This is a genomic window from Lachnospira sp. CLA-JM-H23 (genome assembly GCF_040096425.1).
GTDB lineage: Bacteria > Bacillota > Clostridia > Lachnospirales > Lachnospiraceae > Lachnospira > Lachnospira rogosae.
This window is the reverse complement of record NZ_JBBMET010000001.1, coordinates 230,687-288,357: the sequence shown is the minus strand read 5'-3', so window position 1 is coordinate 288,357 and position 57,671 is coordinate 230,687. Positions and strand designations below refer to the sequence as shown.

General features: G+C 35.7%; 58 protein-coding genes and 1 tRNA gene (2 of these 59 running past the window's edge). 9 read left to right on the top strand and 50 right to left on the bottom strand.

Going from position 1 to position 57,671, the window contains the following annotated elements:
* Positions 1-581, top strand: the final stretch of a protein-coding gene (locus WMO42_RS01320) for an MBL fold metallo-hydrolase (protein ID WP_349191379.1). The gene continues 583 nt to the left of window position 1, outside the view; 581 of the gene's 1,164 nt are visible here — the last part of the coding sequence; its start codon lies off the left edge, out of view; it ends in the stop codon at positions 579-581.
* 86 nt (positions 582-667) lie between these two features.
* Here the strand turns inward: WMO42_RS01320 and WMO42_RS01315 are convergent, their stop codons facing one another.
* Together WMO42_RS01315 and WMO42_RS01310 are read right to left on the bottom strand one after the other, a co-directional pair.
* Positions 668-2,755 (bottom strand): hypothetical protein, encoded by a 2,088-nt coding sequence (locus WMO42_RS01315; RefSeq protein ID WP_349191378.1) that lies wholly within the window; start codon positions 2,753-2,755, stop codon positions 668-670.
* 131 nt (positions 2,756-2,886) lie between these two features.
* Positions 2,887-4,281: an MATE family efflux transporter gene (locus WMO42_RS01310; RefSeq protein WP_318295555.1), complete on the bottom strand. Its 1,395-nt coding sequence runs from the start codon at positions 4,279-4,281 to the stop codon at positions 2,887-2,889.
* A gap of 162 nt (positions 4,282-4,443) precedes the next feature.
* Between WMO42_RS01310 and WMO42_RS01305 the strand changes: the two genes are divergently transcribed.
* Positions 4,444-5,352, top strand: a complete 909-nt coding sequence (locus tag WMO42_RS01305; RefSeq protein ID WP_090139515.1) for an alpha/beta fold hydrolase — start codon at positions 4,444-4,446, stop codon at positions 5,350-5,352.
* 229 nt (positions 5,353-5,581) lie between these two features.
* On the opposite strand, the gene WMO42_RS01300 is transcribed toward WMO42_RS01305, so the two are convergent.
* From WMO42_RS01300 to WMO42_RS01265, 8 genes are all read right to left on the bottom strand, one after another.
* Positions 5,582-6,493 (bottom strand): FAD-dependent oxidoreductase, encoded by a 912-nt coding sequence (locus WMO42_RS01300; protein ID WP_349191377.1) that lies wholly within the window; start codon positions 6,491-6,493, stop codon positions 5,582-5,584.
* A gap of 244 nt (positions 6,494-6,737) precedes the next feature.
* Positions 6,738-7,148: a M67 family metallopeptidase gene (locus tag WMO42_RS01295; protein ID WP_022502830.1), complete on the bottom strand. Its 411-nt coding sequence runs from the start codon at positions 7,146-7,148 to the stop codon at positions 6,738-6,740.
* A 42-nt stretch (positions 7,149-7,190) separates the two neighbouring features.
* Positions 7,191-7,997, bottom strand: coding sequence for a thiazole biosynthesis adenylyltransferase ThiF (gene thiF / locus WMO42_RS01290; RefSeq protein WP_022502831.1), 807 nt, complete (start codon positions 7,995-7,997; stop codon positions 7,191-7,193).
* 107 nt (positions 7,998-8,104) lie between these two features.
* Positions 8,105-8,314, bottom strand: coding sequence for a sulfur carrier protein ThiS (gene thiS, locus WMO42_RS01285; RefSeq protein ID WP_055175452.1), 210 nt, complete (start codon positions 8,312-8,314; stop codon positions 8,105-8,107).
* A 51-nt stretch (positions 8,315-8,365) separates the two neighbouring features.
* Complete coding sequence (locus WMO42_RS01280; RefSeq protein WP_055175454.1) at positions 8,366-8,683, bottom strand: thioredoxin domain-containing protein; 318 nt, start codon at positions 8,681-8,683, stop codon at positions 8,366-8,368.
* Positions 8,684-8,694: 11 nt separating this feature from the next.
* Positions 8,695-8,946: a sulfurtransferase TusA family protein gene (locus tag WMO42_RS01275; protein WP_022502834.1), complete on the bottom strand. Its 252-nt coding sequence runs from the start codon at positions 8,944-8,946 to the stop codon at positions 8,695-8,697.
* Between the two features lie 89 nt (positions 8,947-9,035).
* Entirely contained in the window at positions 9,036-9,902 is an 867-nt protein-coding gene (locus WMO42_RS01270; protein WP_022502835.1) for a 4Fe-4S binding protein, read from the bottom strand.
* Positions 9,903-9,946: 44 nt separating this feature from the next.
* The gene (locus WMO42_RS01265; protein ID WP_022502836.1) at positions 9,947-11,179 is read right to left on the bottom strand and encodes a PLP-dependent transferase; all 1,233 of its coding nucleotides are present in this window, start codon (positions 11,177-11,179) and stop codon (positions 9,947-9,949) included.
* Between the two features lie 183 nt (positions 11,180-11,362).
* Between WMO42_RS01265 and WMO42_RS01260 the strand changes: the two genes are divergently transcribed.
* Both WMO42_RS01260 and WMO42_RS01255 read left to right on the top strand, forming a co-directional pair.
* Positions 11,363-12,391 (top strand): iron ABC transporter permease, encoded by a 1,029-nt coding sequence (locus tag WMO42_RS01260; RefSeq protein ID WP_055175458.1) that lies wholly within the window; start codon positions 11,363-11,365, stop codon positions 12,389-12,391.
* The gene (locus WMO42_RS01255) at positions 12,384-13,142 is read left to right on the top strand and encodes an ABC transporter ATP-binding protein (protein WP_349191376.1); all 759 of its coding nucleotides are present in this window, start codon (positions 12,384-12,386) and stop codon (positions 13,140-13,142) included. Before WMO42_RS01260 ends, WMO42_RS01255 begins: the two co-directional genes overlap by 8 nt.
* Here WMO42_RS01255 and WMO42_RS01250 read toward each other — a convergent pair whose 3' ends face one another.
* Complete coding sequence (locus tag WMO42_RS01250) at positions 13,143-14,564, bottom strand: InlB B-repeat-containing protein (protein WP_349191375.1); 1,422 nt, start codon at positions 14,562-14,564, stop codon at positions 13,143-13,145. It lies immediately after the preceding gene.
* 515 nt (positions 14,565-15,079) lie between these two features.
* Positions 15,080-15,164: transfer RNA gene (locus tag WMO42_RS01245), tRNA-Leu, on the bottom strand.
* Positions 15,165-15,388: 224 nt separating this feature from the next.
* Here WMO42_RS01245 and WMO42_RS01240 point away from each other — a divergent pair.
* The 3 genes from WMO42_RS01240 (at position 15,389) to WMO42_RS01230 (ending at position 16,315) form a co-directional block, all read left to right on the top strand.
* The gene (locus WMO42_RS01240; RefSeq protein WP_090139507.1) at positions 15,389-15,796 is read left to right on the top strand and encodes a hypothetical protein; all 408 of its coding nucleotides are present in this window, start codon (positions 15,389-15,391) and stop codon (positions 15,794-15,796) included.
* A gap of 124 nt (positions 15,797-15,920) precedes the next feature.
* Positions 15,921-16,064, top strand: a complete 144-nt coding sequence (locus WMO42_RS01235; protein WP_318255708.1) for a hypothetical protein — start codon at positions 15,921-15,923, stop codon at positions 16,062-16,064.
* Positions 16,065-16,189: 125 nt separating this feature from the next.
* Positions 16,190-16,315 (top strand): hypothetical protein, encoded by a 126-nt coding sequence (locus WMO42_RS01230; protein WP_022502842.1) that lies wholly within the window; start codon positions 16,190-16,192, stop codon positions 16,313-16,315.
* Between the two features lie 106 nt (positions 16,316-16,421).
* On the opposite strand, the gene WMO42_RS01225 is transcribed toward WMO42_RS01230, so the two are convergent.
* The 25 genes from WMO42_RS01225 to WMO42_RS01105 form a co-directional block, all read right to left on the bottom strand.
* Positions 16,422-16,880 (bottom strand): ferritin-like domain-containing protein, encoded by a 459-nt coding sequence (locus WMO42_RS01225; protein ID WP_090139505.1) that lies wholly within the window; start codon positions 16,878-16,880, stop codon positions 16,422-16,424.
* A 174-nt stretch (positions 16,881-17,054) separates the two neighbouring features.
* Positions 17,055-17,543, bottom strand: a complete 489-nt coding sequence (locus tag WMO42_RS01220) for an HD domain-containing protein (RefSeq protein ID WP_055175887.1) — start codon at positions 17,541-17,543, stop codon at positions 17,055-17,057.
* Between the two features lie 146 nt (positions 17,544-17,689).
* Positions 17,690-18,778 carry a hypothetical protein gene (locus tag WMO42_RS01215; protein ID WP_349191373.1) on the bottom strand — a complete coding sequence of 363 codons (1,089 nt, stop codon included), beginning with the start codon at positions 18,776-18,778 and terminating at the stop codon, positions 17,690-17,692.
* Between the two features lie 315 nt (positions 18,779-19,093).
* Entirely contained in the window at positions 19,094-20,404 is a 1,311-nt protein-coding gene (locus tag WMO42_RS01210) for a TRAP transporter large permease (RefSeq protein WP_055175466.1), read from the bottom strand.
* Complete coding sequence (locus WMO42_RS01205) at positions 20,401-20,886, bottom strand: TRAP transporter small permease (protein WP_022205341.1); 486 nt, start codon at positions 20,884-20,886, stop codon at positions 20,401-20,403. Before WMO42_RS01205 ends, WMO42_RS01210 begins: the two co-directional genes overlap by 4 nt.
* Positions 20,886-21,878, bottom strand: coding sequence for a TRAP transporter substrate-binding protein (locus WMO42_RS01200; RefSeq protein ID WP_242854141.1), 993 nt, complete (start codon positions 21,876-21,878; stop codon positions 20,886-20,888). The genes WMO42_RS01205 and WMO42_RS01200 overlap by 1 nt, the downstream gene beginning before the upstream one ends.
* A gap of 479 nt (positions 21,879-22,357) precedes the next feature.
* Positions 22,358-23,260, bottom strand: a complete 903-nt coding sequence (locus WMO42_RS01195) for a response regulator (protein ID WP_055175477.1) — start codon at positions 23,258-23,260, stop codon at positions 22,358-22,360.
* Entirely contained in the window at positions 23,241-24,719 is a 1,479-nt protein-coding gene (locus WMO42_RS01190) for a histidine kinase (protein ID WP_349191372.1), read from the bottom strand. Before WMO42_RS01190 ends, WMO42_RS01195 begins: the two co-directional genes overlap by 20 nt.
* Before the next feature lie 2 nt (positions 24,720-24,721).
* Positions 24,722-25,744: a TRAP transporter substrate-binding protein gene (locus WMO42_RS01185; protein ID WP_070101463.1), complete on the bottom strand. Its 1,023-nt coding sequence runs from the start codon at positions 25,742-25,744 to the stop codon at positions 24,722-24,724.
* Between the two features lie 57 nt (positions 25,745-25,801).
* Positions 25,802-25,951: a hypothetical protein gene (locus tag WMO42_RS01180; protein ID WP_156333748.1), complete on the bottom strand. Its 150-nt coding sequence runs from the start codon at positions 25,949-25,951 to the stop codon at positions 25,802-25,804.
* A gap of 124 nt (positions 25,952-26,075) precedes the next feature.
* The gene (locus WMO42_RS01175) at positions 26,076-26,681 is read right to left on the bottom strand and encodes an accessory gene regulator B family protein (protein ID WP_055175483.1); all 606 of its coding nucleotides are present in this window, start codon (positions 26,679-26,681) and stop codon (positions 26,076-26,078) included.
* A gap of 37 nt (positions 26,682-26,718) precedes the next feature.
* Positions 26,719-26,862: a cyclic lactone autoinducer peptide gene (locus tag WMO42_RS01170; protein ID WP_022502847.1), complete on the bottom strand. Its 144-nt coding sequence runs from the start codon at positions 26,860-26,862 to the stop codon at positions 26,719-26,721.
* A 192-nt stretch (positions 26,863-27,054) separates the two neighbouring features.
* Positions 27,055-28,377 (bottom strand): GHKL domain-containing protein, encoded by a 1,323-nt coding sequence (locus WMO42_RS01165; protein WP_349191369.1) that lies wholly within the window; start codon positions 28,375-28,377, stop codon positions 27,055-27,057.
* Between the two features lie 120 nt (positions 28,378-28,497).
* Positions 28,498-29,220 carry a LytTR family DNA-binding domain-containing protein gene (locus WMO42_RS01160; RefSeq protein WP_055306448.1) on the bottom strand — a complete coding sequence of 241 codons (723 nt, stop codon included), beginning with the start codon at positions 29,218-29,220 and terminating at the stop codon, positions 28,498-28,500.
* A 428-nt stretch (positions 29,221-29,648) separates the two neighbouring features.
* A complete protein-coding gene (locus WMO42_RS01155; RefSeq protein ID WP_349191428.1) occupies positions 29,649-31,364 on the bottom strand; it encodes a GTP-binding protein in 1,716 nt (571 codons plus the stop codon).
* A 1-nt stretch (position 31,365) separates the two neighbouring features.
* The gene (gene cysD, locus WMO42_RS01150; protein ID WP_090139497.1) at positions 31,366-32,265 is read right to left on the bottom strand and encodes a sulfate adenylyltransferase subunit CysD; all 900 of its coding nucleotides are present in this window, start codon (positions 32,263-32,265) and stop codon (positions 31,366-31,368) included.
* Positions 32,266-32,282: 17 nt separating this feature from the next.
* Entirely contained in the window at positions 32,283-32,597 is a 315-nt protein-coding gene (locus WMO42_RS01145) for a ferredoxin family protein (protein WP_022502852.1), read from the bottom strand.
* Positions 32,581-34,302, bottom strand: a complete 1,722-nt coding sequence (locus WMO42_RS01140) for an adenylyl-sulfate reductase subunit alpha (protein ID WP_090139495.1) — start codon at positions 34,300-34,302, stop codon at positions 32,581-32,583. The genes WMO42_RS01145 and WMO42_RS01140 overlap by 17 nt, the downstream gene beginning before the upstream one ends.
* Before the next feature lie 118 nt (positions 34,303-34,420).
* Positions 34,421-35,482 carry a sulfate ABC transporter ATP-binding protein gene (cysA, locus tag WMO42_RS01135; protein ID WP_022502855.1) on the bottom strand — a complete coding sequence of 354 codons (1,062 nt, stop codon included), beginning with the start codon at positions 35,480-35,482 and terminating at the stop codon, positions 34,421-34,423.
* Complete coding sequence (locus WMO42_RS01130; RefSeq protein ID WP_022502856.1) at positions 35,482-36,351, bottom strand: sulfate ABC transporter permease subunit; 870 nt, start codon at positions 36,349-36,351, stop codon at positions 35,482-35,484. The genes cysA and WMO42_RS01130 overlap by 1 nt, the downstream gene beginning before the upstream one ends.
* Before the next feature lie 18 nt (positions 36,352-36,369).
* Entirely contained in the window at positions 36,370-37,293 is a 924-nt protein-coding gene (cysT, locus tag WMO42_RS01125; protein ID WP_349191365.1) for a sulfate ABC transporter permease subunit CysT, read from the bottom strand.
* Positions 37,271-38,257: a sulfate ABC transporter substrate-binding protein gene (locus WMO42_RS01120; protein ID WP_349191427.1), complete on the bottom strand. Its 987-nt coding sequence runs from the start codon at positions 38,255-38,257 to the stop codon at positions 37,271-37,273. The genes cysT and WMO42_RS01120 overlap by 23 nt, the downstream gene beginning before the upstream one ends.
* Positions 38,258-38,504: 247 nt before the next feature.
* A complete protein-coding gene (cobA, locus tag WMO42_RS01115; protein WP_022502859.1) occupies positions 38,505-39,902 on the bottom strand; it encodes a uroporphyrinogen-III C-methyltransferase in 1,398 nt (465 codons plus the stop codon).
* 20 nt (positions 39,903-39,922) lie between these two features.
* Positions 39,923-40,921: an ABC transporter substrate-binding protein gene (locus WMO42_RS01110; RefSeq protein WP_349191363.1), complete on the bottom strand. Its 999-nt coding sequence runs from the start codon at positions 40,919-40,921 to the stop codon at positions 39,923-39,925.
* Between the two features lie 122 nt (positions 40,922-41,043).
* Positions 41,044-42,297 (bottom strand): GH25 family lysozyme, encoded by a 1,254-nt coding sequence (locus WMO42_RS01105; protein WP_055175498.1) that lies wholly within the window; start codon positions 42,295-42,297, stop codon positions 41,044-41,046.
* Between the two features lie 315 nt (positions 42,298-42,612).
* Here WMO42_RS01105 and WMO42_RS01100 point away from each other — a divergent pair, with 315 nt between their 5' ends.
* A complete protein-coding gene (locus tag WMO42_RS01100) occupies positions 42,613-43,557 on the top strand; it encodes an L-lactate dehydrogenase (protein WP_172678507.1) in 945 nt (314 codons plus the stop codon).
* 168 nt (positions 43,558-43,725) lie between these two features.
* Here the strand turns inward: WMO42_RS01100 and WMO42_RS01095 are convergent, their stop codons facing one another.
* The 11 genes from WMO42_RS01095 to thiE all read right to left on the bottom strand — a co-directional run bounded on the left by WMO42_RS01095 (position 43,726) and on the right by thiE (position 55,213).
* The gene (locus tag WMO42_RS01095) at positions 43,726-44,913 is read right to left on the bottom strand and encodes an AI-2E family transporter (RefSeq protein WP_055306443.1); all 1,188 of its coding nucleotides are present in this window, start codon (positions 44,911-44,913) and stop codon (positions 43,726-43,728) included.
* A 115-nt stretch (positions 44,914-45,028) separates the two neighbouring features.
* The gene (locus WMO42_RS01090) at positions 45,029-46,858 is read right to left on the bottom strand and encodes an ATP-dependent helicase (protein WP_349191360.1); all 1,830 of its coding nucleotides are present in this window, start codon (positions 46,856-46,858) and stop codon (positions 45,029-45,031) included.
* A 10-nt stretch (positions 46,859-46,868) separates the two neighbouring features.
* Entirely contained in the window at positions 46,869-47,540 is a 672-nt protein-coding gene (locus WMO42_RS01085; RefSeq protein WP_022502864.1) for a YoaK family protein, read from the bottom strand.
* A 24-nt stretch (positions 47,541-47,564) separates the two neighbouring features.
* A complete protein-coding gene (locus WMO42_RS01080; RefSeq protein ID WP_022502865.1) occupies positions 47,565-49,157 on the bottom strand; it encodes a potassium/proton antiporter in 1,593 nt (530 codons plus the stop codon).
* Between the two features lie 176 nt (positions 49,158-49,333).
* Positions 49,334-49,906, bottom strand: coding sequence for a cytidylate kinase-like family protein (locus WMO42_RS01075; protein WP_090139489.1), 573 nt, complete (start codon positions 49,904-49,906; stop codon positions 49,334-49,336).
* Between the two features lie 99 nt (positions 49,907-50,005).
* On the bottom strand, positions 50,006-50,698 hold the full coding sequence (locus WMO42_RS01070; RefSeq protein WP_022502867.1) for an LrgB family protein: 693 nt from the start codon (positions 50,696-50,698) through the stop codon (positions 50,006-50,008).
* Complete coding sequence (locus WMO42_RS01065) at positions 50,691-51,056, bottom strand: CidA/LrgA family protein (RefSeq protein ID WP_022502868.1); 366 nt, start codon at positions 51,054-51,056, stop codon at positions 50,691-50,693. The genes WMO42_RS01070 and WMO42_RS01065 overlap by 8 nt, the downstream gene beginning before the upstream one ends.
* Positions 51,057-51,414: 358 nt before the next feature.
* Positions 51,415-52,602, bottom strand: a complete 1,188-nt coding sequence (gene nifS, locus WMO42_RS01060; protein ID WP_022502869.1) for a cysteine desulfurase NifS — start codon at positions 52,600-52,602, stop codon at positions 51,415-51,417.
* A 112-nt stretch (positions 52,603-52,714) separates the two neighbouring features.
* Entirely contained in the window at positions 52,715-52,864 is a 150-nt protein-coding gene (locus tag WMO42_RS01055) for a hypothetical protein (protein WP_022502870.1), read from the bottom strand.
* Positions 52,864-53,931, bottom strand: a complete 1,068-nt coding sequence (gene mnmA / locus WMO42_RS01050; protein ID WP_055175518.1) for a tRNA 2-thiouridine(34) synthase MnmA — start codon at positions 53,929-53,931, stop codon at positions 52,864-52,866. The genes WMO42_RS01055 and mnmA overlap by 1 nt, the downstream gene beginning before the upstream one ends.
* Before the next feature lie 22 nt (positions 53,932-53,953).
* Positions 53,954-55,213 (bottom strand): thiamine phosphate synthase, encoded by a 1,260-nt coding sequence (thiE, locus tag WMO42_RS01045; protein ID WP_070101781.1) that lies wholly within the window; start codon positions 55,211-55,213, stop codon positions 53,954-53,956.
* 143 nt (positions 55,214-55,356) lie between these two features.
* On the opposite strand from thiE, the gene WMO42_RS01040 reads away from it, so the two are divergent.
* The gene (locus WMO42_RS01040) at positions 55,357-56,685 is read left to right on the top strand and encodes an MATE family efflux transporter (protein ID WP_022502873.1); all 1,329 of its coding nucleotides are present in this window, start codon (positions 55,357-55,359) and stop codon (positions 56,683-56,685) included.
* A 323-nt stretch (positions 56,686-57,008) separates the two neighbouring features.
* Here WMO42_RS01040 and WMO42_RS01035 read toward each other — a convergent pair whose 3' ends face one another.
* Positions 57,009-57,572: a nitroreductase family protein gene (locus WMO42_RS01035; RefSeq protein WP_349191355.1), complete on the bottom strand. Its 564-nt coding sequence runs from the start codon at positions 57,570-57,572 to the stop codon at positions 57,009-57,011.
* A gap of 31 nt (positions 57,573-57,603) precedes the next feature.
* Positions 57,604-57,671: the 3' end of an NUDIX hydrolase gene (locus WMO42_RS01030; RefSeq protein ID WP_022502875.1), read on the bottom strand. It continues 802 nt past the right edge of the window; the window shows 68 of its 870 coding nt (coding positions 803-870); its start codon lies off the right edge, out of view; its stop codon occupies positions 57,604-57,606.

Below are 57,671 nucleotides of genomic sequence, written 5' to 3'. Positions count from 1 at the left end.
AATATGGTGCACCTGTACAGACTTTACTCAAGAAAGCCGCCGCACTTGATATCAGGACTATATGCCCTCTGCATGGCCCTGTACTTAAAGAGAACCTTGAATTCTACATTGGAAAATATCTTACATGGAGCAGTTACGAACCTGAAGATGATGGAGTACTTGTAGCCTGTGCTTCTATCCACGGCAATACTAAGACAGCCGCTGAAAAGATGGTTAATATCCTTAAAGAACAGGGATATAACAAAGTTGCATTTACCGACCTTACAAGAGATGATATGGCAGAAGCCATTGAAGATGCTTTCAGATACAGCAGGCTTATTGTTGCTGCAGCATCCTATGATGGTGGTGTATTCCCACCTATGGAAGACTTCCTTAGCCGTCTTTCCCACAAAGCTTACCAGAACCGTAAAGTCGGAATCATCGAAAATGGTTCGTGGGCACCTACTGCCGGCAAATGTATTAAGACAGCATTTGAGGGAATGAAGAACATAACTATATGTGGCGATACAGTAACTATCAAGTCTACTATGAAAGATGAAGATATTGCCAATATGTACAAGCTGGCAGAAGCCATTAAGTAATATATGATGCTAATATAATAACAGCCGGTTAATGATAGCTATTTAATCTATCATTATACCGGCTGTTTTATGTTATAGCTGTTTAATTACCTGTTAATTCTGTTCTTCTTCACATCAGCAACTACAAGTCCTGCAACTAATACTGCAGCCATTAATGTTTCAAGAACATATAAGAATACTCTTGTTGTATCTCCTGTTGCAGCTGAATCCTTTGCTGTATCAGCCACATCTGCTACCTGTCCATTATTATCTGCTGTATCCGGGTCAACAGCCTTTATTACTTCTGCTGTATCCTGTGATAAGAAGTATAATGAGCAGTGGGTAATTGTATACTCAACATATCCGTCCTTAACAACGAGCCCCTTATTAACACCGCCTACTGATTCAACTCTGTTCTGTTCTTCATTGAAGTAGTAGAGGTATACTATATCTCCATCCTTATATTTGTTACCAACATATGTCTTGATTGTAGCTGGTCCAGGTAATGCTCCGTGATGACTGAATGAAAGATACATAAGATCATCACGTCCTGTAATTTCCTTAACCTCATTTTCTCTATCTGTATCGAATGAAATTGTTAAATCAATATCCATATCTGGCTGTGTAATTGTATCACTGTTGAACTTCCACTGATACTGGAGTCTGTTATTCTCATCTGTTACACCAACTGTAATGTCTTTCTGGTTTTCCTTCATCTTAGAGAATACATTAGAGCTGAGTGTAGGAGCTGCTTTGGCACTTACAATGCTTACCTCTGAAAGAGATGAATTAGTTAAACGCTCTGTAAGTTCGTTGTTTACATTTTCTACATTAGTAAGCTTATCCGCAGAGATAACTTCTGCTTCAACATTCTTGCCTGTTGTATCGCCATTATCAGATGGCTGCTCTGGCTGAGCAGGATGTTCTGGCTGGCTTGGCTGCTCTGGCTCACTTGGCTGTTCTGGTTCGCTTGGTGTGTCACTAGGTGTACTTGGTGTGTCACTAGGTGTACTTGGTGTATCACCTGGTGTTGAGTAATCTGCCGAGCGAACTAAAGCATATGTATTCTTTTCTACAACGATAGTTCTGCTTGGAACTAAAGATCCGCTTCTCACTAATTTACCATCTACTAATGAAAGCTTTACATAAGTCTGTTCATTATCAAACTTAGCATTTAATACAGTTGGATCAGTAAATCTATATGTAAATCCATCTGCTAATGCACTGCTTGCTGATACATATCTTACTGCTAATGTTGGATCCATAACCTTTTCAAAATCAGCATTGTTTGATGTAATTTCAACTGCTGGTCTTTCTATAGTAACATCCTTAGCTTCAACATTTTCAAGCTTGTATGTTGAAGTTATAGCTGAACCTACACTTCTTCCGATGTTAGAATCATAGAAGTTAACTGTTATGCCTGCATCCTCAGCATTCTTAATCATATTAATTGTCTCAGCATCAAATGTAACCTTATCTGTGCATACATTAATTGATGATGATATATTTTTCTTAGCATTGTATTTAACGATATTCTTTATTGTCTGAACATCAGGATTAGCAATATATGAATATTTTGTACCATCATAATCTCCACCTGATACTGTTGCAGTCTTTATAAAGTTATCATTATCTAAAGATATTGTGAAGTATTCACTATTAGAATCACTTTCTGTAAAGCTCTTTGTATATCCGTATGTTCTCTGTACCACTGGAATACAGCTTCCATCATCTACAGCATATACGTTAAATCTTCCATCACCTGAATTGTAAAATGTGCTTCTAAAGCTTACGCCCTTAATTGATGGTATAGTTCCTACCTTATATACATATTCAGGTGTTCCGCCTGCAAATGTAGTTGATAATGTGCTTGCATCTTTACTTAATGTAATCTTAGGTATATCTACAGAAACAGCTTCATTATTAAGGAAATAGCCATCGAATTCAACAGTCATTCCAGATATCTTACTAGCTTTATCAAAAGCTGTCACAGAAATTCTACGTCTTGCTGATATAAGCTTTTCTGCTGCTTCTTTTGATAAGCTAATCTTATCACCTGCATAGTATGCACTGCTATAATATGTATAACCATTATTATTTGAAATAATACCATTTACTACATCATCATTGAATACATTATAGCAGTCATAATCTGTATAGCTGCCATACTTGTTAGTTACTTTTTCAGTATCCATTAACGAATCCTTGCTGTCAGCAACAAAGAAACGAATCTGTCCTGCATTGTTATTGCTATAACTTACAGATGATGAACCTGAATATAGATATTATTAACACATATTATGTGGCAATCATAATGTAACTATCCTTAAAATGTCACTTTCTTAAATATATGCACGAAATATGTTATCTCTGCGGCAGCTGTAATTATCCACGAACATGGATATAACAGGAACAATGATGGTATAGTGTGGAAATGTGCAAATATTGTATACACCCATGCTACTCTGAACACACACGAACCTATAATAACCACTATTGTTGGAACTATAGTCTTGCCAAGTCCTCTTGATGCCGCTATCGTACAATCCATAAATGAGGATACAGCATACGATAAGCCCATAATCATAATCCTCTGCATACCTGCATCTATAACTTCTGGCTCACTTGTAAATAATGACAGGAACTGTCTTCCAAATATTATAAGAAGTCCTCCAAGTATCGCCGCCGCTAAGAAAGCATAAGCCATACTTATAAGGTAGCTTTTTAACATTCGTTTCTTGTTACACGCTCCCATATTCTGTCCCATAAAGCTTGAGCATGCAGTATAAAAAGCCATCATAACATTATATATAAGCATATCTGCATTAGCGGCGGCGGCATTTCCTGACACCATAACCGCACTGAATGAATTAACACCTGTCTGGATAAATAGATTAGCCATAGCAAATATAGCATTCTGGATACCTGCTGGAATTCCAAGCATAAGTATTACCTTTGACACACCTGGATAAAGCTTTAATTCTCTTACTCTTAACCGGCATCTGTCTGTGTCACTTCTTCTTAACAGATTAACCACTACAAATATTGCTGATATGTACTGGGCTGTTATACTAGCAAATGCGACACCATCCTCAGCCATACCTATCCCTATAACAAGTATAAGGTTAAGGCATACATTCACAACGCCTGCAAACGTAAGATATATAAGAGGCTTCTTAGTATCTCCGCTCGCACTCATAACCGCATTACCAAAGTTATATATAGCCATCGCCGGCATACCAAGTGCGTATATTCTAAAATAAAGTACCGCCCCATCTATAAGCTCTGTCTTAGTATTCATAAGTGACAGGAAGAATTCAGCACCCAATATACAAAGAACCAGCGCTGTAAGTCCTACAATAAGACAGAGAAGAAATGATGTATGAATAGTCTTTCGTACATTTTCTTTCTGACCTGCACCAAGCTGCTGTGCAACTCTTACATTCACACCACAGCCCATACCTATAAGAAATCCTGTAAATAATGTTACAAGCAATGATGTAGAGCCAACTGCTCCAAGTGCCTCGTAACTTGAAAATTTACCAACAACTGCCACATCTGACATATTAAACAGAACTTCCAAAATCTGTGCCAGCATAAGTGGAATACTGAACTTTAGTATTTTAACCGGTATCGAACCTGTAGTCATATCCATACCGCTTAGTGCTTTTGTATTATCGTTACCCATATATACCTCGATATTCTTTATTTTATTAAGCAAATCAAGCCCTTCAGACGGATACTGACTATAACACATTTATAATTCTTTTTCAATAAATAATTATATGCTTTAATTAGTAATTTTTATGTAGTTTTATTAAATATTTTGTCGTATAATGCTTTTTAGTACCAAAGGCCTACTGGCTAAGAATTGAGGTTATATATGTTTAATTTTAAATCATCTGATAATAAGACAACAATACAGGCAGCTGTATGGAAAGCTGAAAGCAAACCAATCGGCGTAATACAGCTTGTACACGGAATAACAGAATATATGGGAAGATATGACAAAGTTGCCCAGTATTTTACAAGCAAAGGATACGTTGTATGCGGTATTGACATTATAGGACACGGCCACTCACTACAGAATGGCAGCAGGAAAGCATATCTTGGCAAGAAAGGAAGCTGGGAATATGTGGTTAAAGACGTTCATACCTGCTACACCGAAATGAAGAAACGCTACCCTAAACTTCCTTATTATATTGTTGGTTTCTCTATGGGCTCATTCATCGTAAGGGATATGCTTTTATCTCCTCACTTAAGGACTAAGATTGACGGATGTTTCCTTATCGGAACTGGTTCTCAGCCACGTTTTATTCTCAAAGCAATAAGAAGTTATATCGACCACGCCTGTATGCAGGCTAACGGACAGAATTGCAGTCCGCTTATACAGTTCATTGCATTTGGAATGTACAATAATAAGATTAAAAATGCTACATCGCGTGCAGACTGGCTTCTCTATAATGAAGAAGAACGTGATAAATATCTTAACGACCCTCATATTCCAGCACAGATTACAGCAAGCCTTATGTATGAACTATTATCAGGAATGATTAACTGTGTATCTAAAAAGGCTAAGACAGCAAGCTTGGCACCTGTATATATTCTTAGCGGCAGTGATGATGCTGTAAGTGAATATGGAAAAAATATTAAAACTACCGTAAATTTAATGACTAAACAGGGATTTAATATAAAAGATATCGTGATATTTAATAATATGCGCCACGATATTTTACACGAAAAAGATAACATCAAGGTTCTTGATTATATATATGAAGCTATAACGCACTAAATAACTAGATATAATAGATACAATAAATATATATAATAAATACATATTGTATAAATATACGCAGTAATATCTATAGCAATATATTAGATATATAATAAATGTATATTGTGTTAAATATATTTAGTAATATTTATAGCAAACACATAATAAGTATACAATAAATACATATTATATAAATATACACAGCCAGGCTATACATATATAAATGCCAGCAGGCAGTACATACCTTTTATCTAAGGTACTGTACTGCCTGTGTTGCTGCCATAGCACCATCTGCTGCGGCTGTTATTACTTGTCTTAATATTTTCGTTCTGACATCACCTGCCACGAATAAACCTCTGGCTGATGTAACACAATCTTCACCTGCTATTACATATCCTGAATTATCAAGTTCTGCAATACCCTTAAGAAGCTCTGTCTGTGGGCTCATTCCAACGGCAACAAATAATCCATTAACGTCAATGCCTGTATCATTATCAAGTATTATCCTCTCAAGATTATTACTGCCTTCCACTTTCTTTACTGTTCTGTTAGTGCATATGTGCACATTCGTACGTTCCTTTAACTTTGCAAGAAGTGAAGCCGCTCCACGGAATTCTTCCCTTCTGTGTATAATATATACGTTGGCACATATATCTGAAAGATAAAGTGCATCAGAAAGTGCTGTGTCACCGCCACCTACTACTGCGACATCTTTATCCTTATAAAATGCTCCGTCACATACGGCACAATATGATATTCCTTTGCCTGTATACTGTTCTTCATTCTCTGCCTGTAACTTTTTATGGCTACAGCCAGCCGCATATATTACGCATCGGGCTTTCCTAGTGCTTCCGTCTGATAAATCTAATTCCCATATGTCATCAACAGGGGTAAGTCTGGTAACATTATTATCTTCTATTGTTACTCCAAGCGAAAGTGCGTGTTCCCTGAAACTTTCGCCCAGGTCATAACCGCTTATTGCTGGAATACCAAGATAATTGTCTACTTTACTGCTGTCAGCTATCTGTCCTGTTCCCATAAATTCTTTCTCTATAACAGTAACTGATAATCCAGCCCTGACAACATATATAGCAGCAGATAGTCCTGCCGGACCACTTCCTATAATAATAACATCTGAAATATCCGTTAGATTACTCATAATAAATCTCCATTCCTATCGCACTGAACTACTATTTATTCGCTTCTTCGCCGTGCACAATGCCTTCTTCGCCATGCACGCCGGCTTTTCGCCGTGCACAACGCCTTTTTCGCCGTGCACGTTCCATAAAGCAAAGCTTTATGGAACTGCCGGGCTTTCGCCCTATCGTAATAAACTATTAACCATCGCTTTGTGCAAGCACAGCAATGGTTAATAGTTTATTACGGCACGGCTCAATGCTTTATCATATTATTCTCAGATCTTCTTTATTTGATACATTGCCTTCAATATGGAATGAATTAAGCACTGGTTCATCTATATTCATAAGTGAAAGTATCATATAACTTGCTTTGCTGTCATATGCAAGTCTCTTATCCTCATCAGATGGTCTTGATGGTGACTCTGGATGTGAATGCCAGTTGCCAAGAGGAACTAAACCATTAGCTCTCATATCTTTAACTGCCGCTAACTGTTCCTTAGGATCCATTGAAAAATGCTCATTGGAATGGTCAATATTAGTAAGAAGATATATCTTTTTTATGTGCTTATCTCCATTTTCTATTGTTCCTCCAATAAGACCACAAGCCTCCTCTGGAAGATTCTTCTTAGCATATTCAAGTATTGTATCAAAATCACTCTTATTAAATGTAATCACTTTGTGACGCCTCCTTATTGTCCTTATGATTGGATATAATTATTAGTGGTCTTCACAAACTACCTGCTCATAATCAATAAGTTCTGTGATAGTTGGATGCTTTCCACATACAGCACAGCCATCAGTATCAGATGGCAACTTAATCTTATGGAATTCCTGTGTTATAGCATCATATGTAAGGAGATGACCTGTAAGTAAATCCCCTACACCAAGTATATACTTGATTGCTTCCATAGCCTGAAGGCTTCCGATAACACCACCCATAGCTCCGATAACACCAGCTTGCTTGCATGTAGGTACTGCATCCTTTGGTGGTGGATTTTTAAATACACATCTGTAGCAAGGTCCTTCTCCCGGAACATAAGTCATAAGCTGACCCTTAAATCTGATTATTCCTGCGTGAGAGAATGGCTTCTTAGCCATTACACAGGCATCATTAATAAGGAACTTAGCTGGGAAATTATCTGTTCCATCGATTACGAAATCATAGTCCTTGATAATATCCATTATGTTATCACTTGTAATGAATTCTCTATATGTGTTAACTGTTACATCTGGATTCATAGCATTAATTGTCTCTTTAGCTGACTGAACCTTTGCTTTGCCTACATCTGCTGTCTGATGTATTATCTGTCTCTGAAGATTACTAAGATCTACCTCATCCGCATCTGCAATTCCTATTGTTCCAACACCTGCTGCTGCTAAATACATAGCTGCTGGTGCTCCAAGTCCACCTGCACCTATTATAAGCACTTTGGCATTAAGAAGCTTCTTCTGTCCCTTAGCACCAACTTCTTTTAAAATGATATGACGTGAATAACGTTCTATCTGCTCATCTGTTAAAGCCATATATACCTCCTTTTAAAGTAGATCTTACTCCTTTTAAAGTAATTCTTACTTGAATCTGATATTTTAATGCTGTCTTTGTGACATTATAGTTAATAACATTATTATAATTATCTCTGTCCGCCACCCATAAAGTATAAGAATTCAACATTATCACCACCTTTTAACTGGTATGTTTCTTTCTGGTCTCCTGGAATGAATTCTTCGTTGATTGAAACCGTAACATATTCTGGTGTTTCAACATTTTCAATTTCAAAAAGCTTTGGAAGTGTAATTCCCTCTTCATATTCTTTCTTTACTCCTGATACTGTTAACTGCATATTAAACCTCTTTCCTGCCTCTTAGGCATAATTATTTTTTATTAAAATTAATTAAATATTAGCATCTATCCAGCTTGTAAGTTCATCTTTTCTGAATACGCCTGTATGTCTTGCAGTTTCCTTTCCATCTTTAAAAAGAACAAGTGTAGGTGCTGCTGTTACTTCATATTCAGAAGCTGCATCTGCATCAAAGTTAATATTAACCTTGTATACCGAAAGGCTTTCTGCCCTCTCATCTTCCACTGTTCCAACAACTGGTGCAAGCCTTTTGCAAGGAACACAACTGTCTGAATAAAAATCAACAAGAACTGGAACTGAACTATTTAATACCTTCTCTTCAAAATCTGATAACTTTATTCTCTCAGCCATAAATCTTCTCCTTATTCTTCAACTTTTTTAACAATGAGTGTATATGTCTCATCATTATTATTAACAAGTTTAAGGATTTGATGTCCCTCATCTTTAATACTTCTTGGAACATTAGCTACCGGCTCTCCGTCATTCATACGGATTGCAATAACTTCACCATCATCTAATTCATCGATAGCAACCTTTGCCTTTACAAATGTAAGTGGGCAAACCTTATCTGTAATATCTACTGTATCGTCAATCTTAATTCCTTCAATCTCCATATTAGTCCTCCTTTTTCTTAACAATATAAGTTCAAAAACCTTATCGTGTAAGCATATACGAATTTATAATCTTTTGACTATAAATTTTATTATTTACCCTCGTAAGCAGCTTTAATAGCTTTTCTAAATTCATCCTCACCTACTCTTTGTAATGTAAGTCTGAATCTCTCTCCTGGGTTAGCATTCTTTTCAAAGAAGCCGATTGCTGCATCTGTTACTCTGAAAAGTGTCTCTTCATCTTTAATAAGTGGAAGAAGCTGTTCGCCTTTGTATATCTGGTTACCAAACAATCCACCAAATGATACAATATAACCACTCTGGCCTTCCCAAGCTTCTGTAGGACAAGCCTTTACACAACGTCCACAGTTATTACACTTAGTTCTATCAATAGTAACTGTATTATTAGCACAGCTTATAGCACCCATTCTACAAGCTTTCTCACACACGCCACAATTGATACATTTATCTTCTACCCAGGTTACGTCCATACCACCTTTAACACCGATATCGTTCTCCTCTGCCTTAAGACAGTTATTCTGACAACCTGTTACGCCAAACTTGAACTTATGTGGAAGTTCTCTTCCGAAGTAATGTTCATCAAGCTTCTTAGCAAGTTCATATGTATTAATACAGCCGCTTGGACAGACTTCATTACCCTGACAAGCAGTAACTGTACGAACTCTTGGTCCACATACACCCGGCTTAACACCACCATCTGCTAAAGCTGCTCTAACTTCTTCAATATTTTCAAAATTAATAAATGGAATTTCAACACCCTGTCTTGATGTCATATGTACATAACCTTTTCCATATTTATCAGCTACGTCAGCTACAGCTCTGATATTCTCAGATGTAAGATTACCACCAACTACCTGTATTCTTAATGAAAAATATCCTTTCTGCTTCTGTCTCATAAATCCGCCCTTTTTAAGTGCTGCATAATCAATCTTAGCCATAATTCTACCTCATTTCTATTCTTTTCTTAGTCGTTTTTTGATATTTAATTAGCTGCTTTTAACGCCTGTGTGAAATCTTCTATAAGGTCCTGCACATCTTCTATTCCTACGCTTATTCTCACCAGATCATCATATACACCAGCAATCTTCTTCTCTCCCTCTGTGCTGTGAGCACTGATTGTTGAGCTTGGATGTATAACCAATGTCTTAGTATCACCTATATTAGATACGTTAAGAGGAATCTGTAATGCATTAATAAACTTAAATGCTTTCTCCTTGCTTCCTGTACGGATTGTTATTATGCCACCAAACCCATTGTTAAGTTCTTTCTTAGCAATATTATAGAATTCGCTATTCTCAAGTCCAGGATAATTAACACTAAGATTACCATAATTATCATTAAGATACTTGGCTAATGTCATTGCATTACTACAGACACGTTCCATTCTTATTCCAAGTGTCTCCATTCCAAGAATGTTATAAAATGCATTCTGTGGTGATAAGCAAGCCCCTGTATTACGATATATTCCATTTCTTAACTTGGCTGTATACGCATATGGACCATATTTCTTAAAATCTTTCATACCAGGATATTTTATAATATCCCATTTAAAATTACCAGAATCAGTTATGACACCACTGATTGAATTACTATTGCCATTAACATACTTCGATGTTGAATTAACAACTATATCCGCACCATACTCTATTGGCTTAATAAGATATGCTGTAGCAACTGTGTTATCAACGATAAATGGAACGCCTGCCCTATGAGCTTCATCAGCTATTAATCTGATATCTGTTACATCAAGTCTTGGGTTACCAATTGTCTCTGCAAAATAAAGCCTAGTATTCTCATTCGTAGCTGCCCTGAACTGTTCCACATCATTATTATTAACATAATGTGTCTTAATTCCAAAGCTTTCTAAATCCCTGAATAAATCAATGCTTCCGCCATATAAGCTTGCACTGCATACAATCTCGTCACCACTTTGTAATATATTAGTAAAGGCATTCGTTATTGCTGCCATACCTGATGAACAGGCAACACTCGCAACACCGCCCTCAAGAACTGTCATTCTTTTCTCAAATGCTTCTATTGTTGGATTGCTAATTCTACTGTATGAAAATCCAGGTGCCATATTATTAAATATCTTCTCGAGTGTCTCAGCACTCGCATGCTCAAATGCACTTGACTGATATATAGGTGTCTGTGTCGCACCAGTATTCTTATCTCCTCTGAAATCGCCATGAAGTAAAGCTGTATTAAATCTCATATCATTATCTCCATTTCGTATAAACTACAAACCTACTTGTTTAATATGAATTGAATTTTAACCCTTATGTTAATATTTGTCAATAGTTATTTCATATAAATTCGGTATGTAAATATGAATTGAATAAATTAGCGGTTTATGATACTCTATTCACATATATTTATTATAAGGAAAATAACAACTATGACCAATAAAACCAACTCAAAATCAAACAGCCGTTCAAGACATATATACATATATATATTGCTCTTTGGACTTTTAATAACAGCTTCTTTTCTAAGCGTTATGCTGGGAAGCGTATATATCAATCCAGCAGATATACTAAAATGCTTCTTTACCCCCGACAAGACTTCTGTGACTTACATATTAATAATGAACATACGTCTTCCTCGTATGCTTGGTGCCATTATTGCCGGTATGGGACTTTCTGTTGCTGGTGTTATCCTTCAGGGCGTTATGAATAATGCACTTGCAAGTCCTAATACAATAGGTGTCAATTCCGGTGCAGGCTTCTTTGTAATGCTTGCTATGATGTTATTCCCTCATTCAGTATATGCCACATCTATAGCTTCATTTGTAGGTGCACTTTTAACAACACTTGCCATATATGCACTTGCATATATGGCTGACAGCTCACGAACAACCATTATACTTGCCGGAATAACTGTATCTTCCTTTCTTAATGCAGGTATTAACACTATCAAATTAATAAATACAGATATAACCCTTAATATCACTTCTTTTCTTATGGGTACTTTATCCGGACTTACATTTAACAAAATAGCACTGCCAGCAATTGGAATTATAGCTGCTGTACTTGTATCCTTCATTCTGGCCAAGCCGCTTAATATACTTTCATTAGGTGATGACTATGCCCGCTCTTTAGGATTGAATGTTCCACTTACAAGATTCTTTCTTCTTGTATTATCAAGCATAATGGCAGGTCTTGTTGTAAGCTTTGCTGGCCTATTAAGCTTCATAGGTCTTATTGTTCCTCATATATGCAGGACTTTATTCGGAAGTGATGCAAGATACCTCCTGCCAACAAGTGCTTTGCTTGGTGCTTCATTTGTACTTATATGTGATATCATTGGTCGTCTTATAGCTGCTCCATATGAACTTCCTGCTGGAATAATTATGGCTTTTATCGGAGGTCCATTCTTTATGTACCTTTTATTAAAGAAAAAAGGAGGCAGACGAATAAATGCTTAAATATGAACACGTTAATGTAGCCGTATCCAGAACCAATATATTAAATGATATTAATATAACATTTCCAAAAGGACAGATAACAACGATAATCGGTCCTAATGGATGCGGCAAAACAACCCTTCTTCAGTGCCTTAATGGCTGTTCTAAAGTTACAGCAGGCACTATTACAGTAGATAATGAAAATATCCTGTCACTGCCATTAAAAGAAAGAGCCAAAAGAATAGCATTTCTTCCGCAAATAAGAACCGTTATCCCTGTACTTCCTGTAAGAACATTAGTAGAACACGGCAGATTTCCTTATCTTGGCTTTACAAGACGTAAAACAGATAAAGATAATGAAATAGTCAATAATTCAATGGAATTCACTAATGTAATGCCTTATTCTGAAGATAATACCGACACACTTTCTGGCGGAATAAGGCAGCGTGTATTCTTCTCTATGATACTCGCACAGGACAGCCGGATTATAATTATGGACGAACCTGTCACTTATCTTGACCTTGATGGCAAGAGGACTTTCTTCTCTATGGTCAATAAACTTAAAAAATCAGGCAAAACAATCATTCTTGTACTACACGATTTATCTGATGCAATAAGAATATCTGATAATCTTGTTATAATGAACGACCGTAAGATTGCAATAAGTGACACACCCGCCAACTGCCTTAAAACACATATTATTGAAGATGTATTCCACACAACCTATAAAAAATTCTCTGATGATGAGGGTGACTATTATATTTTTATGTAATTATACATTTATATAATTATCCTTATATATACTGCCATTCTTATCAATGTACCATTTCTGCACCTGCCAGCTATTCATACTATCTGGCAGACTGCGGATTGTATTACTGCCTATGCCTGTATACCAGAGTTCATCATCAGGTGTCCTCTTAATAAGAGTATCACAATAGGTCGTTGATGAAGCTTTAATATACATAAATCTTTGCTGCTGCCACTGTGCATATAGATTAACTGTGTCCTCTGAAAGCTTTGTAAGTTCAGTTACAGCTTCCAGAGGATAATACATATCACCACTCCCATCAGCCTCAGTATTCCACCCATCAAACTTAAACAGCTTTCTTGACGGACTCTGCCCCGATAATGAAACCTCCGAACCGTACACCGTATTAATATCCTGTGGCATATTGCTTACCACTGACGATGTATTAGATATATATTTTATAACTTTATCCTTCGGCTTCCACCTGGCATATACCGTATAATCACTGTAGCTGGCTTCTTTTAATACATTACTGCAAGCCTTGCCCTTGCTATCCCACAGCATAACATATTCACTGTCTGTATCAAATGTAAGCTCGTCCCTGTTAGAAGTTGTATTAGATGCTTTACTATAACCATACCACCCCTCAAATATATATCCTTCCTTAGCCGGAATTGATACATCTCCTCTGTCAGCTCCCCAGTTCGTATCAGTAAGTGTCCCTGCTTCCTCCTTATCAAGCAATCCACCATCTGCATCATAATATATGGTATTACTATCCAGAGAACATATCGTAATCTCTCTTATAAATTGTCCTATCTTACCAAGTTCGTGTTCAGGTGCACCAATCCCAAAATCAACATCCCTGTTAAAATATGTCCTTAACTCATAATCTGCACTGTCACCATTAGTATGAATAGTATAATCTAAATTACCTCCTGTATCATTACCTCCACACACTATGTCGCTCACTGTTGTGTCAGCATTAATCTGACAATTTGACCTGTCATACTTGTTGCGGTATCCCGTATTCTGCTGTCCAAAATTAACTCCTATATCCCAATATTTCAAAGTATTCCACCCATATGCAGTAAGCTTAAAGCTTACTCTGTAATCTCCCGCCGGAAGCCATGTATATGGTCCATATATTGTCGTATTAGTGCCTATTGTCCCTGTTAAATCCTCACTCCATATAAGCATAGCATTGCGCCAGTCTGATGATATTGTATAATTCTTTGTCTTAATCTTGTGATCGTAGCCGTCCCAGTATGTAAATTCAATACTATTATTATTCAAATCAATAACATCTTTTTTATGTAAAAATGCTGATGTATTAACGTCCGCCATACACTCTGTTACGCCGCATATAATAAACAGCATTATTGCTGTAATTCTTATAAATGCAGTCTTTAACGGCTTACATTTTAATATTATTAAACGCAATTTATTATTATTCATATATGTATTAAGTAAAAAAATCCTATAATTATATCTTTTCGTTCTTTTTTGCAAATTCTATTTCCTTTCCGCATCATTCACTAAACTATAGTTAAACATTTATTGTAACAGCAAATATCATTACTGTAATTAATTATGGCTGTTACGCTATTTTTTATTATTCTTACATTATAACTATGTTATTTCTTATATTATTAGGATAACGGTGTTTCTTCTCAATTTTCACATTGTTATAATATTTATTATATAATTAATATTTCGGGATTATTATTATTAAATATTGGGATTAACTGGGACATATATTGTATTGGTGTATAGAATTAATTCATTAAGTATACTTTATATAAAGAATATCATATAAATTTATAATATGCAAGTGTTTTTATAATTAATATACTAAAAGAATACTACTTTAAATGTTTTATTCATAGCTTTATCCAATATGGAACATATACTATTATGCAACAAAAAAGGAACTCTCGCTGAGTTCCTTAATCAAGTGCAGTCGGCGGGACTTGAACCCGCACCCAAGCAATATGGACTAGATCCTTAGTCTAGCGCGTATGCCAATTCCGCCACGACTGCTTATTTGTTATATCGGTCACCCGACTTGATTAATATTACATTATTGTATGCCATTTGTCCAGCATTTTTTTACTATATTTTATATACCGTATTGTATGACATATTTTTTGATATAAACTAACAGCAATTAATCTATTATCCTGCTAATTGACTATTAACAAAATTTTCTTAATATGCTATTATCTTCATATTAACAGACTATAGAAAGGATTGGCGGTATTGTTATGAAGAAACGATGTTTACGCTTATTAAGCTGCATATTTATAATAGCAATGTTCTTTGGCGGACTGTGTTTCTACAATGTGCAGACTGCTCTCACTGAGATATCGTATGAAACAGAAGCTGATTTCCACGATTTCCAGCTTATTACTACGCCAAAATCTTCTATAAATGATTACAGACCATGTACATCAGAGATGCTTGGTAATCAGACAGCTATTACTTCAGAAAATGTGTTGCCAAGAATGGGAACACGTCTATTAATACGCTCAATTGCCGCTGTCATTTTACATAATAACTTTAATATTGATAATTTCTATCACATATATTCATTTAATTATTCTTTGGATATCAATCCATCTTATTCAACGATTATTGTTGATTATATCCATAAAAAGGACGGTTCAAAATAATTATCTCAAAGTGAATTCATATAATATGCAATAAATAATTATGTATAAAATGTGTATATTTGTAATAAACCAGCCTCAATGTATATTGCAACAATTTAATACATTTTATAAGAATGGAGATATTATGAACATTTTAACATATATAGGCATAGCTATAGGCGGTCTTATAGCTGTTGGTTCTACTTTAGGCATAACTTTAGGCATTGTAGTAACCATAATCTATAAAATATTCAGAGCAGTTAAATATAAAATTTCTTTATTTGACTAATCTGAACAGACTAACTGTGCAGTCAGCTAAATATACAGTTAGCTGACAGTACAATATAATTTGGCTAAACATTAAATTTAACGAATTGAAATATTAACTTAATTAAATCAGAAAAGGAGTATTATATGGTTGGAAATATAACTGTAGGAATTGTTGTTTTATTAATTGTTGGCGGTATTATATTCGGATGCCGAATAGACCATCAGGCTACTAAAGAAGCTGACGAGAAAAATAATTCAGCCGTTAAATAACCGTGGTATTTAATAAAACGCTATGAAATCACACAATGATAACATAGCGTTTTATATTTTGAGTATTTACTTATTTTCTTTGTTTTCAATGTAGTTATCAAACTATCTACTGCATACCATTCGCCATTTTATACTTATAAAGCATTTCAGCGTGATTTTGTTCTTCTATCTCTATATCTGCAAGCACTTTTCTTATAGATGTTAAAGTACACGCAAATACATTGGAATTATATTCACCTGATACAAGCTTTTCTGTTCCTATGCTGTCTGTTGCAAGAAAACAGTCATTCTTTTTATCCTCTGACTCTTCACTCTTTGAATAACCGCCCTTTGGCTGATAGTCCTTTCCTGCTGTATCATTACAATCGCAGGATGGCACTTCACCATTTAAAATCTGACCTATCGTCTTATAATGTTCCTGCTCCTTTTTCTTAAGCTCTTCAAAAAGCTGTTTTAACTCATCGTCCTTTGCAAGTCCTGCATACTTCTCGTACTTATCAATACAATTCTTTTCCTGTGTCTGAAGATCCTTTAATACCGACATTTCTTTTTCAGTCAACAACATACATATGCCTCTTTTCTTAATCTGGTTATTTTGCGATGTGCATATCAGAAATCAATTCTGCCACCACTATGAATTAGGATTGTTAATTTACATTGCAATCTCTTATACATATGTATTATGTGTTGATTCTCATAATCATATACCTTACATACTTATATTTTTATCAACATTTTTTCAATCAATTAAGAACATATCCTTACATATATATTTCCCATATTTTGTCTTAAAAATATTATTGTAAGCCTTTAACACTGCATCTTTTGACACACCATCTTCATACATATTTACAAGAAAATCAGCCTCAACAAGTATCTGGTAATCAATCCCGTCAATATTACTATATGTATGATGATGTGCAATCAGATACTGCACTCTTTCTGAAATGTCTGTTTCAAATCCAAGTCTTTCAAGAAGCTCTTTAGCAAGTGCAGGTCCTTCCTTTTCCTGCAATCTGCCGCCACACTCTCCATATTTTTCTTCACATGTATGAATCCCTATGTCGTGTGTCAGTGCCGCTGTTTCAATAATAAACAAAGTCTTGTAATCTACATTTTCCATCTGGGCAATCAACCTGGCATAACTGTGAACTTTACAGAAATGCTGTATTCTCCTGGAATCCCCCTTATATAATTCAATCATAGCCATATGTAACTTATTTAACATATTAATATTCTGTGTAACAGCACTTTGAACAGCTGAGTTTTTCATAGTATTATTCTCCTTTTTTTGATAAATATTGTATATTATTATTTATTTTCAATATTTTTAATATCCTAAATATTATTAAAATTATACTCGCAATATTCGTATTAAAATATATCAAGCATATTATCAAGATATATCTCTTCCCTTACATTTATCTGGTATTCCGGCTTAGTCATATAATAAAGAAGAAATTCCAGCACCAGTGCACTTCCAAGGCTTCTGCCCTCTATTTTAAAATTAGTAAATCCCATAGGCATATATATATTCCTGATATCATCTACACTTATAAATGCCGGGTTGTGCATTGCCTTGGAAAATCTATATCCCTCGCCTGCCTCAGGCGACACACATATATGCCCGTTACAATTTTCGCCAAGATTCATACGGCTTACAGTCTCATAACAGGCTTTACGGTCATAACAGCCAATCCAGCAGCACTCGTTACATAAAAATTCAATCTTATCTTTCTGTTCCTGTGTCATCGTCCCCAGCTTATCAAAGCATTTATTCAACCTGAAATCTGGCACAACATAACTAAAATCATCTCTGTTTACCTCGTTCAGCAAATCATTATAATCTGTTAGTACCTTGGTTGTAGATGAAACGAAACAAAACTCTGGATATTTATTTTTTATATAGTCAAGCAGAATATCTGAGTGAACTATAATTCCATTTTTAAATGCAGTATCTCTTATCGAATTATCTATAGAATAATCTTTAGACGCATATTCAGATGTAACCTTATAATCACTATGCAATTTCGAAGCCGCCTTTAATAATTCACACAACTTATTACATTTCACATCTGCCAGATGTTCCTTCCTGATAAGCGAATTGCTGAATGTAAGTCTTGCCGATATTCCATATTGTGCCATAAGTGAAAATACTTTTTCTGCCTCACTATCTCCAAATCCGGCACGCCCGCCGCCCCATATGCAATCCGCTGGTGCACCATATATAGAACCTATATCACACCAGTCATAAAAATACTCCCTGTGCTCATAAAACAATGACAGGAATACTTTATAAAACTCATAGAATTCAAACAGACCGGGAAGGTGAAAGTAAGCTTTCCTGTTACTACTAATATAATTTATGTTATTATTTGTACTGCTATTGGTATTATTATTTTTAATATCATTTAAGTTGTTATTTATATTATCGTCTATATTACTATTCTCTTTATTACCCATTTTTCTCCACCACTACATTCTTCTACATTTCAAATATACTTCTTATAATCCTGCACTTCTTTATAAATATATTATTATATAATACAACTCAACATTACCACAATACATTATTCTAAAGCACCTAATATACATAATATATACCAATTTGCGACTGCAAGTTATAATATTACTTCAATACATAATCATTTCTTTATATAAAATATCTAATTACAAATAAAAAATATACCAGCCCACAGATTACATCTCCTCTGTGGACTGATATATTTTACATAACTTCTTTACTATTTTTCAAGTACCATTTTATATAACAATCTTCTACTTTACATATCCTAATAATCCCGGAAGCCATAACGAAATAGCCGGTATATAAGTTACAAGTAAAAGTACAATAAATATTGCTGCGAAATAATAAAGTAAAGGCTTTATAACATCTTCTATCTTTGTCTTACCTACCTTAACGCCTACGAAAAGGGTTGTTCCCACCGGAGGTGTGATTGTTCCGATACATAAGTTAAATATCATCATAATACCGAAATGAATTGTATTCATACCAACTGCCTGACATATTGGAAGAAATATAGGTGTAAATATAAGGCAGGCTGGTGTCATATCCATAAATGTTCCGACAATCAGAAGAATAACATTTATTATAAGAAGAATAACATACTTGTTGCTGCTGATACTAAGCATTACTCCTGATATAGCTGCTGGAATTCCTGTAAATGCCATTACCCACGACATTATGCTTGATACACCGATAAGGAAAATAATTATTCCTGTCATTTCCGCACTGTCCATAAGAAGCTTTGGAAGTTCGCTTACTTTAATAGACTTATAAAATACAAGTGAAAGTATAAGACTATATACAACTGCAACGATTGCACCCTCTGTTGCTGTAAAAATACCACCAATAATACCACCGATAACGATAATAATCATAAGAAGACAAGGTAATGCTTCAAGTATTATTTTAGTCTTTTCCTTAAGCGCATAACGCTTGCTGCTTGTATAGCCTCTTTTCTTTGCATATACATAAATTACTATCATACATGCAAGTCCCCAGAGAATTCCCGGAATATAACCTGCCATAAAGAGTGCTGCTATTGAAGTTCCGCCGCTGACCATAGCAAATGTAATCATTACATTACTAGGTGGTATAAGTAATCCTGTAGGTGCTGTAGCTATATTTACTGCTGCAGAAAAGTTCTTATCATAACCCTCTTCCTCTTCAACTGGTCCTATAATAGCACCCATAGCTGAAGCTGCTGCCGTACCCGAACCTGATATTGCACCAAAAAGCATATTAGCTACAACATTTGTATGTGCAAGAGAGCCCGGTATTCTTCCTGTAAATATCTTTGCAAAATTAATAAGCTTTATGGCAATTCCACCCTTATTCATAATATTACCAGCAAGAATAAAAAATGGAATAGCTATCAGATTAAATACTGAAATTCCAGAAAATATTCTCTGTGCGCCTGTTATAAGCGCAGGTTCTGTAGATAATACCGGAAGAATTGCACATATTGAAGAAACTGCAAGGGAAATTGCAATTGGTGCTCCTGCTATTAGCATTATAATAAGAATAACCAATATAATAAGACCTGATAACCATGCTATGCTCATGCTTCTTCTCCTTTCCTTATAAGACATATAACATTCAATACTCCATATACTGCAATAACCACTCCCGTTATTGGAATAACGATATATACATATCCCATTGGAATTCCAAGCGATGCAGTTTTTTGTGTCATTGAAAGGCTTGTAATAGATATGCCACCATAAACCATTACTATAAGTGCAAATGCTATTATTATAATTTCAATTATAGCATTAAGTATTGTTAACTTCTTTTTGTTTAACTTATCTGCAAGAAATCCCATTCTCATATGCTCTCTTTTACCAAACACATAGGCAGCTGCAAACAAGGACATCCATGTAAATGAATATGTCAGAAGCTCTTCTGAAACTGTACTTGGACTATTGAAAATGTATCTTACAAGTATCTGGTAAGTTCCAATAATAACCATAAATGCAAAAAGTAATATACATACAATTCTTATTACTTTATTCATAACATTTCTTATATTATCTAATATAGCCATTACTTTTCCTCCCCTACTCTTTTATTTACTTCCTGAATATGATTATATATATCAACTATTGAAGGATTTTTCTTAATCATATCCTGCTGCATATTTTTAACCTTTTCTTTAAAAGGTGTGATATCTGGATATATAAACTCAACTCCCATTTCATTCTGGGCAATATTCTTAGCTTCCTCAACGCACTTGTCCCACTCTACAAGTTCGACCTCTGTAGACTTTAAGGCAGCTTCCTTAAACACCTGTAATTCTTCTTCATCAAGCCCCTGAATAAACTTAAGATTACCAACAAGCATATCTGGTATAATCTGGTGCATATTATAAGTGTAATACTTTGCAACCTCACCATGTTTATTGTTAGTCAATGCAAGCTCGTTATTCTCTGCACCGTCTATTACACCCTGCTGGATAGCTGTATACACTTCACCAAAACTCATAGGAGAGGCAGCAGCTCCGAATGCCTGCATCATCGCTACACTGGCTGGACTCTGCTGTACTCTTATCTTCATTCCAGAAAGGTCTGCCGGTGTATTTATTGCCTTCTTGCCATAGAAATTTCTTGTTCCGGCATTATACCATGTAAGAACCCTGAAACCGGAAGAATCTGTTGATTCATATATATTTTCCATATAATCTGTATCCTGCATTACCGCCTTATAGCTTTCAATCGAATCAAAAAGATATGGCATACTGAACACTTCATATACATCTGCAAATGTTTCAAGATTAGCTGTACCTGCAACTGCGAAATCAATAGCTCCTGTCTGTGTAAGCTCTATTGTTTTCTGTATTGAACCTAATAATTCATTTGGAAATATCTGGACTTCATATTTATCGCCAAGTCTTTCCTCAACATATTCCTTGAAAGCTACAAGTCCAAGATATTCTGGATGTGTTTCTGACTGTGCTATCGCTATTCTTACTATACGTTTTCCGTTATTTACTGACAGATTGCAGCCTAATAATCCTGCCGTCATAACTATACATAACATAAGTATAGTACAGCGTTTAATTACTTTTTTAATCATCTGTTTCCTCCTTTTGTTTTCAACTTTTTAAACTTAATTATTTAATTGCCTCCCTATTTATCAGAGTTAACTGGCATTTGCCCATAACTGATGCACACGAATTATCCCTTTATTATTCCTTTGATTTGCAGTTCAGATAATTCCCTGTCATCATTCTTTATCTATATAATAAAAGTAATATCCTCCTTTTTATACAGTAAATGTTTGTCATAGAAGAAGACTTTTTTGTTATAATATGATATATTTCACAGTTTATACATAATTACATTGTGCAACTTTACTATATAAGCAGCAAAATAAAAACGGCTTCTGTCAGATATCATATTAATGTAATGATATCCGGCAGAAGCCGCTATTTTTATTTATAATTTATAATAAATTAACATTTTCTTCTATATATAGTATATATTTTTAAAAATCATAAAACTATTTTATACTTAATGTTATAAATTCTCCCGGTATTTTGAAGGAATTTCACCAACTATACGTTTGAATATTTTGGCAAAATAATTAGAGTCAGTATACCCTACCATTCTGCTTATATCCTTAATGCTGTTATTGGTATTACCCAGCAGTTCCTTTGCTTTCTTTATTCTATATTCTGTAAGATATGCTGTAAAATTCTGATTGAAATATTGTTTAAACAGCTTGCTGAAATACGCATCAGAATATCCCATCTCTTCTGCGGCTTCCTGCATTGTTATATCATATATATAATTATTTTCTACATATTCCTTTAAGTATTTAACTGTTGTCTGCTCATCAGAATTTCTTAAATTATCTATCATTCTTTTGTGTCTGTTATCTCTGATATTATTATTGTCTGCATATATGTCTGTATCTTTAACATTCTCTTTCCCAGACCGTGCATTTTCTTTAAAAATATTGCCTTTACCATCTGTAGCAGTATTTTCCTTAACAGCATTTTCTTTATCAAGCTTTTGTATTGCCATATCCATAACTGCCAGCAGATCATTAATATCACAAGGCTTTAACAGATAATCTAAAGCCTTTACTTTAATTGCATTTCTTGCATATTCAAAGTCATCATACGCACTTAAAAATACAATTGAACATTTATCATCCATCTGTCTTATATATTTAGCTGCCATTACGCCATTCATTTCAGGCATAGATATGTCCATAATAATAATATCATTCTTCTGTTCACTGCACATAGCAACCGCTTCTCTTCCATTCACAGCCTGATATATATTCACTTTATCTCCGTAATACCTGTCTATTTTCTTAGCCAGTGCCATACGCTCAATCTGCTCATCATCAACTAATAATACTCTGTACATAAGTCTTTCACCTGCACCAACATTATTTACTATTATTGCCAAAATATATCTGTATAACCGTTCCGTGATTTTTTCTGCTATAAATCTTCATACCACTGTTATTGTACATACCTTTTACTCTGTATGCAATATTTCCAATGCCAACTCCTACAGTTTTTCTATTTATTTCACTGTCAGCATAATTACTATCATTCTCAGAAGATGCAGCTGTTTCAGTATCAGGCAGTGCAAATATATTATCAAGATATTTTCTTATGCTGTCGAGTTTATCTTTTTCAATTCCAACACCTGTATCTGCAATTGATAACCACATTTTATCATCTTTCTTAAAACCTCTTACATATATAAGACCACCTTCTGATAAAGATGATAATCCGTGTATAATTGCATTTTCAATAAGCGGCTGTAACACAAATGCTGGCACAAGCTCATCAAGACTGCTGTTATCAACATCACACATATACTTTATGCGCTGTCCAAATCTCATCTGCTGTAAATACATATAATCGTCCATTATCTTTACTTCCTGTTCCAATGGCATTATGGAAGTCTGCGTTTTAAAATTATATCTGAAAAGACGGCTTAATGTGTTTATCATCTTCTCTGTCGTTACGGCATCTTCAATCTCTGCTGTCCCTGCAATAAGATTTAATGTATTAAAAAGAAAATGTGGGTTAATCTGATTCTTAAGCATTTCAAACCGCATATGCTCAAGCTGTTGTTCAACCTTATGCTTTTCCTTAAGCGTAACAATATAATTCTTTGTTGAATGTTTCATCTGCGTAAATTCTTTAATAAGAAGCGAAATTTCATCATCACCTTCTATTATTATATCATCGCCGGAATAGTCATTCACACTTATTCTTCTTGCCTCATCTGAAAGCTTTAATATCGGTTTTACAATGCTTCTATTCATAAAAAGCCTTATCCATATAGATAACATTATTACTACAAATGCAATAATAATACATATAACTGGTATTATATAAAATAGCTTTTTCTGGCTGTTATACTGCTCATTTCCTAAAGATACTGTTATGCTTTCATACCTTTTGGCATAATCTTCCAGATAATTCTGGACCTTATAACAGTTGTCTATCGCACTTCTATAATCTTTGTCATTTAGATTGGAATTAACAATACTATTATATATATTGTCATAACTATCGTATATATTATGTATTGACTGGATAATAATATATTGTTCCTCATTCATATAACTATAGTCAGCTGGAATCTGTCCAAGAATATCTTTAGTATTATTTCTTACTTCATCAATCTGTTCAGGTAATTCTGCCTGCTCATCTTCAAAATATAATTTTAAAGCATTACGTTCCTTAGTTACAGCCTTATATAATTTTAAAGCTTTATCATTATTGTCCAATGTATCTGTCAGCATACTCATTCCTTTTATGGAAAGTAATATTCCAAGCACAAGTGCAAATGCAACAACTGCACTGCTTATCGTGTATACATACTGGATTTTTCTTTTTAAAGACATATTTACTCCTGATTTTTTTCAATTTTCTCAATTATATCCATATAATCTAAACAATATCTGTCATATATTGGCTGTAACTTTTCTCTTAAGTCTCGTCTTTCTTCCTCACTGACTTCAATTACTGTTATATCTTTATCTTCAATTGTCCTTACAGCCTCTTCTTCTGTGTCCTTCCATATATACCTTTCATATATGGCTGACTCTTTGGCACATTCCGATATTACTGCCCTGTCTTCTTCTGTTAATTTATTCCATGTATACTCTGATACAAGCTGTACTTCTGGAATTCTTGTATGCTCATCAAGTATGCAGTATTTCGCCTGTTCATAGTGCTTTGAATATATATATGATACAAGACTATTTTCTGCTCCGTCTATTTTTCTTGTCTTAAGCCCCTTATAGACTTCTGAATATATCATCTTCACAGGATTGGCTCCAAGTAATTCTACCGTTTCAGACATAAGCTCTGACTCCTGTACTCTTAAATTTAAACCATACAAATCTTGTATTGTCGTAACAGGTTTAACCGAATAAAAGCTTCTTGCACCTGCATCATACCAGGATAAAGTCCTTACCCCAAGATTGCTTTTCCCAACTGCATCTATAAACTGCTTTCCATCATCGCCATTTAATACATCCCACATCTCCTGTGCATCTGAATATAAAAACGGCATCTGGATAACTTTTAATTCTGGAATATCATCAGATATTGAAGATATAGAAACTCTTGAAAAATCTATTCCACCGAATTTAAGCTGTTCGATAATCGACTTTTCATCACCCAGTTCACCATTACATTTAACAACTATCTTAATTCTTCCATTAGTCTTCTCACTTACAAGACGTGCAAATTCGTAAGCACCTTTTGTAGTAGGATAATCTTCAACCTGATTTTCCGCATACACAAGTATAATCTGTGGTATCACAGGCGAATTCTGTGGCTCATTACATTTTATTAATACTATAACTAATGAATTTAATATAGCCAAGATTGTTATTGCTGACACAACTATCTTTTTTCTCATTATAACTCCATTCCCAATTGTAATACAGATACATAATATTATGACCCTTATTTTATATTATTGTTTGAAATAATCAAATACTGCTTTGTTCATCTTCTCCATAAACAAATTATTAAACAAAGCAATAACCCTGTCAACACTAATGATTGCAAGTATCGTACCAATACCAAATCCTAAATGGAAGTTGCCTGTTGAAATTTCCATCATAAATGTCATTATACTACTTTTCTGCTTAAATTTCACATATCTATTATACACGCAAAAATCCCATAGGTTTGTACTCTTTTAAGCATATAACCTATGGGAATTATAATAGATATTATTATATTAATTATTTGTCTTTAAAAAGTGCATATAACATAAGCACTGCTATGCTTATTATAACAAGCTTCATATAAAGGCTTATATCACTATACATATTCATCATAATATTATTAACTGCACCATTACTATATCTATCTGTAATGTCACCCGCTAATAATATCATCAATAATAATGTACTAATTATCAAACTTTTATTACGATATATTTCTTTGTCTTTCTCATCTAATTCTTTATTAACATTCTCTATTGGTGAAAATCTTAATATTATAAGGCAGGATAATAAATACATTATCCATACAACCGAATTATTGACTTTTAAAGCTTCAAGCATAACTGTAACTAAATATGTCCCAAGAAATACTATATTACATACTAATGGAGTTCTTGCATGATACCCTCCTGTATATATTCTTAATGTAGCATAGATTGTAATAAATATTATGCTTTCAACCAGTCTTGATATTAATATGCCAACAATAAGGACTGTCAACATTCCTGCTATATTGCAGATAAGCACCTGCATACCATATTGGTATACAGGGAGCTCATCTTCATTAATTATGTTCTTCTTCAAAAAAAGAACTGCAATACTATCTGCTATTCTTCCTAGCATTATCCCTATCCCCTTACCTCTCAGTAATACATTGGTATTATCTGTTCTTCTTTAACTTAGCTGCTGTCTGTGGTTCTTTTGGCTGATAGCAGCTCCATATTGAAGCACTGTTTACAGCCTTCTTAGCAGAATGCTGTGCCGCCTTAGCAACACAATTTAATAATACATTGCTCTTCTTCATATCTTCCAACTCCTTTCCTACCTGACGTCTGACGTTACAAGTATTAATATATCTGATGCTGATAAATCAGCTCTCATTCTATCCTCAACTCTCATCCCTTATTCGAGTTAGCACAAAAGCTGATTTAATATTAACATTTATTTCCATCATTTCAATAAGCGTGTCGTGAATTATATCTTATATGTCGTGAATTTATTTTTCCCTGTAAAGAATTACACTACAGCAAAGAACACAAGTACCTATTATTGAATAATTAATTCTGCCATTATATTTCTTTACAACATCATTTACATTTTTAAGACCATATCCATGCATTAATTTATCATTTTTGTGTGTATTAAATAAAGTATCTTCTTTGAAGGCTTTTACCATATCATCTGATATGCTGTTATATATTTTTAAGGAACATACATCCTCATTCTCATCTATAAATACCTCAACTCTCTTATTATCAACAAATGTCTGAGCCTCAATTGCATTATCAAGCAGATTAGAAAGCACACAGAATATATCTACATTTTTAATGAGCTTTAACTCTCCGTTGACAACAGCCACAAAATCTATGTTTTTCTGTCTGCAATCTTTAGATTTCTTTGTAAGGAACTCGTTGATAATTATATTATTAGTATACATTTTCTCAACAATTATTTTATCCAGATCTCCATCAAACTGGCTTAAGAATTCTCTTGCCTCCTCAGTACGTCCATCCTTAAGCATAAGATTAGCAGCAATCAGTGTCTTATTAAGTTCGTGTTTTATTCTTGATATACGCTCGACATTCGTTTCTATATCCTCGACATTTTCTAATCTGCTTTTATATGCCTGTTCCATTATTGTCTGCTCCATAAGAGCGTATGTACTGCGTTGTATAATCTCATACAATGCCACACACAGGATAAACATTATTGTTACACATATCATTATTATAATTGAGCGCACTATCATTTTCTCAGCATCACTGTCTGTTGACATCATCTGCACTTCATTGGTGATAATAACTGACATTATCATAGCCGCCATAATTATTACCGTGTCCTTAATATTCACTCCATAGCTGTATCTTCTTAATATTCTTACAAGTATTACCGCAACAATCCATATTGTTATCTGTATAAGAATAACCAGCAGGCACTTTTCCATAGAAGCTGTTCCTGTGAATTCTATAAAATGCACATTATACAATGCTCCCATTATACTGCCCAAAAGTACCGTAACAAATATTATCGTTGCTATAATAAACATTGAAGCATACATTTTCTGAAATATATTGCCATCCATAAAAAGGCACGCATATATAACAAGCATTGCCCACAATATGCCAACACCAAGTCCCTCAAACGGAACAACCATATACTGGATTTCCAGATATGCAAATATTATCGAAACACCTGATATTACTGCAATCTTGGAATTAATCTTTTTATTAACGTTCAATGTACCGCATAAAAAATATATAAGCAAAATGCTCTGATTAATATTTGCAAGTGTTTCAACTATAAACGAAACTTTATCCATATTTTCTCCAATCTTTTTTATCATTTACTATGTATATTCTATCCAGCATTCGCTAAACTGTATGTACCCGTAACGCTTACTATATCTGCATATTCTTTCAGCTTTTTCTATCACTTACTCTTACTGCTCACTATATCCCATAATATACGCCTGCCAGTCACGTATAATCATTTCCTGCTTATTGCCAGTTATATACAGCTTTGTACCATTATCAATTATTACCTCATCATCTTTAATATTTACAATATGCTCCATATTAACAAGACTTGACCTGTTAATCTTAACGAAGCCTTTAGCCGCCAATTCCTTCTCTACTCTTGAAATCTTATCCCTTACAACCCGGCAGTCATCTGTCATATATATGTTCATATCATGATTGGACATTTCTATGTATAATACTGTCGAAAGATTTAACACAAGCGTATTCCTGTTATTCTTAAAGGTATACAACACATTTTTATCATTCATATATGATATTATCTTATCCATTGTAACTTTTATATCCTCTGCATCGTGCTTTTTTCTTATAAATCCTAATGGTCTGCACACAAATGCCTTGATTGCATATTCTTCATAATTCGTAATGTACACAATACCGGCATTCCTGTTCATTCTTGTTATAATCTTTGCCACGTCCATACCATACACTTCGCCAAATTCTATGTCTAAAAAATATATATCGGCTTTATCACATTCCTTATTTCTAAGGCTCTCCATAAAGTTCTCATAATGGTCATAATAAACGCAATTGAACAGCTCATCGTATTGGCTTTCCAACACTTTAAGCTGTTCAATAAACTGGGATGCGTACAATCTATCATCATCACATATAACAAACTCCATAATTATCCGCCTGCTTTCGTACATTAATAATATAATGATGTGAGTAGCAAAATTACTTTCTGCATGCATATCATAATAGATAATATTATACATAATCTTAGGTTGGTTCGCAATAATGTGGGGTGAAGAATATTGTAATAATTGCAATGATAGTCTGATAATGACTTACCGGGGCATATATGGTAGTTTTTTCTCTCTGGACGAGAGGATATTGTTAGTATATATGTTTGTATTTAATATTTGTGCCTATGAAGGCGTGCTAACGCACTGTTCATAGGCTGGTGGGTGGGAGAAGATGCTTACACCGTGCAAGTTCCAGAAGCCTCTGGCTTCTGGAACTGTCGGGCTTCGCCCTATCTGACTTAGCTTCAAAGTGCTGCTTTGTGCAAGCACAAGCATCACTTTGCTGTTAAGTCAGGCACGGCTCATTATATTACATATTCCCATACTTCATCCTTGAAGATGATTTTTCTGTAAGTATCGAATTTTGTCCACTTGTTGAAGAATTCATCATTGAGTGGTTTGTTAGCCGTTTCGATGGCATTTAAGTCATTTATAAGGTTGTTGTAGTCATCCTCACCATTGAGCCTGATTTCAAAGCCACGGCTGTTGATTACTGGTGTTCCTGTGTATGTATATTCTTCTAGCTTTGTGATTGCTTCTATCTTCTTATCTCTTACTGTAACTGCTACTTTATCACGAAGAACGATTACATCAAAGTTATCTGGATAGCTGTATGTCTCACCGCTTACGTTAATTACATCTCCGACCTTGTATGTCTTGCCTGATGGGCTTACCTTTGTAACTGTAGCACTTTCAAGGTTATAATAATATTCTTCAAATATATCTGCATTTCCTTTAAGGCTTCCATTTACAAATGCACATTTTACTTCTTTGTTATCATATGCACTCGAATCTGTGACAACACCGCAGGCAGATGTCATATTGCTTATTCTATCTATAAGAATAAGTTCGCCAAGCGTCTTATGTTTTGCAAATTCATCAATAACAACTGCTTCCTGAAGTCCAATATCGCACACTGCTATCTCATTCTTGCTAAGTCCATTAGCTGGAAGGAAATTTCCTGTATTGACGTCTATCTTGTACTGAATGTTCTTTAATACACCAAGAACCTGCTTAGTGCCAATCTTAACAATGTAATCCTTACCAACTGTAAGTTCTGCATCGTCCATCCAGAGTATTGTTGCTGTAAGTGACTTGCTTACTGGAAGTGTTGTTCCGCTTGAAAGTACACATCCTCTTGATACGTCAACTTCTTTATCAAGCTGGATTGTAACTGGCTGTCCTTCCTGTGCTGACTGACTATCCTTATCACCAACAAGAATACTCTTAACCTTAGCTGACTCACCACTAGGAAGTGTGATTATATCATCACCAACTGATACAACGCCTGATTCAATCTGCCCCTGAAATCCTCTGAAAGTATGGTCTGGACGGCATACTCTCTGAACTGGCATATAAAAACCTTCTTCCTTCTTCTTTTCGCTTACATCCACATTTTCAAGGTAAGTAAGAAGTGCTTCGCCTGGATACCAAGGTGTATTATCAGATTTAACTGTAATATTGTCACCCTCTGTTGCTGATACAGGGATAATCTTTACACTTGCAAGTCCAAGTTCTTTAGATAATTCATCAATCTGCTTAGTTATCTCGTTAAATCTTTCTTCTGAGTAACCAACTAAATCCATCTTATTTACTGCAAATACGAAATATTTAATTCCCATAAGGGCACATATTCTTGCGTGTCTTTTAGTCTGCACAAGAACACCCTGCTTAGCATCAATAAGAATTATTGCAAGGTCAGCAAATGAAGCACCAACCGCCATATTTCTTGTATATTCTTCGTGACCTGGTGTATCAGCTACGATAAAGCTTCTCTTATCTGTTGTAAAATATCTGTAAGCAACATCGATTGTGATACCCTGTTCACGTTCTGCCATAAGTCCGTCAAGAAGAAGCGAGTAATCAATAGCACCACCTCGGCTTCCTACTTTACTGTCAAGCTCTAAAGCCTTTTCCTGATCGGCATATAAAAGCTTTGAATCATATAATATATGTCCTATTAATGTAGACTTTCCATCATCCACGCTTCCGCATGTAATAAATTTTAATAATCCTATCATCTTAGAAATACCCCTCTCTCTTTCTTCTTTCCATACTACCTGCTGCTTCATTATCAATTACTCTTGTTGTTCTCTCAGAAGATACTGCACTAAGAGTTTCATCAATAATTTCATCAAGTGTTGTTGCATTAGACTCAACACCACCAGTAAGAGGATAGCAGCCAAGTGTTCTGAATCTTACATTCTTGTATTCAATCTTTTCGCCTTCTCTTAACTTGAAACGATCATCATCAACCATAATTAACATTCCGTCTCTTTCAACAACTGGTCTTTTATCCGCAAAGTAAAGAGGTACGATATCTATATTTTCTCTCTTTATGTACTGCCATATATCAGTCTCTGTCCAGTTAGAGATTGGGAATACTCTTATGCTTTCACCCTTGTTAATACGTGAATTGTATAACTTCCACATTTCTGGTCTCTGGTTCTTAGGATCCCATGCGTGGTTTTCATTACGGAAAGAGAATATTCTTTCTTTGGCTCTCGACTTTTCTTCATCTCTACGTCCACCACCAAAAGCTGCTGTGAAACCATATTTATTAAGTGCCTGCTTTAATGCCTGTGTCTTCATAATATCTGTATACACTGAACCATAGTCAAAAGGATTAATTCCTTTCTTAACACCATCTTCATTGATATATTCTAACATTTCAATGCCAAGCTTCTTAGCTGTTTCATCTCTGAACTTAATCATTTCCTTGAACTTCCATGTTGTGTTAACATGAAGAAATGGAAATGGTGGCTTCTCCGGATAGAATGCTTTCATTGCAAGATGAAGCATTACTGAACTATCCTTTCCTATTGAGTAAAGCATAACCGGCTTTTCACACTCAGCCGCCACCTCTCTTATTATATATATTGCCTCAGCTTCAAGCTGATCAAGATGTGATAACTCTGCCATTCTTTTATCCGTCCTTTCTAGTATTTATTAGATTCCTTCTTATTAATTACTATCGTTTCCCTGCTTCCGTCTGTCTTATCTATATTCCAGTTAAGGAAGTCGCCTTTGGAAATAACGCTCATCTTACTTCCCATACCTCCCATATCTGCTCCAAGATAAAGTGCGATAGCTTCAAACTTACATTCCTTGATACAAGATGAACATCCCCAGCAGTCCTTAGGATACTTCATATATGCTTTCTTATCTTCTCCCATCTTAATAAGACTTCCCGGACAGACGATACTGCATTGTCCGCAGCCAGCACATTTCTCCTTATTAATTACTATGCTCATATGTCTCACCTCTTCCCACAAGATTTCTATATTTCACTTCTATCCTTCCGTCTACCTTTCTTGTATTAACATACTTAAGCCATTCATCTGACTTCTCTGGGTAATCAAGGTTCTCCGCAAAGCTGTGCCATCTTGTTTCTTTTCTTGCTTTCAAATGTTCTATAAGCACCTGACAGACTGTAAGTCTTTCCTTTAATTCATATACAAACATAAGCTCATGATAATCTTTAGCGTTAGCTTTTTCTGAAAGAGTTTCTATCTGTTCAATCTTTTCTTTGGCAAGCTTAAGCTGCTTTTCATTGAACTGGTAATGACTTCCTATACCACCAGCATATGTATCCATAACCTTCTGCATAGCTTCCTCAAGTTCTTCTGTCGAGAAAATGGTATCTTTATCCTCACGCCTAAGATATTCGTTATATTCTTTTATTCTTTCATCAGTAAGCTTGTCTGCATATTCATCAGCTGTACTCTGTGAAAATGCATTCTCTGTGATGTCCGATCTATTCAATTCCTTAACAATATCTTCTGCCGCAATTTCACCTTCTGCCATAGCACCTGTCACATACTTCTGAGGACAGCCTCCTGCAACATCTCCTGCCGCATAAAGACCATTGATTGTTGTCCTTCTATTAGTATCAACCCAGTAACCACTCGCCGTATGTCCGCCTACAATATAAGGCTCTGTTCCTTCTATCTCAACATTCTGCTCACTTGGGTTCTTTCCAGACTCTATCCATTTAAGTGTCTGGCTTGGTGCCATATTAAGGTATGCTTTCTTTAATGACTCATCCTGCTCACTGCTTATTCCTTCTGTTCTTAAGTAACAAGGACCTCTGCCCTCAATGTTCTCCCTTACAGTTCCGTATACTCTCTGTGAAGTTGTAAGTCCATACCGGTTCTCGTATACCTCACCTAAAGAATTCACCTGCTTTGCACCAACTCCCTGTGCTATTGTTCCTGTAGGAGCTATTGTATCTTTACATCTTAAAGCTATAAAACGCATTTCAAACGTTGTCATCTCTGCACCTGCATTAATACCCATAGCAAAACCAGCACCTGTATTAAATGGAGGATACCACATTTTATGTCTTGAAAATCCTGGATTGTTAGGCTTGTACAATCCAGCCGCTCCACCAGTCGCACATAATACCTTCTTAGCTCTTATCTCATAAGCTTCACCAGTATCAATATTAAAACCAACAGCACCAAGAATTGTATTATCCTTTACTATGTAATCAGTTATATTAAGTCTGTTAATTACAATTACATTTTCAAGACTATTTACTGCATCTGCAAGTATTGGCTTAATATTCTCACCGTTAATCTTAATATTACGGTTGCCTCTTGCAACATATCTGCCATTCTCATCTTTAAGAATTACAAGTCCAAGCTTTTCCATCTTGGCTGTTACTTCGTTAAGTCTTTCTGACATTGTAAGAAGTAAATCTTCCCTCACAATATCGTCAGCATCTTTCTTTGCATATTCAACATAATCCTCTGGCTTTCTGCCTTCAACTATGTAAGCATTTATCGCATTAACACCAGCCGCAAGACAGCCGCTTCTCTTTATATTCGCCTTTTCTGCAATTATAATTGAAGCATCTGACTTTTCCCTTATTGTAAGTGCCGCATAACAGCCTGCTGTTCCACCACCTATAATAAGCACATCTGTTGTTAATCTGTTTAAACCATTAATCTGCATAAACTTTCCTTTCTCATTGTAAAACTTGTCCACAGGTCTTTATCAGATATATACTAATCTGAAGCTGTGCGTATACACACAAAGCATTTAACCTGGCAGAAACATAACTTTAATCTGGTTAAATATAGAATACGTCATCATCCCTCATACCCTTGTTCTCGCAAAGATATGTCTTTTCATCATCAACTGCGTATATTCTATATATAAGAACGTGAACCTTTTCCCCAACCTGTAGCGGCTCTTTCTCAAGTGACCACTCTCCTGTTATCATTGTTCCTCCAATATTAACAGTTACATCAAGATGATTGCCTCTGAAAAGAATATCCTCAACATAACCTTCCTCAGCAGCACTGTTGTACTGCTGGAGCTTTCCATACTTAGAAAGCTTCACAAATTCAGGTCTTATTATTGCTCTTTTAGCTCCCTGTATCTCATCAAAACCTTTTAATTTTGAATAATCATTAACCTCTGAAGCTTTTCCAATGAATTCAACAACAAATGGTGTTGCTGGAGATTTGTATATCTCTATCGGACTTCCCATCTGCTCTATCTTTCCGTGGTTAGTAATTATAATCTCGTCAGCCACTTCAACAGCTTCGTCCTGATCGTGTGTGACGAATATACTTGTTATTCCAAGCCTGGTAACCATACTGCGAAGCCACGTTCTAAGTTCTGTCCTTACCTTTGCATCAATCGCCGCAAATGGTTCATCTAACAGAAGCACTGATGGATTAGGTGCTAACGCTCTTGCAAAAGCTACTCTCTGTCTTTGTCCACCTGATAACTGGTTAGGATACCTTTTCTCAAGACCTGCAAGCCCTGTTATATCAAGAAGCTCTGTAACTCTTTTCTTAATCTCATCTTTTGGAACTTTCTTAAGCTTAAGTCCAAATGCTATATTATCATAAACTGTCATATGTCGAAAAAGAGCATAGTTCTGAAATACGAAACCAATCTCTCTTTGATTAGCTGGTACATCATTAACTCTCTTTCCATCAATATATATATCTCCAAAGCTTGGTGTTTCAAGACCTGCAATCATTCTTAATATTGTTGTCTTACCGCTTCCCGAAGGACCAAGCAATGCAACAAGCTTTCCCTTTTCTATTCCGAAATTCACATTATCAGATGCACGAAAGTTTCCATACTGCTTAAAAATATTCTTCATCTCAACGTACATTACTTTTGCCCTCCTTTCTTATAATCACTTTGTCTGTGTTCAAATATATTCCTTAATACAAGAACTATAATCGCTATAATTACTAATATTGATGATACTGCAAATGCCGATGTTATTGATGTATCTGTACCCGACATATACAGTGCATCTATCTCAAGTGGAAGCGTGAATGTCTCTCCTCTTGTCTTTGATAATGCATTAACCGCACCGAACTCTCCTAATGCTCTTGATGTACATAGAATTATTCCGTATATCAACGACCATTTTATATTAGGAAGAGTTATCTTAAAAAATATTGTAAAACCATTAGCACCCATTAAAGCCGCCGCTTCCTCCTCGTCCTTTCCGAGTGAGTTAAGCACTGGTATTATCTCTCTTGATACATATGGAAATGTAACAAATATTGTAGCAAGCACAACTCCCGGTATCGCAAAGGCTATTCTTATATTGCTTCCTGTAAACTCATTAAACCATCTTATAACAGGATAGAAAAAACCAAGTCGTCCAAATGTCATAAGAAACGCAAGACCTACAATAACCGGTGATATAGAAAATGGTATATCAATAAGTGTTGCAAGCACCTGCTTGCCTTTAAAATCAAATCTTGTAAGTAACCATGCCGCTATAATTCCAAATAATGTATTAATAACAACTGCAGCAACAGTAGCAATAATTGTTACCTTCAACGCACTCAATACATATGGAGTTGTTATTGATTTAATGTAAAAACTAAAGCCCTCTTTTAATGAACTTGCTATTATTGATAATAGAGGCATAATCAGCATAACCGTTATAAACAAAACAGTGATAAGAATACATATGCTTCTTGTTCTTCTTTTTCTTTTTTCAAGCTTATCATTCTCGCTCATATTTAACCTCCATTTTCTCTACATTGTACGCTTTGCCTGCCTCATCTGTATTATATTAATGATAAGAAGTATCAGAAAAGATATTATAAGCATAACAAGTGCAATTGCTGTCGCCGAAGCATAATCAATATAATTAAGCTTCTGCATTATTACATAGGATACAACCTGTGTATGTTCCTTGGCACTGTTGCCTGATATGTATATAACGCTTCCATATTCTCCTATTCCCCTTGCAAATGCAAGTCCGAAGCCTGTAAGAAGTGCCGGGCTGATTTCTGGAAGGATTACTTTAAAAAATGTCTTTGATGGGCTTGCACCTAACATATATGCCGCTTCCTCATATTGAGAATCCATCTTTTCAAGAACAGGCATTACCGCTCTTACAACAAATGGAATTCCTACAAACACAAGTGCTGTAATAAGTCCAAGATGTGTGTAAGATACCTTTATACCTATTGAAGCAAGCGGTTTGCCAAGTATTCCGGTTTCAGAATACATTTTCGATAATGTAATACCAGCTACCGCTGTTGGAAGTGCAAATGGAAGTTCTATAAGTCCGTCAAGCACTCTTTTTCCAGCAAAATCGTATTTAACAAACGTCCATGCAATTATTGTTCCAAACACGCAGTTGATTACTGCCGCTATGAATGAACATCCAATGCTTGTAACAAAAGCATTGACGACATTCTGCTTAGTAACCAGCCTTATAAATTCGGCTGGTGGAAGCTTAAGTGAATATACCATAACCGAAGCAAGTGGAATTAATACTATAAGTGATAACATAGTAACTGTAATTCCAAGTGTTAAATGAAATCCCGGTATAACACATACTTTTTTATCTTTACCGAATTTTCTGCTATTCTTTATTTCATCAAACGCTGTATCATTGTCTGGCTGTTTATTATTATCAATTGTTCTATCAGTTGTTATAGATTTCATCAAACCAGCCTCCATCATCAAAATATATCTTGTATGCCTGAGTCCAGCCGCCGTAATCAGCTATTGTATCAAGCTTTATTGTAAGATTGAATTTACCACTATATTCATTCAATACCTCTTCATCTGTTGGTCTGTATCCATAATCTGCGGCTATTCTTTGTGCCTGCTTTGAATACAGGAATGATAAATATTCGCTTGCAAGCTCCTCTGTCTTGTTGACTTTAACATTATCATCTACAACTGCCACACTTGGCTGTGCGAGAATACTTACAGATGGTGTGACAATCTCATATTCATCAGGATATGAAGCTAATGATGTAAGTGCCTCATTCTCCCAGGCAATAAGCACATCGCCTTTTTTATTCTCAACAAATGTTGTTGTTGAACCTCTTGCTCCGGAATCCAGCACTGATACATTATCATACAGCTTTCCTAAGAATTCCTTCTGCTTATCCTCACTGTTATACTTATCTCTTGCATAGCTTAATGCCGCAAGGAAATTCCAGCACGCTCCACCACTGCTCTTAGGATCTGGTGTTATAACCTCAACACCATCTTTAATTAAATCATCCCAGTCTGATATATTAAGCGGATTGCCCTTTCTTACAAGAAATACAATCGTTGAAGTATACGGAGCTGAGTCTTTGTCATATTCGTCCTTCCAGCCTGCATCAATAAGACCTGTATTCTCTATAAGGGATATATCATGTTCAAGTGCAAGTGTAACAACATCTGCATTACAGCCTTCAACTACTGAGCGTGCCTGACTTCCTGAACCTCCGTGAGATTGTATAACCTTTATCTGCTTTCCGTATTCAGCCATATAGTAATCGGCAAAGACTTTGTTATATTCCTCATAGAACTCTCTTGTAGGGTCATAAGAAACATTAGTTATTGTAAGTCCATCTCTCTTACTGCCACAGCCTGCCGCTATATATGTCATCGTAATACACATAATAAGAAGCATACATAATTTATACCTTTTTTTATTAGAATGTCCGTTATGTTCAAGATATTTCATAGGTCTGCTCCTTTCTTATGGGCTTTAAATTTATTATATACCCACCATTCATACATACATAGTGTGTTAGTATGTTTATTACTTAAAAAATATTGCCAGACACCTTTGCTGCTGTCTGGCAACCCTTGGAAATTATTGATATAATAAACCTTATTTCCTATAAAGTCAATATGTTTATGTGTTTATTTTAAAATTATTTTAAATTGATGTTTACAGCCTCTCCTGTCACTATGACTGCCGGTGATGTTATGCCTGCTTCTCTTACCTTTAATTCAATATCAGCAAGTGTACCTTTGACTATTCTGTATGTATCATCAAATCCACCTGTAATAACTGCCGCTGGAGTGTTCTTAGGCTTACCTCCGCTTACGAGTGCCTCAGTTATCTGTGCAAGATGTGTAAGTCCCATAAGGTATACACAAGTTCCATTCATAGAAGCCGAATTTCTTATTTCTTCATAAAGTGAGTCCATATCTTTGGTATGTCCTGTGACAACACTAAAGCTTCTGCTTACATCCCTATGTGTAACTGGTATGCCTGCCATTGCAGGAACTGCTATTGCTGATGTTACTCCTGGTATTTCTTCTGTTTCTATGCCATTTGACTTAAGATAGAGCATTTCTTCTCCACCACGTCCGAATACATATGGGTCACCACCCTTTAATCTGACAACAAGCTTTCCTTCATTGGCTTTCTTTAAAAGGAGTTCGTTAATTTCTTCCTGTGCCATACTGTGTCTTCCATTTCTCTTGCCAACATATATCTTTTCACAGCTTTCAACACAGAATTCCATAAGGCGGTTATCAATCAGGTCATCATATACAAGCACCTGTGCCTTCTTTATGGCATTTAACGCCCTTACAGTTATAAGATCATAAGTTCCACAGCCTGCACCAGCAATTACAACCTTGCCCTTGCTGTAAGAATATTTCCCATCTGCCTTTGTTTCAGCATTTGTATTATCTTTACCAGTAATCCTCTCACTTACTTTATTAATAACATCCTGTAATTCGTCCTTGTCAAGCTCTCTGCCAAGCACCATACATTTTCTTGCAGCTTCCTTGAATATATCAGCTCTCATAGAGGCATCATCTACATTCTCTTTAATACTATCCCTAATTGAACCAAGATACATAAGTATATCTTCAATATCCGCAGGAAGCTCCTGTGCTATTCTATTCTTAATATCTGCCGCAACATAAGGACTTGCTCCCTGGGTAGATATTCCTATAGATAAATCTCCTGCTTTGTATACAGACGGAAACAGAAAATCACAATTATCCTTATCGTCTACCGCATTTATAAAAATGTGGTATTTGCGGCATACGCCTGCAACATATGCGTTAAATTTTGCATCATCTGTAGCAGCTATACAGAATGAACATCCGTCCAGATCTGAATTAACAAATTCTCTTTCAATAATATTAATGCCTTCAATGCTCTTTATGCTATCGCTTACCTTTCTTGCAACAACTGTAAGTTCCGGCTCATATGCAAGAAGCTTGCTTATTTTATGCTCTGCTATTCTGCCTCCTCCGATAACAAGACCTTTCTTTCCTTTAATGTCAATAAAAAACGGAAAATAACCCATAGTAATTCCTCCTGAATATTTTACCTATCAATGTACAATATATCCGCTAACTGCTTGTAGGCTTCACCCCACTTCGCATTAGGTTTTAAGTTATAAAGCTTCTTATCAAGAACATAGTAACGTCCCTGCTTTACAGCAGTTAATGACGACCACGCCGGATTAGATGTAAGAAGCTTATCTATATTACGGATAGCCGCATCTGTATCGTTGCCCTGTGTTGTAACAAATATGTAATCAGGGTCGGCTACTACAATTGCCTCAAGGCTTAAATCATCAAGCAGTGATGTATCTGAGTCTGCTATATTAACACAGCCCAAATCCTTTAATATCTCACCGCCTACTGAGCCTTCGCTCTGCTTTGCCTTGACACTGCTTGACGAAGTTCTTATAAATAATATCTTTGGATTGCTGCCATCAGCTCTTGATTTTATAGTATCTATCTGCTCTTTAACATCTGTTCCATTAGTCTTATACAGATCTCTCCTGCCTGTTATCATAGTACATTTGTCAAGCATATTAAGATACTGCTCAAAATTAGATACATCAAAATATGCTACTGTTATTCCTGCATTTTCAAGTGTCTGCATAAGTGCTATGTTAGAATCTGTATTACAGCTTGCAATAACAAAATCTGGTCTTGAAGCTATAAGAAGTTCCACATTAGGATTTAGTATACTTCCAATATTGACAACATCACTTGAAAGCCCTAAATCAAAATTAGTCCATGTATCATTAGCTGTTGCCACTACACTTCCACCAGCAGACATCCATACATCTGCAAAACTTCCTATAAGTGTTGCTGTTCTTTTATAAGAAGTTACTGTAACTGTTCTTCCATAATCATCTATAAACGTATATGGATTGTCAGCTGAAGCACCTGCACCGGCATTATAACCAGAATTATCTACATTAACATCTTCTGTTGCAGTTCCACAGCCTACAAAAGCAAACACCATAACTACAACAAGTGCAAGTGATATTAACCTTTGTATTTTGTTAGTTATTTTTCTTTTTGTCATTAATTAAATCTCCGTTCTTAAATATTGTATATATAATGCTTGGGTGAAAAGCCTCCAGCTTATGATACCTACGGATTGTTCCGTACTGCACACATACAATTCTACACTGGTATTATAGATATTTAATAATCTGTTGTAAGATAACTCGTAACCGCATATACAACATTTCCATTATATATAAGCCTTGACCAGCCGGTATCACCTATTCCTGTTCGCAATGCTATATCTCCATTATCAAGCACATCTACAATATCACCTGATACTTCTGGGATACTTCTTAGATTAACCGGCTCTTTAGCAGTTACCTCCTCATTAACACTGTTAAAGATAATTCCCAATTCAGCTGTATTAAGGCTCTGCTGTGTCTGTCCCGACACTGATGCCTGTGTGCCATAATTATAATTAAAGCTTGAATTGTAATTAAAATAAGCAACATTTACGTCAACATATCCTGATATTCCATCTATTCTGGCATTATTAGTATACTGCCACATAGCACACGCACCTGTGTATGAAGGATGTTCTACTGCTGGATATGTTCCATCTTTATAAGATGCCACCCATATCGGATATCTGGCTTCTATATCCTGTATATTCCATTCCTTATTATTAACAATCTGACCCTTGCCAGCATATAACATGGCATCGTAGCCTTCTCTGTCCACAGTATCCATAAATGCAAGTGCATTGTTAGTTCTTTCTTCATTACTAAGATTATACATTCTGCTTGAAGGATTATTATAATCTTCACAATTGTATACAACAGGGTATGTTATGTCATAGGCTGATATATAATCTATGACCCAGCATGCTTCCTCTATTGCTTCGTCCTCGTCAACCGCTGTCGAAAAGAAATACACACCTATATCTATGCCCGCTTTCTGTGCTCCCTCAAGATTGTATGACGCATATTCATCTTCGCATATAGTTCCATATATATCTGTACGGTATCCAACTCTTATCATCGCGTAATCAATTCCGCTTTCTGCGACTTTATTCCAGTCAATCTTTCCCTGCCATTTGGATACATCAATGCCATTGGAATATGCCATATTATCATTAGAAAATGTTGTTATATTAAGCTCTATCCCATTCTCACTTAATTCCTGTGACATATTATCCGACTGTGGGTCACCATCTGCTAATTCAACATATGAATTATCTGCATCCGCACTGTTACCAGGAATCCCATAAGTGCTGTCAGCTACCTGTATTGTATTACTCACTAAAACATCTTTGCTCGCCTTTCTTTTATTAGTAACCTTGATAACAGGTATGCTTACACATACCCCGGCTGTTACTAATATCAATACAACTACCAGTACTGCTGCTATGTGATGTCCTTTACGTTTTACAAACTTCTTTATATTCTTCATAGCAATCCCCCATTTATGTTAAATCTTTATTTTACATTAACTCAGAATATCAAAATATAATTACCACCAATTTCATTACAATACTAATATTACACTAATTAGTCAATAACATATCTTCTGAATATGTTAATTTTAATAATAATTTTATGATTATTTTGCACAAAAAAATGTTTTGAATATAAATCTTGCATACACTATAAGTGGTGCTATAATGTTTGTTAAAGAAATAACAATATATACAGACGAATACCGTTCAATAATTCCAGCTTAACTGGACATTATATTATCCGGCTGTATAAGAAATGAGGTATAATTATGAAAGTAAATAGTAGAAAAGTTGCTGTAATTGGCTGTGGTTTTGTTGGTTCATCATCTGCATTTGCACTTATGCAGAGTGGTCTGTTCTCAGAAATGGTTCTTATTGATGCAGATACAAAAAGAGCCGAAGGTGAAGCTATGGATATAAGCCACGGCATATCATTTGCAAGACCTATGCAGATATATGCTGGTAATTATGATGATATTACTGATGCCGCAATTATTGTTATAACTGCTGGCGCTAACCAGAAGCCTGATGAAACAAGACTTGACCTTATCAAGAAAAATGCGGCTATTATGAAATCAATTGTTGGCGAAATCAAGAAACGTGATTTTGGTGGAATTCTTCTTATTGTATCTAACCCTGTAGATATTCTTACACTTATTGCACTTAAAGAATCTGGTTATCCATCTAACAGGGTAATTGGTTCCGGAACTGTACTTGATACAGGCCGTTTCAAATATCTGCTTGGTGAACATCTTGACGTTGACAGCCGAAGCGTTCACGCATTTATTATTGGTGAACACGGCGACAGCGAGCTTGCTGCCTGGAGCAATGCAAGAATAGGCGGTCTTAAGGTTAATGACTTCTGCGAGCTTCGTGGTCACTTCAACCACGAGCAGTCTATGAAGAAGATATTTGAAAATGTCAGAAACAGTGCTTATGAAATTATTGAAAGAAAACATGCCACATACTACGGAATTGCAATGGCTGTCAAAAGAATATGCGAGGCAATCGTTCGTAATGAGAAATCCATTCTTCCAGTATCAAGCCTTATGACAGGCGAATACGGACTTAATGATGTTGTCCTTAGTATTCCTGCTGTCGTCGATGAAACCGGCGTACAGAAGGTAATTCCTATTGAATTGAATGATGAGGAGCTTACAAAATTAAAAGACTCTGCCAATATTCTTAAAGATATTGCAAAAGATTATATCTAAAAGATTATAAACAGATTTTATTAAAAACCTGCTGTAATAAATGTATATTATAATACATATATTACAGCAGGTTAATTATTACCCCGTTATTAATCATACAGCAGAACAATCCACCGCATTTTTATCAATTATAACGTTATTTATGAAGATTTAAAATCAGAGTTACAACTACTCTGCACTACCACTATCTGCCTGCAAAGTATCCGCATTCCCTGTTTCTGGTGTTGTGTCATTGCCAGCCTTATCTGACGATAAGCGGTTGTTTACCATATCTCTAAGGAGCTGGTATATAACCGATGTGAGCGGAATAAAGAATATCATCCCGAGAAGGCCGAAGAACTTGCCGCCTAAGAACACCGCCATTAATGTAAAGAGTGCCGGAAGTCCTACAGAGCTTCCTACAACCCTTGGATATATGAACTGTCCCTCGATAAACTGAACAATCTGAAATACGATTACAAACCATATAGTAAGTACCGGATTGGTGAATAGCACAAGAAATGCACCAACAACACACGCTAAAAATGTTCCTATGTATGGAACGAACTGGAACACTGCCGCCATTATGCTTATAAGTCCGGCATATGGCATTCTGCATATGCTAAGTGTAATAAACATAAGCACGGCAAGTATACAAGCCTCAACGCACTGTCCTGTAAGGAAACTTGCATAAGTCTGTGCAAAAAGGTTAGTAACACCTGTAACCTTAGAAGATACCTTCTTTCCAAATACAGCTTCTAAAAGCCTTTCTGTCTGTGAAAGCAGGCGTCTTTTATCCATAAGCACATACACTGCAATTATCACAGATATACTAAGATTAAACAAAGATGAACCTATCTGTGGAATACCCGTGAATATGCTCTGGAAAAATGCTCCGGCAACCTCTCCAGACTTTTTAAGTATGCTGTTCCAGTCAATCTTTTCAACATAATCATTAATAAACGTAAGATGTTCATCATATTTATCCAGAATATCAGTCACTACATTTACATTATTATCAAAATTCTTTATAAATCCAGTAATCGACTCTATCAGATCCGGAATAATAGACCACATTATAACAGCGAATACAAGCACAACTATAACTATTGTCACAACTAGGCTTATCCCGTTGCGTGCCTTTTCTTTTCTTAAGAACTTTACTTTCTTTGACAGCTTCTCTAACTGTCTTGACAATGCTTCCATTGGCACATTAAATATAACCGCAAGCATACAACCTAGAATTATTGGATTCAGAATCTTAAAAAATGTTCCTATACCACCAAATATATTCCCTATATTAAGTGCTACAGAAAGACTTATTGCCATAACTATACCCAATACAATTATATTTTTATTCTTCTCTCTTTTTTCCATTAATACTTCTCCCAATTATTATATGAACTTCTGATAATGTAATATATTATGGCTTAAAATATACAATAATGCAATATTTTACAGGATAATTTACACTTAATTTACACTTTAAAATTTATACTGTTATAAGCTCCTGCACATATCTTGACCTCTTCTGGTGTCTTGACCCGCCATCTATATAGATAATATCAAGCTCGTCTTCTGCCCTTGTCATAGCAACATAAAATAGCCTGCGTTCTTCCTCATAATCATCAACCTTCCCCATATAAGCATATGGTGTCACCTGTTCATTCGCTGATATTATTATAACCTTCTTCCATTGAAGTCCCTTAGCACCGTGAAATGTGCTAAGATACACGCCTTCATTCTTATCCGTTCTCACCCTGTATTCCCTGTCAGTTATATATCTGTACCATTCAGACATATTATCAAACTTTAACGCTTCCTTTTTCATAGCTTCTGACTGGTTAATGATATCCCCGCTGTCAAGTCCTGTATACTCTGCATACTCAAAAAGGTCATTTTCATACCCCATATCATCATATATATAATTGATAAACTGTGTCGGATTATCTATCCTTGAAAGGCTTCTTAAATCAAGAAACATATCATTGATTGTATCGTTAATTCTTAAGCAATCCTGTCTGCTGGCATTCTTTGTACAGGCTTCGTATATTTTATTCCTGTCAAATTCGCAATTGTGCACAAGGTTGCTTCTTATATATCTTTTGGGTCTGTTAATTATCCGGCTAAGATCCGTCTGTTCCGGCACACCTCTTGAAAGCCTGTAATATGCAAGCATATCGTAAAAACATATGCCAAGATGTATATCGTCCACATTATCCCTTGTAAAGAATGGCATACCTATCGTTTCTAATGTATTGACAAGCACCGAGGCCTCTTTCTTCACCCTGTAAAGTATTGCAATATCGCTTAAATGTCCGCCTGTCTTTACATAGTCATTAATAAGTGACACTGCCATATCTGCCTGCCTGCCATAAGATGCGGTCTGTCTTATATGCACTTTTCCCTCACCCTGCCTGTATGCTGACATATTTTTGACAATTCTGTTTTCATTATTTCTTATTACTTTGTCAGCACCTTCTATTATATATGGAAGACTTCTGTAATTAGTACCCAGAATTATCTGTACAGAACCAGGATATTTTCTTGAGAATTCCTTAAATATTGAGCTGTCAGCTCCTCTGAAACCATATATTGACTGGTCATCATCTCCAACTACACACACATTTTTCCTTAAATCAGCAACCATATATATAATCTCTGCCTGCAATGTGCCTGTATCCTGAAACTCATCAACCATTATATAGTCAAATATTCCCTGCCAGTATTCCAGCTCCTGCTTATTAGAGCTTAAGCATTTGTGACAATATAATATCATATCGTCAAAATCAAGCTTCTTATTATTCTTTTTAAATTCCTTATACTGGGAAAAAGTTATCTCAAGATATGCCTTAGAACTGCTTTTACTGTCCTGAATGTCAGCCGTACCGACCGCCATACTATTTATGTATTCATTACATTTTCTATAATACTCATCAAAATCATCAGGAACCCCTGATACTCTCTTATATAAAAGCTGTCTGTGAAATTCAGTAAAGAACTTTAATCTTCCGGCTTCCGATAATATATCTTCAGCCTTCAGATTATATGCTCTTGCAAGTACCGAATAACACAGGGAATGTATAGTTGAAAATCTTATGCCATCACTGCCATACTGCATTTTATACCTGTCTGCCATCTGCACTGCCGCAGCCTTGGAAAATGTAAGTACCAGTATTCTATATGGTCTGACACCTGATTTAATTATATTATTAGCCCTTGCCACTATAACCGATGTCTTTCCTGAACCTGCAACAGATATGATACACACCTGTCCATCAATTGTGTTAATGGCTTTCTGCTGTTCTTTACTATATTTCAATCAAATTCTCCTAAATTCTGAACTTTTCATACCACATAAGCACCATACTTACCATAAGTATAACTGATGATACCCATATTGTATGTATTCCAAATGTTTCTGATAAATTACCGCCTATTCCTGCACCAAGTGCAAAGAAAAATATAATTCCAAAATAATGAATTGCTTTAAATAACTGCTCTTTTTTTCTTTCTCTTACGAATACAGAAAGTGCATCTGTACCACTTCTTAAATTACCTATGCACATTGTGCTTGCATATGCAAAGCCGTTGACTTTTCTGAATGCTTGAACCTGCATAGCACACGAAAATGACACCATAATTGTTGCCACCATATTAAAAGTCTCTGGTATAAAACCTACAATTGTAAGTATTATAATTTCTATTAGAAGAACTAACTGTCTCCAATGGATTTTCTTTGCCATCTTGTATCTGGCATTAATCTGTTCTGTCACAAACACTCCAAGTCCGAATGCTAAGAAAGGAAACAGATACTTAATTCCACCGACTATATTTCCTGTCATAAAATTCTGACTCATAAGGACAACATTTCCTGTCTGTGCATTAGAGAATACTTTATCTCTTGTGAAATATGTATAAGCATCCTGAAATCCACCTGACACCGCAAGAACTGCACTATTCAGAAATGTTTCTGACATCTGGATTTGTTTCTTGGTTATCATAATAATACCAACCTCTTTCCTGTATTATCTGCGATATATCACTACAACATCACCATTCTGTATAAGTGTATCGCCAATAGGTATTATATTCTCTTCTCCTCTTTTTACAAGGGCAATTATAAGATTTTCTGGAAGATCCAACTGGCGTATTGTTCTATTGCACCAGTTATTATCCGAAGTTATGTTAATCTCCTCAAGCGAATCATTATCGCCATTCTCATATGCGGGAATACTGAGTATCAGATTATCCCCGCCGCATATCTTAGTATTGCCTCTTGTAATAATTGTTTCCCTGCCTCTTTTTATCATAAGTGCAATTGCACCTGTCGGCATATGTACTTCACTTATAAGCTTATTCTCCCAGTTATGGCCTTTAGGTATGAACATACGCATAAGCGTAATTGATGATTCTTCTTGATAATCATTAAATGTCTTACGTACATCTGATGTTTCATCAATCATATCCAACCGTCTTGAGACTGCTGGAAGAAGCGTTCCCTGAATTGCAACTGACAGAAGTGATATCATAAACACTATATTAAACAAATCCTTTGACATAACGCTTCCGCCCGCCATAATCACTATAGAGAACACTATTGAAGATGCTCCCCTAAGACCTGCCCACGACACTAAAAGGCACTGACGTACCGAGCATTTGAACGGCTTAAGTATCGCAAATACTACGGCCGGTCTCGCTATAAATGTAAGAAATACCGCAATTGCTATAGATATTGGTATAATTGTTAAAAATCTGTGAGGGTAGGATAACAATCCAAGCATAAAGAATATAACTATCTGTGCCAGTGTTGTTACACCATCAAAAAATGGAACAATATTACCTTTATTGCGTATCCTGCTGTTACCAAGCAGAATGCCAAAAAGATATATACATAAGAATTCATTGCCGCCGACTAACTGTGAAAGTCCTAAGCCTAAAAGCACAACAGCAAGAATAAATATAGTATCAAGTCCATTTACAATTATATCCGTCCTGGTAAGAACATATATGGCAGCCACCGCAAGACCTATGCCAATAAGCACACCATATACAATCTGTGCAAATATAACGTATGGAACTTTTATAAGATTATCACCATTAAGAATATATATTCCTATAACAGTAAGCATATAAGCAATAGGGTCATTACTACCACTCTCTATCTCTAAAAGCGAAGCAACACCATCTTTTAAATTAAGCTTCTTACGTCTTAATATTGCAAATACACTCGCCGCATCTGTTGCTGACAGAACTGCTCCAACAAGAAAGCTTTCCGCTATTGGAAATCTCAATACAAAATAACAGAACAGCATTGTAAATGCCGCTGTAAGAATTACGCCACAGGTAGACAATAGAACAGCTTTAACAGCAACAGGTCTGGCAGTCTTCCATTTAGTATTAAAACCACCATAAAACATAATAAACCCAAGTGCAATATTACATATATATTCTGTCATAGTAAAATTGTCAAATTCAATTCCAGCTATTCCATCGCATCCAAATAACATACCTATACCTATAAAAAGTATAAGTGCAGGCATGCCGAACCTTCCCGAAAACTTGTCTGCCGCAATACACATAATAAGCACCAATGCTACTAATATTATTTCTAATGTCATACAATCTCCCTTTTAACGCCTGCCCTCATAAGCTGTATACACTTCTTTAGATATGAAGGACTTATCACTCTGTTATCTTACTTCTTCATTCACACTTTCCGAACTAATCTGTTTATTTAGTATATTTTTATCTATTGTGTCAAAGATAATATGTTCCTATAATATCAGTCTGGCAATTATTTGTCAAACATACAATTGTTTATATATTCTTTTATAATTCCGACAACTCCGTCAGCACCAATTCTTGTTTCATCTATACACATATCGTAATATGCCGCATTTCCCCATTCCTGATCAGAACAATATTTATGAAACTCTGCTCTCCTGCTGTCAGTTTCATTAACAACAACCTTCGCCTTTCTTTCAGAAATATTATGGACATCTGCTATATGCTTAATTCTCTCAGCCTTATCTCCGCTTAAGAATACGCTTACCTTGTCTGGTCTGTCAGAAAATGCGTAATTAGCTCCCCTGCCTATTATCACACAATCACCGTCACCTATTATTGGATAAAGGGCTTTTCTTGCCTCGCTAAGCAGTACATTGTTCTCGTCACTGCTTATAGAATGCATTAAAGCATTTACCGGTATCTCGGAGAAGAAATAAGGGAATTTATCATATATCCCTTTTTCCTTAGCAAGCTTAACAATATGTTCCTTATTATAAAATGTAAGTCCATACTCATCAGCAAGTCTCTGACCTATCTCATCACCCATACATCCACACTGTCTTGCAATTGTAATAATCATATTTATCCTCCATTCTCATTATTATATATATAAAATTTTTTCACACACAGAAATAATCTTCAATATTTTGAAACCTGTGTGTCACAACTTCTTATTCTTTTATAAGAAGTTCGCAAATACACTTGCACCAACTACTGTAAGTATACCTGCAACAGCAATTGAAAGACTGCTCATAGCACCTTCTATCTCTCCCATTTCAATAGCTTTAGCTGTTCCTACAGCGTGTGCAGATGTTCCTATCGCAACACCTTTAGCTATCGGGTCTGTAATTCTGAATACTTTACATATAAATTCTGCTAATATATTGCCAATTACTCCGGTTACAACAATAACTGCAACTGTAATCGTTACATATCCGCCAAGTTCTTCTGATACACCCATACCAATTGCAGTTGTAATTGACTTTGGAAGCAATGTTACATATTGCTCGTGGGTAAGTCCAAAAACCACCGATAATACAAGCACTGTAACAAGGCTTGTGACAACTCCCGATGCTATTCCTAATATAATTGCCGCACAATTACTTTTTAAAAGCTCGAACTGCTCATAAAGAGGAATGGCAAGACACACCGTGGCTGGTGTCAAAAGCCAGCTAAGATACTTCGCACCGGCATTATAGCTTTCATAATCAACTTTACCAATTATTAATACAACCATAGTTACAATTATAGATATAAGCAGTGGATTAAACAATCCCAGCTTTAACTTCTTTTTAAGAAATGTTCCTGCCATATATGCGATAAGACTTATTGCTACTCCCGCAAATGCTGAATCAAGAAAAAAACTATTCATTATTATCCCCTCTCTTAGTACGTCTTACAATAAACTGTGTAACGTGTCCGCTTACACCCATAACAGTAAATATTGTTGCAACTGTTATTATGCATATCGGAACTAATATCGGCTTTAAATTAAGCCATGATGATATAAGACCTACTCCTGCAGGAATAAACATTACAGGCATAATTTCTATAAGAAATCGTCCTGCTTCCTTAACTGCGTCAAGCTTAATCAATCCTGTAAGAAGACCAGCAAATAAGATAACCATACCATAGATACTTGCCGGTACTGGAAGTGGTATGAACTTATTCATCAATTCACCCACTAACGAGATTACAAGAATAATCAAAAACTGTTTAAGATACTTCATAAATAAACCTCTTTTCTTTTGTGCTCTTATTTCATATATATTTGAACGGTCCAGTGCACAAATTCGCCAACTATTATATCTCTGCCTCGTTATATATATCAAGTGTATCCGCCAGAAATACACAAAAAATACAATAACACATATAAAAAAGAATATGTAAAAACACATTCCTGCACCGAGCACGGTCGCTTGCGATAAAATACATCTTCGTGCGAGTGTGCATAATCGGCATATAGTGCCTTTTATGTAATAGGGAATTCTATTGGAATTTCCTATTACATAAAAAAGCCGCAGCTATCAGATTATCCTGACAACTGCAGCTGCAACAAGTATACATTAAACCGTACACATTATATTATTATTTTCCCTGCTCTTTTACGAAATCTTCGTATAAAGGAGACATGCTTCTTAATCTTTCTACGATACCCTTTAATTCATCTACAACATAATCAGCATCTTCGATTGTTGCATCTTCACCAAGTGAAAGTCTTAATGAACCGTGTGCTATCTCGTGAGGAAGTCCGATTGCAAGAAGAACATGCGATGGGTCAAGTGAACCTGATGTGCAGGCTGAACCTGATGAACCACATATTCCCTTCTGATCAAGCATAATAAGCATTGATTCACCCTCAATAAATCTGAAACAGAAATGAACATTTCCAGGAAGTCTGTCTGTTCTGTCACCATTAACTCTTGAGTATGGAATTTCTGCTAACACTCTGTCAATAATGTGATCTCTTATTGCTGAGATATTCTTAATATTCTCTGACATATTAGTATTGGCAATGCTTGCCGCCTTAGCCATTCCGATAATACCTGGTACATTGTGAGTTCCTGCTCTTCTGCTTCTCTCCTGTGAACCACCGTGAATAAATGAACCAATCTTAACCTTGTTGCTTACATATAAGAAACCAATTCCCTTAGGACCGTGGAACTTATGTCCGCTTGCGCTTAACATATCAATATTCATTTCCTGTACATTAATAGGAATATGTGCAAATGCCTGTACAGCATCTGTGTGGAATATCACTCCCTTAGAATGTGCAATTGCACCTAGTTCCTTGATTGGCTCAACTGTACCGATTTCATTATTAGCAAACATTATGCTTGCAAGTATTGTTGTATCTTTAATTGCCGCTTCGAATTCTATAGGGTCAACCTTTCCGTATTCATCAACATCAAGATATGTCACTTCATATCCGTGCTTTTCAAGCCATTCGCAAGTATGAAGAATTGCATGATGTTCAATCTTAGTTGTAATAATGTGATTACCCTTTGACTTAAATGCCTCTGCTGCTGCCTTTAATGCCCAGTTATCAGACTCGCTTCCGCCACCTGTAAAATATATTTCATTAGGCTTAGCCGCACCGAGAATAGAAGCTATAGTTTCTCTTGCTTCTTCCATATCATTCTTAGTCTTCTGTGCAAAACTATATACACTTGATGGATTAGCGTATGATTCTGTAAAATAAGGCACCATAGCATCAACAACTTCCTGTCTTACTGCTGTTGTAGCCGCATTATCCATATAAATAAACTTACTCATTATTATTATCCTCCGCATTTTGTTTCTGAATATCAACCTATCTATCCAATATGAAATATTATAAAGCAGACATAGTAATTGTCAAGAAAATTTTACAGCCGCTTCCTTTTCTTTATTTCTTTAACGTTATTATATCTACCCTATACTCACGAACCCGTGCTATCGCACTCTCTCGTCCTGCTTCGCACGACTGTTCGTTCGTTAATGGCACAAGAAAAGTAAATGTCTGCTTCGCAGCCGCTTCCTTTTCTTTTGTGCTCATTATATGATAGTTCCTCCACCAAGAACATATTCACCATCATATAATACAAGTGCCTGTCCTGGTGTAACTGCCCTTTGTGGCTCATCAAACTTACACTCAAGCGTGTTATCATCAATCATTCTTATTGTACAGTCTGCACCCTCATGGCTGTAGCGTATCTTTCCTCTTGCTCTCATTGGCTCTTTAAGGGCTTCAATTGCCATAAAATTAAGATTCCCAGCATACAATGTATCAGTAAACACATCTTTATTCTCACCAATAACAACTTCATTGGTATCAGGTCTTACTGCAACAACAAATACAGGATGTCCCATAGCAAGTCCAAGCCCTTTTCTCTGTCCAACAGTATAGTGGATAATTCCATTATGCTTTCCGATTACATTACCATCAACATCAACGAAATTGCCCGGAACTGACTTATAATCAGTAGTTCTTTCTATATATCCTGCATAATCATTATCAGGAACAAAACATATCTCCATACTGTCCGGCTTATTTGCAACCATAAGATAATTATCTGCCGCAATCTTTCTTATCTCATCTTTAGTATAATCTCCAACTGGCATAAGAGTATGTGCAAGCTGACTCTGTGTAAGATTATAAAGTGCGTATGTCTGATCTTTCTTAGCTGTAACCGAATTCTTAATTGCATATCTGCCATTATCAAGCTGGCTTATTCTTGCATAATGTCCAGTTGCTATATAATCAGCACCTATATCAAGGCTTCTTTTAAGAAGCGATTCCCATTTGACATATCTGTTGCAGGCGATACAAGGATTAGGAGTTCTTCCCCTCTTGTATTCATCAACAAAATAATCAATTACACTTTTCTTAAATTCATTCTTAAAATTCATTACATAATAAGGTATATCAAGCTGTCCAGCCACGCGTCTTGCATCATCTACAGCAGATATTCCACAACAGCCATTCTCTGTTGTTTCTACTGCATCGTCCTGCCATATCTGCATTGTAACGCCAATGACGTCATAACCCTGCTCTTTTAAAAGATATGCGGCAACAGATGAGTCAACACCTCCTGACATACCTACAACAACTTTCTTCTTCATATATTCTCCATTTCAATCCATATTATCCGGTTATTATACATTTATCTGCAATACTGCATATCTCATCCCAGTCATCTGCCGAGTCTTTATCATATACCGCACACACTTTCAATCCAGCATTATGTGCCGCCCGAACGCCTCTTAGAATATCCTCATACACCCACGTATCAGATATATCCATTCCTGCTGACCTGGCAACCTTTTTATAGCTTTCCTTATCACTCTTTCCTATGCCGACATCATATACTGTGTATATTCCCTCAAAACATTCATATATTTCTAACCTTTTAAGAAGAATTTCCACACTGGAAGTATCGGAAGCACTGAATATTACAAGCTTGCTTCCAGCCTCATATTCTCTTCTTATAAGCTTTATCATTCCCTTCTTTGCAGGAATATCACTTGCATAATGCTTATTCATAATATCAACTGCTGCCTCTGTTATCTGTTCTAGCGATGTATCAATCCCAAGAACATTTTGCAGATAAGCCGCATATTCCGAAAGGTCCATAACTCCTGTTATCTCATCAAAATTCTTTGGAAGCTTAGCACCTCTTAAAATGGCATATTCCCTTGCACTATTCTTCCAGAACGGCATAGAGTCAACAAGTGTTCCGTCCATATCAAATATTATGTTCTTATTATAATTAAACAGCTTTCTTGTCTTCTTATAAAGCTTTCGTGTCGCCTCCGCGCAGTCATCACTTGCAAATATCGCCGATACAACAGCAATTCCGTCCACGCCTGTATCTTTTAAATAATCACAGTTGTCATAATTAATGCCGCCAATTGCAACTATCGGCATATCAAGCATAGCTGTAAGCTTAAGAAGATTATCCCTGCTTAAATCTTTGGCATCTTTCTTCGTGCTTGTATGAAATACAGCTCCCATTCCAACATAATCAGCACCAAGTCTTGCCGCATTTGCCGCCTGCTCTGGTGTCTTTACTGTCATTCCTATTATCTTGTCAGGTCCTAGAAGCTCTCTTGCTGTTTCGTAGCTTGCATCACTTTGTCCTATATGAACTCCGTCAACATCTGCCTCTAACGCCGCGTATATATCATCATCTATAACAAATGGCACACCATATCTTCTTGCTATCGGTTTAATTGCCAATGCTTTTTTTACAATCTCCTCGTGTGTCGAATCCTTTTCTCTTAACTGCAAAAATGTAGCTCCTGCCGCAAGGACTTTCTCAATCTCTTCATAGAAATCCCTGCCATTAAGCCATTGCGTATCTGTAACGGCGTAAAGCTGCATATCTTCACGGGTAACTTTCATAATAATCTCCATTTCTGCGTACACTTTTTTTACATTAGTATAATATAATTCTTTTCAATTTAAAGCAACTGTCTTATAATAAATCTTTAGCAAAATATCATAAACTTAACAAGCCCTGTTATGGGCAGGATAGGAGATTAATTATGACTAAAGATTTAACAAAAGGTAAAATTATGCCTCTCCTTGTTGGATTTACAATACCGTTAGTCCTCGGTAACTTATTCCAGCTTACATATAACGCTGTCGACAGTATTATTGTAGGACAATTCGTAGGTAAAGAAGCCCTTGCGGCCGTTGGTATATGCAACCCTGTAATGACTCTTATGATTTTATTCTTAAATGGTCTGTGTATGGGTGCGAGCATACTTATGGGTACACAATTCGGAGCTAAAGATTACAACAAGCTTCAAAGACAGATAAGCACAACAATGCTTTCAGGCACTGTATTCTCTGCAATATTAAGCCTGTGCTGCATTATCTTTTCAAGACCTATTCTTAAATTGTTACAGGTTGACCCATCTATTATGGATTTAACTGTTTCTTATATGAGAATTATATTTTTAGGATTGATATTTACATTTTTATATAATTTCTTTTCAAGCACATTAAGGGCATTAGGCGACAGCCAGACTCCTTTATACTTCCTTATTGCAAGCTCACTGCTTAATATTTTCGGAGATTTATTCTTTGTAATTGTCCTTAAAATGGGAAGCAACGGCTGTGCAATATCAACTGTAATAAGCGAAATGATGTGCTGTGTATTCTGTATTATATACATACAAAAGCGTGTCGAGATATTAAGGCTAGGCAGAAAATGGCTTGTATTTGACAATTCACTTCTTAAAAAGACAATAAGCTACGGCTGGGTATCCGCTATGCAGCAGGCAACTGTCCAGTTAGGAAAGATTGGCATTCAGGCAATCGTCAACACTATGGGCGTGTCCGTAGCCGCTGCATTTGCTGTTGTCAACAGAATTGATGATTTTGCGTATACTCCTGAGCAGAATATCGGCCACGCTATGACTGCACTTATGGCTCAGAACAAAGGTGCTAATGAAAAAAAACGTATGAAAGAAGGCTTTAAATGTGGTATGATGCTTGAATTCATATATGGAATTATTCTTTTTGCCGTGTGCTTTATACTTGCACGACCACTTATGCTTCTGTTTGTTAAAGATGAAGAAGTTATTCTACATGGTGTTAAGTATCTGCGCCTTATCTCATTTATGTATATACTCCCAGCCGCTACTAACGGCATACAGGGATATTTCCGTGGAATTGGCGATTTAAAGATTACACTTTTAAGCAGCTTTATCAATATGGGCGTACGTGTTATAGCCGCTATCCCACTCGTTCTTGTAATGGGCATGGGAATTGAAGCCCTCCCATTATCATACCTTGCCGGCTGGATTGGTATGCTTATTGCTGAACTTCCGCTGCTTATAAGGAATTACAGGTCCATTGCAAAATAGGCTTCACTGAATATAAACTATGAATAAAAAATGATAAAATTTTGATTAAAATTTGAACTCAATAATACAGACATCTTGCCGCAACTACAGATTAATTGAACTTGATTTATAGTATTTACAGTGATAGAATAATAATATCTTTTTGGAATTAGCAACAAAAGATTAAATTATACTGATTACTCAGTTATAGTAACAATTATTCACTAAGCAAAGAAACAGGCGGGATTTAATATCCCGCCTGTTTCTTTATAACTATTCACAGAATGTAAGCCTGTTTCCTGTTAATCCAAGCAAAGGCTTAAACTCTGCATTCTTCTTATAATTTATAATAATACATTTTCTAACTTTAACTTAGGTACGTGATGAACCTGATTGTCATCTCTGTAATACTTAAGATTCGCTCCCTCAGATACTTCATCAATAACAACCTGTTCCTTAGGATATCCCAATGCAATAACAAGTCTTGCTGTCATACCCTCTGGAATTGAAAGTTCTTCGTTAAGCTTAGGAATATTAACACTTGCAAACATACAGCCTCCAAGATTAACCTCATTGGCGGCAAGAAGTATTGTCTGTGCCGCTATTCCCTCATCTCTTGATGCTGATACGCTTGAAGCACTGCATATTATTATGTAGCCTGCTGGTCTTTCACCCTCAACAGGACCATCCCAGTCTGGAAGCGCACCTGCCCATTTTAATGTGTCAAACACTTTTTTATTGCTTTCCTCATCACACACAACCTTATATCTTAAAGGCTGGTTGTTAGCACCTGAAGCTGTATTTCTTGCTATATCAACAAGATTTACAAGCTCGTTCTTTTCTATTTTCTTATCCTCAAAAAAACGTCTATATGAACGGTTCTTTAATACAAGTTCCTTAAATGACATATGACTCTCCCTTCTGATTATATTAAATTTATTACTGTACCATACAAGCCTGCTTAATCTGCTTTACTATATGCTCACTATGAAGCTTAAAACGCCTCT

Coding starts and splice junctions, on each gene's coding strand:
- WMO42_RS01315 (WP_349191378.1), bottom strand. CDS start 2,755: ATGGATACTGAAAAAGTAACTAACAAGTATGGCAGCTATACAGATTAT.
- WMO42_RS01305 (WP_090139515.1), top strand. CDS start 4,444: ATGTTTAATTTTAAATCATCTGATAATAAGACAACAATACAGGCAGCT.
- WMO42_RS01300 (WP_349191377.1), bottom strand. CDS start 6,493: ATGAGTAATCTAACGGATATTTCAGATGTTATTATTATAGGAAGTGGT.
- thiF (WP_022502831.1), bottom strand. CDS start 7,997: ATGGCTTTAACAGATGAGCAGATAGAACGTTATTCACGTCATATCATT.
- thiS (WP_055175452.1), bottom strand. CDS start 8,314: ATGCAGTTAACAGTATCAGGAGTAAAGAAAGAATATGAAGAGGGAATT.
- WMO42_RS01280 (WP_055175454.1), bottom strand. CDS start 8,683: ATGGCTGAGAGAATAAAGTTATCAGATTTTGAAGAGAAGGTATTAAAT.
- WMO42_RS01275 (WP_022502834.1), bottom strand. CDS start 8,946: ATGGAGATTGAAGGAATTAAGATTGACGATACAGTAGATATTACAGAT.
- WMO42_RS01270 (WP_022502835.1), bottom strand. CDS start 9,902: ATGGCTAAGATTGATTATGCAGCACTTAAAAAGGGCGGATTTATGAGA.
- WMO42_RS01265 (WP_022502836.1), bottom strand. CDS start 11,179: ATGAGATTTAATACAGCTTTACTTCATGGCGATTTCAGAGGAGATAAG.
- WMO42_RS01260 (WP_055175458.1), top strand. CDS start 11,363: ATGACCAATAAAACCAACTCAAAATCAAACAGCCGTTCAAGACATATA.
- WMO42_RS01255 (WP_349191376.1), top strand. CDS start 12,384: ATGCTTAAATATGAACACGTTAATGTAGCCGTATCCAGAACCAATATA.
- WMO42_RS01240 (WP_090139507.1), top strand. CDS start 15,389: ATGAAGAAACGATGTTTACGCTTATTAAGCTGCATATTTATAATAGCA.
- WMO42_RS01235 (WP_318255708.1), top strand. CDS start 15,921: ATGAACATTTTAACATATATAGGCATAGCTATAGGCGGTCTTATAGCT.
- WMO42_RS01230 (WP_022502842.1), top strand. CDS start 16,190: ATGGTTGGAAATATAACTGTAGGAATTGTTGTTTTATTAATTGTTGGC.
- WMO42_RS01225 (WP_090139505.1), bottom strand. CDS start 16,880: ATGTTGTTGACTGAAAAAGAAATGTCGGTATTAAAGGATCTTCAGACA.
- WMO42_RS01220 (WP_055175887.1), bottom strand. CDS start 17,543: ATGTTAAATAAGTTACATATGGCTATGATTGAATTATATAAGGGGGAT.
- WMO42_RS01215 (WP_349191373.1), bottom strand. CDS start 18,778: ATGGGTAATAAAGAGAATAGTAATATAGACGATAATATAAATAACAAC.
- WMO42_RS01210 (WP_055175466.1), bottom strand. CDS start 20,404: ATGAGCATAGCATGGTTATCAGGTCTTATTATATTGGTTATTCTTATT.
- WMO42_RS01205 (WP_022205341.1), bottom strand. CDS start 20,886: ATGGCTATATTAGATAATATAAGAAATGTTATGAATAAAGTAATAAGA.
- WMO42_RS01200 (WP_242854141.1), bottom strand. CDS start 21,878: ATGTTATGTATAGTTATGACGGCAGGATTATTAGGCTGCAATCTGTCA.
- WMO42_RS01190 (WP_349191372.1), bottom strand. CDS start 24,719: ATGTCTTTAAAAAGAAAAATCCAGTATGTATACACGATAAGCAGTGCA.
- WMO42_RS01185 (WP_070101463.1), bottom strand. CDS start 25,744: ATGAGAAAAAAGATAGTTGTGTCAGCAATAACAATCTTGGCTATATTA.
- WMO42_RS01180 (WP_156333748.1), bottom strand. CDS start 25,951: ATGATGGAAATTTCAACAGGCAACTTCCATTTAGGATTTGGTATTGGT.
- WMO42_RS01175 (WP_055175483.1), bottom strand. CDS start 26,681: ATGCTAGGAAGAATAGCAGATAGTATTGCAGTTCTTTTTTTGAAGAAG.
- WMO42_RS01170 (WP_022502847.1), bottom strand. CDS start 26,862: ATGAAGAAGAGCAATGTATTATTAAATTGTGTTGCTAAGGCGGCACAG.
- WMO42_RS01165 (WP_349191369.1), bottom strand. CDS start 28,377: ATGGATAAAGTTTCGTTTATAGTTGAAACACTTGCAAATATTAATCAG.
- WMO42_RS01160 (WP_055306448.1), bottom strand. CDS start 29,220: ATGGAGTTTGTTATATGTGATGATGATAGATTGTACGCATCCCAGTTT.
- WMO42_RS01155 (WP_349191428.1), bottom strand. CDS start 31,364: ATGATAGGATTATTAAAATTTATTACATGCGGAAGCGTGGATGATGGA.
- cysD (WP_090139497.1), bottom strand. CDS start 32,265: ATGGCAGAGTTATCACATCTTGATCAGCTTGAAGCTGAGGCAATATAT.
- WMO42_RS01145 (WP_022502852.1), bottom strand. CDS start 32,597: ATGAGCATAGTAATTAATAAGGAGAAATGTGCTGGCTGCGGACAATGC.
- WMO42_RS01140 (WP_090139495.1), bottom strand. CDS start 34,302: ATGCAGATTAATGGTTTAAACAGATTAACAACAGATGTGCTTATTATA.
- cysA (WP_022502855.1), bottom strand. CDS start 35,482: ATGTACGTTGAGATGAAGAATATTTTTAAGCAGTATGGAAACTTTCGT.
- WMO42_RS01130 (WP_022502856.1), bottom strand. CDS start 36,351: ATGAGCGAGAATGATAAGCTTGAAAAAAGAAAAAGAAGAACAAGAAGC.
- WMO42_RS01120 (WP_349191427.1), bottom strand. CDS start 38,257: ATGCTTCTTATTATGTGTATTACGATGACATATATAGCGGCAGGCTGT.
- cobA (WP_022502859.1), bottom strand. CDS start 39,902: ATGGGTTATTTTCCGTTTTTTATTGACATTAAAGGAAAGAAAGGTCTT.
- WMO42_RS01110 (WP_349191363.1), bottom strand. CDS start 40,921: ATGACAAAAAGAAAAATAACTAACAAAATACAAAGGTTAATATCACTT.
- WMO42_RS01105 (WP_055175498.1), bottom strand. CDS start 42,297: ATGAAGAATATAAAGAAGTTTGTAAAACGTAAAGGACATCACATAGCA.
- WMO42_RS01100 (WP_172678507.1), top strand. CDS start 42,613: ATGAAAGTAAATAGTAGAAAAGTTGCTGTAATTGGCTGTGGTTTTGTT.
- WMO42_RS01095 (WP_055306443.1), bottom strand. CDS start 44,913: ATGGAAAAAAGAGAGAAGAATAAAAATATAATTGTATTGGGTATAGTT.
- WMO42_RS01085 (WP_022502864.1), bottom strand. CDS start 47,540: ATGATAACCAAGAAACAAATCCAGATGTCAGAAACATTTCTGAATAGT.
- WMO42_RS01080 (WP_022502865.1), bottom strand. CDS start 49,157: ATGACATTAGAAATAATATTAGTAGCATTGGTGCTTATTATGTGTATT.
- WMO42_RS01075 (WP_090139489.1), bottom strand. CDS start 49,906: ATGATTATTACAATTGCAAGACAGTGTGGATGTATGGGTGATGAGATA.
- WMO42_RS01070 (WP_022502867.1), bottom strand. CDS start 50,698: ATGAATAGTTTTTTTCTTGATTCAGCATTTGCGGGAGTAGCAATAAGT.
- WMO42_RS01065 (WP_022502868.1), bottom strand. CDS start 51,056: ATGAAGTATCTTAAACAGTTTTTGATTATTCTTGTAATCTCGTTAGTG.
- nifS (WP_022502869.1), bottom strand. CDS start 52,602: ATGAGTAAGTTTATTTATATGGATAATGCGGCTACAACAGCAGTAAGA.
- WMO42_RS01055 (WP_022502870.1), bottom strand. CDS start 52,864: ATGAGCACAAAAGAAAAGGAAGCGGCTGCGAAGCAGACATTTACTTTT.
- mnmA (WP_055175518.1), bottom strand. CDS start 53,931: ATGAAGAAGAAAGTTGTTGTAGGTATGTCAGGAGGTGTTGACTCATCT.
- thiE (WP_070101781.1), bottom strand. CDS start 55,213: ATGAAAGTTACCCGTGAAGATATGCAGCTTTACGCCGTTACAGATACG.
- WMO42_RS01040 (WP_022502873.1), top strand. CDS start 55,357: ATGACTAAAGATTTAACAAAAGGTAAAATTATGCCTCTCCTTGTTGGA.
- WMO42_RS01035 (WP_349191355.1), bottom strand. CDS start 57,572: ATGTCATTTAAGGAACTTGTATTAAAGAACCGTTCATATAGACGTTTT.